The 56,849-nt window shown below is 73.0% G+C and carries 50 protein-coding genes (2 of these 50 only partly in view); 33 read left to right on the forward strand and 17 right to left on the reverse strand.

Annotated features, from left to right (window positions below):
* Positions 1-495, reverse strand: the 5' portion of a protein-coding gene (locus tag ACZ6WH_RS01645) for a DoxX family protein (RefSeq protein WP_469725178.1). It extends 21 nt beyond the left edge of the window; the window shows 495 of its 516 coding nt (coding positions 1-495); its start codon is at positions 493-495; its stop codon lies beyond the left edge, outside the window.
* A 175-nt stretch (positions 496-670) separates the two neighbouring features.
* On the opposite strand from ACZ6WH_RS01645, the gene ACZ6WH_RS01650 reads away from it, so the two are divergent.
* From ACZ6WH_RS01650 to ACZ6WH_RS01665, 4 genes are all read left to right on the forward strand, one after another.
* Positions 671-1,612 (forward strand): metallophosphoesterase family protein, encoded by a 942-nt coding sequence (locus ACZ6WH_RS01650; RefSeq protein WP_469725179.1) that lies wholly within the window; start codon positions 671-673, stop codon positions 1,610-1,612.
* Positions 1,609-2,277, forward strand: coding sequence for a 4'-phosphopantetheinyl transferase family protein (locus ACZ6WH_RS01655; protein ID WP_469725181.1), 669 nt, complete (start codon positions 1,609-1,611; stop codon positions 2,275-2,277). The genes ACZ6WH_RS01650 and ACZ6WH_RS01655 overlap by 4 nt, the downstream gene beginning before the upstream one ends.
* A 233-nt stretch (positions 2,278-2,510) precedes the next feature.
* Entirely contained in the window at positions 2,511-3,140 is a 630-nt protein-coding gene (locus tag ACZ6WH_RS01660) for a TetR/AcrR family transcriptional regulator (RefSeq protein ID WP_432850486.1), read from the forward strand.
* A gap of 98 nt (positions 3,141-3,238) precedes the next feature.
* The gene (locus ACZ6WH_RS01665; protein WP_469725183.1) at positions 3,239-5,662 is read left to right on the forward strand and encodes a DHA2 family efflux MFS transporter permease subunit; all 2,424 of its coding nucleotides are present in this window, start codon (positions 3,239-3,241) and stop codon (positions 5,660-5,662) included.
* A 78-nt stretch (positions 5,663-5,740) separates the two neighbouring features.
* Here the strand turns inward: ACZ6WH_RS01665 and ACZ6WH_RS01670 are convergent, their stop codons facing one another.
* From ACZ6WH_RS01670 to ACZ6WH_RS01680, 3 genes are read right to left on the reverse strand one after another with little or no spacing between them, the layout of a single operon-like run.
* Positions 5,741-6,364 (reverse strand): GNAT family N-acetyltransferase, encoded by a 624-nt coding sequence (locus ACZ6WH_RS01670; RefSeq protein WP_469725184.1) that lies wholly within the window; start codon positions 6,362-6,364, stop codon positions 5,741-5,743.
* A 15-nt stretch (positions 6,365-6,379) separates the two neighbouring features.
* Positions 6,380-7,741 (reverse strand): APC family permease, encoded by a 1,362-nt coding sequence (locus ACZ6WH_RS01675; protein ID WP_469725186.1) that lies wholly within the window; start codon positions 7,739-7,741, stop codon positions 6,380-6,382.
* A 53-nt stretch (positions 7,742-7,794) separates the two neighbouring features.
* Positions 7,795-8,679, reverse strand: a complete 885-nt coding sequence (locus ACZ6WH_RS01680) for a carbon-nitrogen hydrolase family protein (protein WP_469725187.1) — start codon at positions 8,677-8,679, stop codon at positions 7,795-7,797.
* A gap of 118 nt (positions 8,680-8,797) precedes the next feature.
* Here ACZ6WH_RS01680 and ACZ6WH_RS01685 point away from each other — a divergent pair, with 118 nt between their 5' ends.
* Complete coding sequence (locus ACZ6WH_RS01685; protein WP_469725189.1) at positions 8,798-9,592, forward strand: FadR/GntR family transcriptional regulator; 795 nt, start codon at positions 8,798-8,800, stop codon at positions 9,590-9,592.
* Positions 9,593-9,639: 47 nt separating this feature from the next.
* Positions 9,640-10,836, forward strand: coding sequence for a serine hydrolase domain-containing protein (locus tag ACZ6WH_RS01690; RefSeq protein WP_469726215.1), 1,197 nt, complete (start codon positions 9,640-9,642; stop codon positions 10,834-10,836).
* Between the two features lie 101 nt (positions 10,837-10,937).
* On the opposite strand, the gene ACZ6WH_RS01695 is transcribed toward ACZ6WH_RS01690, so the two are convergent.
* A complete protein-coding gene (locus ACZ6WH_RS01695) occupies positions 10,938-13,445 on the reverse strand; it encodes a Pls/PosA family non-ribosomal peptide synthetase (protein WP_469725191.1) in 2,508 nt (835 codons plus the stop codon).
* Positions 13,446-13,987: 542 nt separating this feature from the next.
* Between ACZ6WH_RS01695 and ACZ6WH_RS01700 the strand changes: the two genes are divergently transcribed.
* Both ACZ6WH_RS01700 and ACZ6WH_RS01705 read left to right on the forward strand, forming a co-directional pair.
* Positions 13,988-14,653: a response regulator gene (locus tag ACZ6WH_RS01700; protein WP_469725192.1), complete on the forward strand. Its 666-nt coding sequence runs from the start codon at positions 13,988-13,990 to the stop codon at positions 14,651-14,653.
* Positions 14,654-14,673: 20 nt separating this feature from the next.
* The gene (locus ACZ6WH_RS01705; protein WP_469726217.1) at positions 14,674-15,828 is read left to right on the forward strand and encodes a sensor histidine kinase; all 1,155 of its coding nucleotides are present in this window, start codon (positions 14,674-14,676) and stop codon (positions 15,826-15,828) included.
* A gap of 15 nt (positions 15,829-15,843) precedes the next feature.
* Here the strand turns inward: ACZ6WH_RS01705 and ACZ6WH_RS01710 are convergent, their stop codons facing one another.
* Positions 15,844-16,731 carry a LysR family transcriptional regulator gene (locus ACZ6WH_RS01710; protein WP_469725193.1) on the reverse strand — a complete coding sequence of 296 codons (888 nt, stop codon included), beginning with the start codon at positions 16,729-16,731 and terminating at the stop codon, positions 15,844-15,846.
* A gap of 133 nt (positions 16,732-16,864) precedes the next feature.
* Here ACZ6WH_RS01710 and ACZ6WH_RS01715 point away from each other — a divergent pair, with 133 nt between their 5' ends.
* The gene (locus tag ACZ6WH_RS01715; protein ID WP_469725195.1) at positions 16,865-17,242 is read left to right on the forward strand and encodes a YybH family protein; all 378 of its coding nucleotides are present in this window, start codon (positions 16,865-16,867) and stop codon (positions 17,240-17,242) included.
* Positions 17,239-18,420 (forward strand): flavin-dependent oxidoreductase, encoded by a 1,182-nt coding sequence (locus ACZ6WH_RS01720; protein ID WP_469725196.1) that lies wholly within the window; start codon positions 17,239-17,241, stop codon positions 18,418-18,420. The genes ACZ6WH_RS01715 and ACZ6WH_RS01720 overlap by 4 nt, the downstream gene beginning before the upstream one ends.
* A gap of 89 nt (positions 18,421-18,509) precedes the next feature.
* On the opposite strand, the gene ACZ6WH_RS01725 is transcribed toward ACZ6WH_RS01720, so the two are convergent.
* Complete coding sequence (locus ACZ6WH_RS01725) at positions 18,510-19,244, reverse strand: dienelactone hydrolase family protein (RefSeq protein ID WP_469725198.1); 735 nt, start codon at positions 19,242-19,244, stop codon at positions 18,510-18,512.
* A gap of 260 nt (positions 19,245-19,504) precedes the next feature.
* Entirely contained in the window at positions 19,505-20,038 is a 534-nt protein-coding gene (locus ACZ6WH_RS01730; protein WP_469725200.1) for a hypothetical protein, read from the reverse strand.
* 137 nt (positions 20,039-20,175) lie between these two features.
* On the opposite strand from ACZ6WH_RS01730, the gene ACZ6WH_RS01735 reads away from it, so the two are divergent.
* Positions 20,176-20,934: a nucleotidyltransferase domain-containing protein gene (locus ACZ6WH_RS01735; RefSeq protein WP_469725201.1), complete on the forward strand. Its 759-nt coding sequence runs from the start codon at positions 20,176-20,178 to the stop codon at positions 20,932-20,934.
* A gap of 25 nt (positions 20,935-20,959) precedes the next feature.
* Here the strand turns inward: ACZ6WH_RS01735 and ACZ6WH_RS01740 are convergent, their stop codons facing one another.
* Complete coding sequence (locus ACZ6WH_RS01740; RefSeq protein WP_469725202.1) at positions 20,960-21,439, reverse strand: NUDIX hydrolase; 480 nt, start codon at positions 21,437-21,439, stop codon at positions 20,960-20,962.
* Complete coding sequence (locus ACZ6WH_RS01745; RefSeq protein ID WP_469725204.1) at positions 21,436-22,980, reverse strand: ATP-dependent DNA ligase; 1,545 nt, start codon at positions 22,978-22,980, stop codon at positions 21,436-21,438. The genes ACZ6WH_RS01740 and ACZ6WH_RS01745 overlap by 4 nt, the downstream gene beginning before the upstream one ends.
* 244 nt (positions 22,981-23,224) lie before the next feature.
* Here ACZ6WH_RS01745 and ACZ6WH_RS01750 point away from each other — a divergent pair, with 244 nt between their 5' ends.
* The 6 genes from ACZ6WH_RS01750 to ACZ6WH_RS01775 all read left to right on the forward strand — a co-directional run bounded on the left by ACZ6WH_RS01750 (position 23,225) and on the right by ACZ6WH_RS01775 (position 28,219).
* Positions 23,225-23,377, forward strand: coding sequence for a hypothetical protein (locus ACZ6WH_RS01750; RefSeq protein WP_181138642.1), 153 nt, complete (start codon positions 23,225-23,227; stop codon positions 23,375-23,377).
* A gap of 94 nt (positions 23,378-23,471) precedes the next feature.
* Positions 23,472-24,725 carry a hypothetical protein gene (locus tag ACZ6WH_RS01755; protein ID WP_469725206.1) on the forward strand — a complete coding sequence of 418 codons (1,254 nt, stop codon included), beginning with the start codon at positions 23,472-23,474 and terminating at the stop codon, positions 24,723-24,725.
* 8 nt (positions 24,726-24,733) lie between these two features.
* Positions 24,734-25,252, forward strand: coding sequence for a glycine-rich domain-containing protein (locus ACZ6WH_RS01760; protein WP_469725207.1), 519 nt, complete (start codon positions 24,734-24,736; stop codon positions 25,250-25,252).
* Positions 25,253-25,302: 50 nt separating this feature from the next.
* Positions 25,303-26,688 carry an MFS transporter gene (locus ACZ6WH_RS01765; protein WP_469725208.1) on the forward strand — a complete coding sequence of 462 codons (1,386 nt, stop codon included), beginning with the start codon at positions 25,303-25,305 and terminating at the stop codon, positions 26,686-26,688.
* A gap of 179 nt (positions 26,689-26,867) precedes the next feature.
* Positions 26,868-27,467 carry a carbonic anhydrase gene (locus ACZ6WH_RS01770; protein WP_432850448.1) on the forward strand — a complete coding sequence of 200 codons (600 nt, stop codon included), beginning with the start codon at positions 26,868-26,870 and terminating at the stop codon, positions 27,465-27,467.
* A 353-nt stretch (positions 27,468-27,820) separates the two neighbouring features.
* Positions 27,821-28,219, forward strand: coding sequence for an STAS domain-containing protein (locus ACZ6WH_RS01775; RefSeq protein WP_361552127.1), 399 nt, complete (start codon positions 27,821-27,823; stop codon positions 28,217-28,219).
* 73 nt (positions 28,220-28,292) lie between these two features.
* Here the strand turns inward: ACZ6WH_RS01775 and ACZ6WH_RS01780 are convergent, their stop codons facing one another.
* Complete coding sequence (locus tag ACZ6WH_RS01780; protein WP_469725210.1) at positions 28,293-29,573, reverse strand: cytochrome P450; 1,281 nt, start codon at positions 29,571-29,573, stop codon at positions 28,293-28,295.
* A 37-nt stretch (positions 29,574-29,610) separates the two neighbouring features.
* Positions 29,611-30,966: a glutamine synthetase family protein gene (locus ACZ6WH_RS01785; RefSeq protein ID WP_469725211.1), complete on the reverse strand. Its 1,356-nt coding sequence runs from the start codon at positions 30,964-30,966 to the stop codon at positions 29,611-29,613.
* A 229-nt stretch (positions 30,967-31,195) separates the two neighbouring features.
* On the opposite strand from ACZ6WH_RS01785, the gene ACZ6WH_RS01790 reads away from it, so the two are divergent.
* The 7 genes from ACZ6WH_RS01790 (at position 31,196) to ACZ6WH_RS01820 (ending at position 37,412) form a co-directional block, all read left to right on the forward strand.
* Positions 31,196-31,384 (forward strand): ferredoxin, encoded by a 189-nt coding sequence (locus ACZ6WH_RS01790; protein WP_399712217.1) that lies wholly within the window; start codon positions 31,196-31,198, stop codon positions 31,382-31,384.
* A 4-nt stretch (positions 31,385-31,388) separates the two neighbouring features.
* On the forward strand, positions 31,389-32,606 hold the full coding sequence (locus ACZ6WH_RS01795) for an NAD(P)/FAD-dependent oxidoreductase (protein ID WP_469725212.1): 1,218 nt from the start codon (positions 31,389-31,391) through the stop codon (positions 32,604-32,606).
* Between the two features lie 15 nt (positions 32,607-32,621).
* Positions 32,622-33,428, forward strand: coding sequence for an acetoacetate decarboxylase family protein (locus ACZ6WH_RS01800; RefSeq protein ID WP_469725214.1), 807 nt, complete (start codon positions 32,622-32,624; stop codon positions 33,426-33,428).
* Between the two features lie 31 nt (positions 33,429-33,459).
* Positions 33,460-34,923 carry an aldehyde dehydrogenase gene (locus ACZ6WH_RS01805; protein WP_469725216.1) on the forward strand — a complete coding sequence of 488 codons (1,464 nt, stop codon included), beginning with the start codon at positions 33,460-33,462 and terminating at the stop codon, positions 34,921-34,923.
* On the forward strand, positions 34,916-35,833 hold the full coding sequence (locus ACZ6WH_RS01810) for a 3,4-dihydroxyphenylacetate 2,3-dioxygenase (protein WP_469725218.1): 918 nt from the start codon (positions 34,916-34,918) through the stop codon (positions 35,831-35,833). The genes ACZ6WH_RS01805 and ACZ6WH_RS01810 overlap by 8 nt, the downstream gene beginning before the upstream one ends.
* Positions 35,826-36,674, forward strand: a complete 849-nt coding sequence (locus tag ACZ6WH_RS01815; RefSeq protein ID WP_469725219.1) for a fumarylacetoacetate hydrolase family protein — start codon at positions 35,826-35,828, stop codon at positions 36,672-36,674. Before ACZ6WH_RS01810 ends, ACZ6WH_RS01815 begins: the two co-directional genes overlap by 8 nt.
* 111 nt (positions 36,675-36,785) lie before the next feature.
* Positions 36,786-37,412, forward strand: a complete 627-nt coding sequence (locus ACZ6WH_RS01820) for a TetR/AcrR family transcriptional regulator (protein WP_469725220.1) — start codon at positions 36,786-36,788, stop codon at positions 37,410-37,412.
* Between the two features lie 9 nt (positions 37,413-37,421).
* Here the strand turns inward: ACZ6WH_RS01820 and ACZ6WH_RS01825 are convergent, their stop codons facing one another.
* Complete coding sequence (locus tag ACZ6WH_RS01825; RefSeq protein ID WP_469725221.1) at positions 37,422-38,402, reverse strand: helix-turn-helix domain-containing protein; 981 nt, start codon at positions 38,400-38,402, stop codon at positions 37,422-37,424.
* Between the two features lie 97 nt (positions 38,403-38,499).
* On the opposite strand from ACZ6WH_RS01825, the gene ACZ6WH_RS01830 reads away from it, so the two are divergent.
* From ACZ6WH_RS01830 to ACZ6WH_RS01845, 4 genes are all read left to right on the forward strand, one after another.
* Complete coding sequence (locus tag ACZ6WH_RS01830; protein WP_469725222.1) at positions 38,500-40,008, forward strand: alpha/beta hydrolase; 1,509 nt, start codon at positions 38,500-38,502, stop codon at positions 40,006-40,008.
* Positions 40,009-40,215: 207 nt separating this feature from the next.
* Positions 40,216-42,504, forward strand: coding sequence for an FdhF/YdeP family oxidoreductase (locus tag ACZ6WH_RS01835; RefSeq protein ID WP_469725223.1), 2,289 nt, complete (start codon positions 40,216-40,218; stop codon positions 42,502-42,504).
* A gap of 36 nt (positions 42,505-42,540) precedes the next feature.
* Entirely contained in the window at positions 42,541-43,476 is a 936-nt protein-coding gene (locus ACZ6WH_RS01840; protein WP_469725225.1) for a LysR family transcriptional regulator, read from the forward strand.
* Between the two features lie 125 nt (positions 43,477-43,601).
* Entirely contained in the window at positions 43,602-44,765 is a 1,164-nt protein-coding gene (locus tag ACZ6WH_RS01845; protein ID WP_469725227.1) for a S8 family peptidase, read from the forward strand.
* A 287-nt stretch (positions 44,766-45,052) separates the two neighbouring features.
* Here ACZ6WH_RS01845 and ACZ6WH_RS01850 read toward each other — a convergent pair whose 3' ends face one another.
* Together ACZ6WH_RS01850 and ACZ6WH_RS01855 are read right to left on the reverse strand one after the other, a co-directional pair.
* Positions 45,053-45,919, reverse strand: coding sequence for a serine hydrolase (locus ACZ6WH_RS01850; protein ID WP_469725228.1), 867 nt, complete (start codon positions 45,917-45,919; stop codon positions 45,053-45,055).
* 44 nt (positions 45,920-45,963) lie between these two features.
* Positions 45,964-46,821, reverse strand: coding sequence for a LysR family transcriptional regulator (locus ACZ6WH_RS01855; protein ID WP_469725229.1), 858 nt, complete (start codon positions 46,819-46,821; stop codon positions 45,964-45,966).
* 174 nt (positions 46,822-46,995) lie between these two features.
* Between ACZ6WH_RS01855 and ACZ6WH_RS01860 the strand changes: the two genes are divergently transcribed.
* Together ACZ6WH_RS01860 and bla are read left to right on the forward strand one after the other, a co-directional pair.
* Positions 46,996-48,645, forward strand: a complete 1,650-nt coding sequence (locus ACZ6WH_RS01860) for a penicillin-binding transpeptidase domain-containing protein (protein ID WP_469725231.1) — start codon at positions 46,996-46,998, stop codon at positions 48,643-48,645.
* 118 nt (positions 48,646-48,763) lie between these two features.
* Positions 48,764-49,693, forward strand: a complete 930-nt coding sequence (gene bla / locus ACZ6WH_RS01865; protein WP_469725232.1) for a class A beta-lactamase — start codon at positions 48,764-48,766, stop codon at positions 49,691-49,693.
* Between the two features lie 103 nt (positions 49,694-49,796).
* On the opposite strand, the gene ACZ6WH_RS01870 is transcribed toward bla, so the two are convergent.
* Both ACZ6WH_RS01870 and ACZ6WH_RS01875 read right to left on the reverse strand, forming a co-directional pair.
* On the reverse strand, positions 49,797-52,043 hold the full coding sequence (locus ACZ6WH_RS01870; protein WP_469725234.1) for an ArnT family glycosyltransferase: 2,247 nt from the start codon (positions 52,041-52,043) through the stop codon (positions 49,797-49,799).
* A gap of 30 nt (positions 52,044-52,073) precedes the next feature.
* Positions 52,074-53,051 (reverse strand): UTP--glucose-1-phosphate uridylyltransferase, encoded by a 978-nt coding sequence (locus tag ACZ6WH_RS01875; RefSeq protein ID WP_469725236.1) that lies wholly within the window; start codon positions 53,049-53,051, stop codon positions 52,074-52,076.
* Between the two features lie 177 nt (positions 53,052-53,228).
* Between ACZ6WH_RS01875 and ACZ6WH_RS01880 the strand changes: the two genes are divergently transcribed.
* The 3 genes from ACZ6WH_RS01880 to ACZ6WH_RS01890 form a co-directional block, all read left to right on the forward strand.
* Positions 53,229-53,810 (forward strand): GNAT family N-acetyltransferase, encoded by a 582-nt coding sequence (locus ACZ6WH_RS01880; protein WP_469725237.1) that lies wholly within the window; start codon positions 53,229-53,231, stop codon positions 53,808-53,810.
* A 79-nt stretch (positions 53,811-53,889) separates the two neighbouring features.
* A complete protein-coding gene (locus ACZ6WH_RS01885) occupies positions 53,890-55,410 on the forward strand; it encodes an ABC transporter substrate-binding protein (RefSeq protein WP_469725238.1) in 1,521 nt (506 codons plus the stop codon).
* A gap of 41 nt (positions 55,411-55,451) precedes the next feature.
* A protein-coding gene (locus tag ACZ6WH_RS01890) for an ABC transporter permease subunit (RefSeq protein ID WP_469725240.1) crosses the window boundary here: on the forward strand, positions 55,452-56,849 show its 5' portion. The gene runs 489 nt beyond the window's last position; the window shows 1,398 of its 1,887 coding nt (coding positions 1-1,398); it begins with the start codon at positions 55,452-55,454; its stop codon lies off the right edge, out of view.

A 56,849-nucleotide genomic window follows, 5' to 3' on the forward strand; every position in this document is an offset into this window, starting at 1 on the left:
GCTGATCTTGTGCGTCCTGCGGGCCGTACGGGCCCGCAGGGCCGCCTCCCGGCGAGCCTGGTGCGCCGCGTGCCGGCCCTGCCAGGCGAGCGACGGCTTGCCGTGGGTGTCGGCGCCGGCGATCAGCAGCCCGCCGAGCATGGAGAGGTTCTTGAGGAACTGGATGCGATCCTGAGCGCGCGTCTGTTCGTCCTCGGCCTCCCAGAACCGGTGCCCGGCGAGCGTCGTCGGCACCAGCGTGGCGGCGATCGCCAGCGCGGACAGCCGCGGCAGCCGGCCGATCGACAGCAGCGAACCGGCGACCAGCTGGACGCCGCCGCTGAGCTTGACGAGCTGTTCGGTCTCCTGCGGCAGGCCGGGTACGCGCCGGGCGATCGGCCGGACCACCGGCTCGGCGGCCGGAACGAGGGGCTCGGGATTGCGGAAGGTCTGGTAGCCCTGAATGACGTAGGTCGAGGCCAGCATGGGCCGGGCGAGAAGTCGCAGTAGAGGCATGGCCCACGAGTGCCCCCTTCGGCCGGTCCTCATCCCTCGCTCCGGCCCTCGCCGCTCGGATGGGCCACATCGTGGACCGTACGGTTGCGGACGGCCGCCGCACACCGTAGGGGTGGCGGGGCTCTGGGGTCGGCGGGCCCTTCACTCTTCGCCCGGCACGGTCTTTACTTCAGTCGTGAGCTATGAGATCCGTACCCTCCCCGGCGGCGCCCGGACCGTCCACCCGCAGCCCGGACCGCCCCGGGACGACCGGGCCGGCCGGGTGGTGGCCGTCAGCGACCTGCACGTCCGGTACGCGGAGAACCGCGACATCGTCGAACGGCTGGAACCGGAGTCGGCCGACGACTGGCTGCTGGTCGCCGGGGACCTCGGCGAGTACGTCGCGGACATCCGCTGGGCCCTGGAACGGCTCGTCGAGCGCTTCGCCAAGGTCGTCTGGGTGCCGGGCAACCACGAGCTGTGGACGCCGGGCGACGACCCGGTGCAGCTCCGCGGCGTCGCGCGCTACGAGCATCTGGTCGGCATCTGCCGGGAGCTGGGCGTCGTCACCCCCGAGGACCCGTATCCCGTGTGGGAGGGCGAGGGCGGTCCGGTCGTCGTGGCGCCCCTGTTCCTGCTCTACGACTACACCTTCCGTCCGGCGGGGACGGCCACCAAGGAGGCGGCGCTCGCCGTGGCCGAGAAGGCGGGCATCGTCTGCACCGACGAGTTCTTCCTGCACCCCGACCCCTACCCGACGCGGGACGCGTGGTGCCGGGCCCGGCTGGCGGCCACCGAGGCCAGACTCGCCGCCGTCCCGGAGGGCCTGCCCACCGTCCTGGTCAACCACTTCCCGCTCGTCCGCGAGCCGGTACGGCCGCTGCGGTACCCGGAGTTCGCGCTGTGGTGCGGTACGGAGGCGACGGCCGACTGGCCGCGCCGGTTCCGCGCCACCACGGTCGTCCACGGCCATCTGCACATCCCCCGGCTGGTGATGTGGGACGGCGTGCCCCACCAGGAGGTGTCCCTCGGCTACCCCAGGGAGTGGCGGCAGCGGTCCGGCCCCCAGGGGCGGCCCGTCCAGATCCTCCCGCCCGTGACCGCACCGGCCGCCGCGCCCAGCGGGAGCCCCGCGTGATCGACAAGCTGCTGCCCGCCCCCGTGGTCACCGCCGAGACCTGCCACGACGCGCCGGTCTCGGAGATGTTCCCCGAGGAATGGGCACTGGTGGCCCAGGCCGTACCGAAGCGACAGCTGGAGTTCGGCACCGTACGCGGCTGCGCCCGCGAGGCGCTCGGGCGGCTGGGGTTCGCGCCCGCCCCGCTGCTGCCGGGCGCCGACCGTGCGCCGCAGTGGCCGGACGGTGTCGTGGGGGCGCTGACCCACTGCGACGGCTACCGCGCCGCCGCGGTCGCCCGCGCCACCGACGTGCTGACGCTCGGCCTGGACGCGGAGCCGCACGCGCCGGTGGCCGACCCCGGCGTACTGGAGCTGATCGCCCTCCCCGGGGAACGGACCGAGGTCACCCGGCTGACCGCGCAGGTCCCCGAGGTGTGCTGGGACCGGCTGCTGTTCAGTGCGAAGGAGAGCGTCTTCAAGGCCTGGTATCCGCTCGCCCGCCGCTGGCTGGGTTTCGAGGACGCGCGGATCACCCTGGACCCGACGGACGCCACCTTCACCGCCCGGCTCCTCGTCCCGGGGCCGGTGGCCGAGGGCCGGGAGCTCACCGGATTCACCGGCCGGTGGCTGATCGAGTCGGGGCTGGTGACGACGGCCGTGGTGGTGCCGGCGAGCCGTATCTGAGCATCCCGCGGTCCCTGTCACGTGCGGGGATGCGGGGCGCGAAGCGCGGGCGCAGCCTGGAGGGGGAGGGCGTGCGGGGGAGCATAACGAAACGTTTGCGTTTCGCTCGGGGCCGGGCGTAGGCTCGAAGAGGGTAAGAGTACGAAACCGTTTCGATCCGCTCTGCCCCGCCGCTCACCCCGAGGGCCGCACGCCCGGGAGCAGGCACACACGCCCCGAACGAACAGGTGCTCATGTCCGTCTCCACTCCGCCGCCGGCCACCCCCGCGCCGCGTCACAGCGGCGAAGGGGCGGCCCGTCGGACCCGGCTCTCGCCGGAGCGCGAGAGCGAGCTGTACGCGGCCGTCCTCGACCTGGTGCGCGAGGTCGGGTACGAGAGCCTCACTCTGGACGCCGTCGCCGCGCGTTCCCGGTGCAGCAAGGCCACGCTGTACCGGCGCTGGCACGGCAAACCCCGGCTGGTGTCCGCCGCGCTGCGGCACATGCGGCCCTTCTCGCTGGAGGACCTGGACACCGGCTCGCTCCGCGGCGACGTGCACGAGCTCGCCCGGCGCATCGGGGAGACCAAGAAGGACATCGAGCTGATGCGCGGCATCACCCATGCCGTGCACAAGGACGCGGAGCTGGCCGAGGCCATGCGCACGGCCCTGATCGAACCCGAACTGGAGGTGATGCAGGCGATGCTCGACCGGGCGGTCGCCCGCGGCGAGGTCGACCCCGGCTGCCCCGCGATCCCCTTCTTCCCGCACGCGTTGTCCGGCGCCGTCTTCGCGCGCCCGATGATCGAACAGCGCCCGGCGGACACCGCGTACCTCACGGGGTACCTGGACGCCGTGGTGCTTCCCGCCCTGCTGCGGACCTGAATCCGGCCCGGACCGGACGCCGGGCCGTACGCACGAGAACCACCCCCGGGGACTCCGGAAGAGGAGTACCGGACCCCGGAAGATCCAAAGGACTCCGTATGACATCCACCCCTGTCGATGAACGTGCCGACGCGGGACAGCCGGCGGAAGCGCCGTCCGACGGCCGGGCGACGGGGCACGCACCCCACCGCTGGTGGGTGCTGGCCGTCATCGGCCTCGCCCAGCTCATGGTGGTGCTGGATGCCACCATCGTGAACATCGCCCTCCCGTCCGCCCAGCAGGACCTGGGCTTCAACAACGACGGCCGGCAGTGGGTCGTCACCGCCTACTCCCTCGCCTTCGGCTCCCTGCTGCTGCTCGGCGGCCGGCTCGCCGACCTCTTCGGCCGGAAGACGACGCTGCTGATCGGCCTGATCGGTTTCGCGGGCTCCTCCGCGCTGGCCGGCGCCGCAGGCGGCTTCTCGATGCTGGTCGTCGGCCGCGCCCTGCAGGGCCTGTTCGGCGCGCTCCTCGCGCCCTCGGCACTGTCCCTGCTGACGACGACCTTCACGGACGCCAAGGAACGCGCCAAGGCGTTCGGCATCTTCGGTGCGATCGCCGGTTCCGGCGGCGCGATCGGACTGCTGCTCGGCGGCGTTCTGACCGAGCACCTGGACTGGCGCTGGACGCTGTACGTCAACCTCGTCATCGCCGTCGTCGCGGTCATCGGCGCGCTGGTCTTCATCCGCCGCCCCGCACCCACCACCCGGCCCCGGCTGGACCTGTTCGGCACGCTGCTCGTGGCGGCCGGTCTCTTCGGCATCGTCTTCGGCTTCTCCAACGCCGAGACGCACGCCTGGAGCCACTGGATGTGCTGGGCGTTCCTCGCGGGCGGCGGTGTGCTGGTGCTCGCCTTCGTGCTGTGGGAGACGCGTGCGGGGCACCCGCTGCTGCCGCTGCGTGTCCTGGGTGACCGCAACCGTGCCGCGTCCTTCATATCCGTGTTCATCTCGGGCGCGGGCATGTTCGGGGTCTTCCTCTTCCTGACCTACTACCTTCAGCAGACGCTCGCCTACACGCCGGTCAAGACCGGTCTCGCGTTCCTGCCCATGGTCGGCATGCTGATGGTGATGGCGCAGCTGTCGATGAACATCCTGGTGCCGAAGATCGGCCCCAAGCCGATCGTGCCGCTCGGCATGCTCTTCGCGGGGGCCGGCATGGTCTGGCTCACGCGGCTGGACCTGGACAGCACCTACGCCGCGCACGTGCTGCCGCCGCTGCTGGTGATGGGCCTCGGCCTCGGCATGGTCATGCCGCCCGCCATGAGCCTGGCCACCCTCGGTGTCGCCCCCAACGACCAGGGCGTCGCCTCCGCGACGGTCAACACGATGCAGCAGGTCGGCGGTTCGATCGGCACCGCGCTGTTCAACACGATGGCCGCCAGCGCCGTCACGAACTACCTCGCCGACCGCAAGCCGACCAAGCTCAACCAGGCCGAGGCCGCGCTGCACAGCTACGACGTCGCGTACTGGTGGGCCGCCGCGTTCTTCGCCGCCGGCCTGGTCGTCACGCTGCTGCTGTACCGCAGGGGCAAGGCCGTCGCCGACCACGGCCCGGCCGTCCCCGTCGAGGCCGAACACCACGGCCACGGCCGGCACGGTGCGCCGTACGACCCGTCCGAAGGCGCTGACCCCACGGCCACGGCCGAGCTCCCGGTGACCGGCGCCACCGCGGCGCCCGGCGCCGAGACCACACCGATCCCGGTGACCGCGGCCACCGCGGCGCTGTCCGGCCCCGCCGTGCACGGCCGGGTCCTGGACGCGGCCGGCGGCCCGGTGCCGCACGCCGCCGTCACGCTGATCGACCCGGGCGGCCGGCAGCTCGGACGGGCCGCGGCCGCCGCGGACGGCCAGTACGCACTGGCCACCCCGGCCGCCGGCAGCTACGTACTGGTCGGCGCCGCCGCCGGGCATCAGCCGCGGGTCGCCACCCTGGCCGTCGGCGAGGAGCCGGTCGCGTTCGACCTGATGCTGGCCGGCACCGGCGGCCTGGAAGGCACGGTGCGCAATGGCACGGCGCCGGTGGCGGGAGCCCTGGTCGTGGCCACCGACGAGCGCGGCGACGTCATCGAGTCGGCCGCCTCCGGCACGGACGGCGGCTACCGGCTGCCCTCGCTCGTACCGGGGGTCTACACCCTGACGGCCAGCGCGGAGGGCTTCCAGCCGTACGCCGGCATGGTCGAGGTCTCCGGCGGCGTACCGACCCGGCAGGACGCCGTGCTCCAGCAGGCGGCCACCCTCCGCGGCACGGTGCACAACCGCACCGGAACCCCGCTGGGCGACGCACGCGTCTCGCTGCTGGACCCCGCGGGCAACGTGGTGGCGGTCCGTACGACGGGCCCGGACGGCGCGTACGCGTTCACCGACCTGTCCGGCGGCGAGTACACGGTCGTGGCCAGCGGCTACCCGCCGGTCGCCACCCCCCTGAGCGTCACCGCCGAGGGCCACGACGGCTTCGACATCACCCTCGCCCACGGGGAGTGACCCAGAGGCAATCAAAGGAGGGCGGCATCCACAGGGATGCCGCCCTCCTCGTTGTTCCGGCCCCGCGGAGGGCCGGACCTACCGCTCCCCGTCCGTGCCTCCGCGGGCCGGGCGGTGCATGGGCCAGAGGAGCGGGCCGTCGGGGTGGGGGCGTATTTCGGCGGTGACGGTGAAGCCGAAGTGTGCGTAGAAGGGGATGTTGTCCGGCTTGGAGGACTCCAGGTGGACGGGGAGGCCCGCGGCGTCGGCGCGGGCCAGGCCCGAGCGGAGCAGGGCGGCGCCGTGGCCCTGCCCGCGTACCAGGGGATCGGCGCCGATCACCGCGAGGTACCAGTGCGGTTCCGGGGGTGTGTGCGCGGCGACCTCTTCCACGACGTCGCGCAGCAGCGGGGCCCGGTCGCCGAGGATGTCCACCAGCTCCTGCACCGTGCCGGCATCCGGTACGGCCTTGTCGCGGGCCTCCGGCGGGACCCAGAACGCAGCCGCCGATTCGGTGAACTCGCACTGGGCGTACGGCTCGTACTGCCGGTGGAAGAGGGTGGTGAAGTACCGCCCGAGCCGTTCGCCGCGGGTGGTGGCGTCGGGGAGCAGCCAGGACATCAACGGGTCGTCGTCGAAGGCCCGGGCCAGCGACCGGCTGATCGACGGTGCGTCGTCGGCGGTCGCGGCCCTAGGGGTACGCGTGTTCGGCATACCGTGCATTCTGCCCGGCCATGATCAGCCGGTGGCACCGGGTTCGGCCGGCTCCTCCGTGAAGCGCATTTCGGGCGGCGGGACGCGGAACAGCCGGGTCAGGTACGCGAGATAGCAGGCGCCGACGGCGAGCCAGACCAGGCCGAGGGTGAGGGCCTTGCCGTCCAGCCGGGTGAGCAGCCAGAGGTCGACGGCGGCGCCGATGGCCGGGAACGCCAGGTAGGTGACCGGGTTGAGCCGGGTACCGGCGTGCCGCTCGCGCAGCCAGGTCGCGATGACGCTGATGTTGACCAGCGTGAAGGCGGTGAAGGCGCCGAAGTTGATGAACGAGGTGGAGGTGGTGACGCTCAGCCGGAGGGCGATGAGGCCGATCAGGCCGGTGAGGGCGATGTTGAGGGCGGGGGTGCGGAGCCGGGGGTGGAGGTAGCCGAAGAGGCGGCGCGGGAGGACGCCGTCGCGCCCCATGGCGTACAGCAGGCGGGAGGCGCTGGCCTGGGCGGCGATGCCGGAGGCGAACTGGGCGACGACGAGGCCGGCGAGGAAGACGGAGGCGAAGAGGTCGCCCGCGATGGTCTTCGCGATCTCGAAGGCCGCCGAGTCGGGATCGTCGAACGCCGCGCCGGGGTGGACGAGCTGGGTGGTGTAGGCGAGGACGACGAAGATGCCGCCGCCGATGAGGGCGGTGAGGAGGATGGCACGCGGGATGGTGCGCTTCGGATCGACCGCCTCCTCGGTGAGCGTGGTGACCGCGTCGAAGCCGAGGAAGGAGTACGCGGCGACGGCCGCACCCGCCGAGATGCCGGTCACCGTGGTCGCGTCGTTCACGAAGGGCGTCGCGCTGAAGATCGCCCCGGTGCCGCCCCGGTGGAAGACGTGCAGCAGGGAGAGGACCGCGAAGAAGCCGATGACCAGGATCTGGAAGGCCATGAGGAGGTCGTTGGCGCGCTCGGCGGTGCGGATGCCGCAGATGTTGAGCGTGGTGGTGAGGACGATGAACGCGAGGATCCACACCCAGGAGGGGACGCCGGGGAACTCGGCCTTGAGGTAGGCGGCGCCGATCAGCCAGATGACCATCGGCAGGAAGAAGTAGTCCAGCAGGGTCGCCCAGCCGACGAGGAAGCCGGCCCTTGAGTCGATGGCACGCCGTACGTAGGTGTAGGCGGAGCCGGCGACGGGGTGGCGCGCGGCCATCTTGCCGTAGCTGTGCGCCGTGAAGATCATCGCGAACATCGCGAGCAGATACGCGGTGGGTACGGCGCCGTCGGTCTCACCGGCGACGACACCGAACGTGCCGAGCACGATCAGCGGGGCCATGTAGGCGAGGCCGAAGGCGACGACGCCCTTGAGGGACAGGGTCCGGCGGAGCGCGGGGGCTTGCTCGGTCACGGTGGTGCTCCAGAGTGGTGGTGACGAGGGTGCGGAGGCGGGCGGGACCCGGGTCAGGGACGGGCGCGGTGCGGCCCCGGCCGCCAGGTGCGGGGGTCGATCCGGCCGTCGTACAGCGGCAGTTCGACGGCGGCGTCCCGCTCACCGAACTGCTCCCACATGCGGCTGAGGCCCGCCGTCCCGTAGGTGCGGACCCGCTCGACGTCGTCGAGGTCGAGCACGTCGGTGAGGACGGTGGACGCGGAGTCCGCCGCTTCGGTGCGGACCCGGCCCTCCGGGTCGACGATCAGGCTGCGGCCGGTGCCCTCCGGGCCCGCCGTGTTCACGCTGAGCACGTACACCTGGTTCACGATGGCGTTGGCGCGCGCGAGCACCAGCTCCTGTGCCCGGTCGGCGGTGGTCGTCATGACGGGGTTCACGATGGCCTCGGCGCCCATCCACGCCAGCTGCCGCGCCACTTCGGGGAACCAGGCGTCATAACAGATCGCGAACCCGATGCGGCCCGCCTCGCCCAGGTCCGCGACGACGAAGCGGTCCCCGGACGCGTACGGCTCGTACGGGCGCCAGGGGAAGACTTTGCGGTACGAGGCGGCCAGCCGGCCTTCGGGCGAGAAGGCCAGCGCGGTGTTGAACAGTTCGCCGCCGGGCCCCCGTTCGCACACCGTGCCGGGCAGCAGCCAGACACCGAGGTCGCCGGCCAGCTCGGCGAGGGCCTTGGTCCGCGGGCCGTCCAGCGGCTCCGCGGCGTCCTGCAGCCGCGCCTCGCTCTCCTCGCCGGAGCCCGCCACTCCGCAGAGGTGCAGCTCGGGGTGGGCCACGAGCCGCGTCTGCGGGAACTTCGCCAGCAGCGCCTGGACATCCTCGGCGAAACCGGACAGGGGTGCTTCGGCGGGGCGGGGCGGGGCCTGGGCGAGTGCGACGGGCAGCGGACGGGACATGACGGTCACCTGTTTCGGAGAAGCGGAATGCGTTCTTCTGATCGTCGAGAAAATAGAGCACATTGATCACTTAAACAAGAGTGTTCAAGTTGAGCAGTTTTTTGGTTACGGTGCCTCCATGGTCGGCTCCTCCTCGTCCCGCTCCATGCCCGACGCGCCGCCGGCCGCGGCGCGCCCACCGATACCTCCGGCGCCCGACGCCCTGACCGCGCCACCGCTGGCCGGCATCCGGCGGCTGTCGGCGCTCGACGCGGTACGCGCCCGCATCGCCCTCGCGGTCGACCTGGGGCTTCTCAAGCCCGGCGAGCGGCTGCCGGCCACCGACCGGATCGCCGAGGCGCTGGACACCTCCGAGATCACCGTCCGCCGCGCCCTGGTGGCACTGTGCCGGGACGGGATCCTGGAGCGCCGCCGGGGGCGCACCGGCGGCACCCTGGTGGCCGAGCACCCGCCCCGCGGCGCGGTCGCCGCCGTGGAGTCCTACCGGGCCGCCGCGCCCGACGTCCACGCCCTGATCGACCACCGGCTCGTCCTCGAATGCGGCATCGCCCACCTCGCGGCGGCCCGGGGGCCGGACGAGGCGGCCGGGCGCGAGCTGGAGCGGCTGGTGGAGGAGATGGAGCGGGCCGAGAGCTGGGCCGAATTCCACCGCTGGGACGAGCGGTTCCACCTCGCCGTCGCGGCCGCCACCGGGCTGCCCTCGGTGGCCGAGCCGTACGGGCTCGCGCTGAAGGAGCTGTACCGCTACTACCTGCCCTATCCGCTGGCGCACTTGCGCGAGTCCAACGCGGAGCACAGGGCCCTGGTCGAGGCGGTGCGCCGGGCCGATCCGGCCGCCGCGGCGGAGGTCGCCCGGCGCCACGTGCAGACCCTGCACGAGAGCATGTTCATGCACTTGTTGGAGGATTCCTGACCGGGTTACGTTGCCGAAGGCAACTATTGGTCGGTGTGAAGCGAGGGATCGTGACAGCAGTCGTGCAGGGCCACTGCGCCCCCGGGTTCGAGAACGTCCGCGCCGAGTTCGCGCGCAACTTCGCCGAGCGCGGCGAGGTCGGCGCCTCGCTCGCGGTGACGCGCGACGGCGAGTTCGTGGTGGACCTGTGGGGCGGGTACGCCGACGCCGCCCGCAGCCGCCCGTGGGAGCGTGACAGCCTGGTCAACGTCTACTCCACCAGCAAGGGCATGACCGCGCTCTGCGCGCATCTGCTGGCCGACCGCGGCGAACTCGACCTCGACGCCCCCGTCGCCCGCTACTGGCCGGAGTTCGCGCAGGAGGGCAAGGCCGAGATCCCGGTGCGCTGGCTGCTCTCCCACCGCGCGGGCCTGATCGCCCCGCGTGAGCCCCTGGCCCCCGACGACATCTACGACTGGGAGAAGACCTGCGCCGTGCTGGCCGCCACCGAACCGTGGTGGCAGCCGGGCACCGCACAGGGCTACCACGCCGTCAGCTTCGGCTTCCTGGTCGGCGAGGTCGTCCGCCGGATCACCGGCGCCTCGCTCGGCACGTTCCTGCGTACCGAGATCACCGAACCGCTCGGCGCCGACCTGTACATCGGCACGCCCGAATCCGAGCACGCCCGCTGCGCCGAGCTGATCACGCCCGGCGCGGGCGGCAGCCTGCGGCAGGTGTTCCCCGGGATGCCCGAAGGGCCCTTCACCGCGCTGGACGCGCACCCCCTGGCCGGCGTGGCCGTGGCCATGGGGCATCTGCCGATCGGCGATGTGAACAGCGCCCGCTGCCGCAGCGCCGAGATCCCCGCAGCCAACGGCAACGCCACCGCCCACGGCCTGGCCACGGTCTACCGCGCCCTCGCCGCCGGCGACCTGGTCGGCCCCGGCACCCTGGCGGCCATGCGCGCGCAGCAGAGCCGGGACGACGAGGAGGACCTGGTGCTCAGCGCCGCCGCGCCGGAGCGGCTGCCGTTCGCCTGGGCGGCCGGGTACATGCTCAACTCCTACGGCTACTTCGGCCCCAACCGCGACGCCTTCGGCCACGGTGGCGCGGGCGGCTCGCTGGCCTTCGCCGACCCGGAGAACCGGCTCTCCTACGCGTACACGATGAACCGCTTCGGCGGCAGCACTACCGGTGGCGACACCCGCAACCTCCAGCTCGTCGAGGCGGTGTACGCGGCCCCGCCGCTGAGCGGGAAGGCGTAGCGCACGGCGCCGCCCGGCGGCGGCACGCGCCTGGTGCGGCGCGTACCGCTGCCGGGCGGCAGCCGGTCTTGACCGGGGCGGGCCCACCGCCCCGCGGTCCGTCACATCTCGCGCGCAGGGTTACCGACCCAGCGGGCGTGCGACGGCACCTCCTCGCCCTTCATGAGGAAGGAGTCGGGCCCCAGCACCACGCCGTCGCCCACGGTCACACCGTAGTGAACGAGGGTGCCGGTCCCCAGGGTGCAGCCGTTCCCGAGCGTGGAGCGGTCGGACTTGAACGTGCCGTCCTCCTGGGAGTGGCACTGGATGACGGTGCTGATGTTGAGCGTGCAGTCGTCGCCGATGGTGACGAGCGTCCGCTCCGGCATCCTGGCGCCGTCGTCGAAGAGCCGCCGGCCGAGCCGGACCCCCAGCAGCCGCCAGAACAGACCCTTGAACGGCGTGCCGTTCAGCAGCCGCAGCTCCATCGCCTGGTGCTTCCAGAACCGTTCGTGCTGCCAGAAGTGCGGGTGGTAGATGGAGCAGAAGCGCGGGCTCTGCGGCCGGAACCTGGTCGAGGCCCGCTCGGCGAGCGCGGTGAACCCGAGCGTGAACGCCAGGGTGAGGACGGTGGCCGCGGCGAACGCCAGCGCGCCCACGGACGCGTAGAGACCGGCGGCCGCACCCGCCAGCAGCAGGACGCCGAAGAGGTGGATCCACCGGGCGAACAGGAACGAGGCCAGCGTGACGGCGTTGTGCCGGTTCTTGCGGGCGAGCTGCTGGCGCAGCTCCGCACCGCTCCGCAGGTGGTCGAAGGTCGCGTCGCGCTCGACGGACCGCGGGATCTCGAAGCTGGGGGACCCCAGGAGCCCCACACCCTCCCGCACCTCCCCGTCGATCGGAACCATGACCTTGGTCGCGAGCAGGCAGTTGTCGCCCGTCCGGCCCCCGGCGGGGTAGGCCACCTGGTTCCCGAGGAAGTTGTGCGGGCCGATCGCCACACGCGTGACGCGGAAGGACGTACTGGAGTAGTCCGCGTTGATGACCGACAGGCCGTCGGCGACCATCGTCCCGGTGCCGATGGTGCTCAGGTACGGGTTCTCGTGCTTGACGTCGGTGCCGAAGTTCGACCCGGTCTGCTCCACCCGCGACAGGTCGTACCCGATGCCGCGCAAGTAGTGGACGACGAGGGAACTGTCGCCCGCGAGCCGCATGAAGAACTTGTTGTTGGTCACGCGCGCGATCGCCCGGTGCACCGAGTAGTGGAAGCCGTACAGCGGATAGACCTTGTCCGGCTTCAGGAAGAGGTGCAGCAGCCGGGGAACGGTGGTCACGAAGAGCAGCCCGAAGAGCAGCGAACCGAAGAAGAGCACGAAGGACGCGGCCAGCGCGTCACGATAGAACACCCAGCTCGTGAAGGTCAGCGGCTCAGCGGTCAGCAGCGAGTTCAGCTGCGGCACCTGCGAGACCAGCAGGTCGGCGCCGCCCATCACCAGCGGCACGTACAGGAGCAGCGCGGTCAGCAGCTGGGCGAGGCTGTAGGAGACCCGGCTCGCCGTGGTGCACCGGGCGGGACCGGTCCGCCGGTAGTCCGTGTCCGTCGGCTGCCCGGGAGTGCCGTGCCGGCGTTCCCCCGCGGGTACGGCCTGCCCGGCGTGCAGCGACGAGGCATGGCCGAGCTGCGCCCCGTCGCCCATCGAGACGTCGATGTCCAGCACCGTGCCCTCGCTGAGGTACACGTCCTTGCCGAGGGTCACGGGACCGGTGTGGATCCAGCCCGATTCGGCCCGGTAGCACGTGAGAAACGCTTCCTTGCGGATGACCGTGTGGTCGCCGACGGTCAGCAGGTCGGTGCAGACGGGCACGTGCTTGGAGAGGATCGCGACCCGGCTGCCGATATGCGCGCCCAGTGCCTTGAGGTAGAGCACGTACAGCGGCGAACCGGCGAACAGCACCAGTGGGTTGAGCTGAATCAACGTCCTGACCAGCCAGAACCGGACGTACGCCAGGCTCCAGATGCGGATCCGCTGTGGCTTCCACCGGCCGATGAGCAGCCACTTGGCCAGGATCGGCAGGACACACATGCCGAGGAAGACCGCCCCGCCGAACAGGACCGTGCGCACATAGCCGTCGAGCAGCCCCGAGCCGGCCGCGATCCAGTCGTAGCCGAGGGCGAGGACGAGGGCGGTGACGTAGGCGTAGCCCAGGAACAGCAGCAACTGCAGGGCGCCGCACATGACATAGCGCGCGGTGCTCGGCGGGGCCGGCTCCGGCGGGGCCGGCACGTCGGCCACCATCACGTCCGGAACGGCGGGTGCGGGCACCGGGGCGTCGAAGGCCGCGGCCAGGCTGCGGATCGTCGGGTACCGGTAGATGTCCTTCATGGACACCGTCGGCAGGTCGTCGCGCTTCCTGAGCCGGGCGCAGAATTGCGCCATCAGCAGCGAGTCGGCGCTGAGGTCGTCGAAGAAGTGGCTGTCGAGCGGTACGTGCTCGACGTGTACCACGGCGGCCAGTACGTCGGCGAGGAGGCTTTCGGTGCCGGCCGTCGTGGCGACGGAATGCTCGCGTGGGGCGGTTGACGGTTCCGCCAGGTCGGTAGCCGTGACCTGAGCGTTCTTTCCCACCACATGAACTCCTTGAGAGTAACGATCGAGCGGGCGGGCGAGGGCGGAGTGGAGGCGCCCACTCGCCCGCGGGTCGGGGGGCCGGTCCCTCGGGGTCCGGGGGTGCGGTGGGGGAAGCCCCCGGGGCCGGAGGAGAAGGACGGGGCGGCGGGGAGGGCCGCGTACCGGAGCCGCCGTGCGCCGACGGCGGCGGCACACGTCCGTCAGGACCGCCGCTCCCGAACGGTGGCAATCACCGGGACACCACCGGCAACGCGGTGGGTCTGGGGACCCGCCCGGCCGGGTACGGGCCCGGTGACACCTGCGGCAGTGCGCTGTGCGTCGTCACGGCCCACAGTCTTCGGAACGAACGGGATTCAACCGATCCGCCAAGTTTCCGGAGCGGCCCCGCCGGGCGGCCGGAGCCGTTCCGCCGACCGGCCGGGCCGGCCCCGCCGACCGGCGGGAGCCGCCCCGCCGCATGGCGGGAACCAGCCGCGGGCACCCGGAAGCCGCAGTTCAACGTGGTACACATCGGGCGGTGTCCCGAGGCGAGTGGAGCACGCGTGATCCGGGTACTGGTGGTCGACGACGAGGCCCTGATCCGTACGGGCTTCCAGCACATCCTCGGCGCGGCCGACGACATCGAGGTCGTGGCGGCGGTCGCCGGGGGCCAGGCGGTCCGGTCCGTAAGGGAGTTGCGGCCGGACGTCGTGCTGCTCGACATCCGGATGCCGGACGTGGACGGGCTCACCGTCCTGGCCGACCTCCGCAGTCTGCGGCAGCCGCCGGTGGTCGCGATGCTCACCACCTTCGACACCGACGAGTACGTGGCGGCCGCGCTGCGCTCCGGCGCCGACGGCTTCCTCCTCAAGGACACCGACCCCGAACAACTGCCGCACCTGATACGTACGTTGGCGGCCGGCGGTGTCGTCCTGTCCGCCACGGTCACCCGCACCGTCGTCAACGGCTTCCTGGACAGCGGCCCCGACGAGCCCGCCGTGCGCGGCGTGGCCCGGCTGACCGACCGCGAACGCGCCGTGCTCCGGCTCGTCGCGGACGGGCTGTCCAACGCCGACATCGGGACGCGGATGCACCTGAGCACCGGCACGGTCAAGGACCACGTGAGCACCATCCTCACCAAACTGGAGGTGGGCAGCCGGGTCCAGGCCGCTCTGCTCGCCGAACGCGCGGGGCTGCTCAGGACCCCGCGGGCCGGGGAGGCCACATGAAGGCCCGGGAAGCACGGCCGATGCTCAGATCCGGCCGGCCGCTGGGCCTGCTGAAGTCCCGCCGGCCGCCGGTGCTGCTGCTGGACACCGCCCTCATCGTCGCCGTCCTGCTGGACGCCTGGGCCCACTACGAACCGGACGACCCGTGGGGCACCGCCCTCTCCCTGCTCGCCGCCTTCTCCCTCGCGCTGCGCCGCCGCCTGCCGCTCACCACCTTCCTGCTCACCCTGCCGGCGCTCGTCATCGCGGACGCCAAGTACGCCTCGCTGGCGGCGCTGTACACCTTCGCCTCGCTGACCCACCGCCGCGTACTGCTCGCCATCTGCGCCCTGACGGTCGTGGCGGGCCACGTCGTGCCCTGGCCGTACCCGGAGTACGACGACTACCAGGACACCTCGACCCTGATCCACGTCGGGTACAAGCTGGCGATGGCGGCGGCGCCCGTCTTCCTCGGCCAGCTCGTCCAGGCCCGCCGGGACCTGTCGGTGCGGCTCGCCGAGATCTCCGAGGCGCGCGACCACGAGCGGCTGCTGCTCTCGCAGACCGTCCTTGCCAAGGAACGCGCCCAGCTCGCGCGGGAGATGCACGACGTGGTCTCCCACCAGGTCAGCCTGATCGCCGTACGGGCCGGGGCGCTCCAGGTCGGCACCCGCGACCCGGCGGTGAAGGAGGCGGCGGCCACCATCCGGCGGCTCAGCGTGCAGACCCTGGAAGAACTGCGGCACATGGTCAGCGTGTTGCGTGCCTCGGGGAGCCGGCCGACGGAACTGACCCCGCAGCCCTCCCTCGCCGACCTCCAGCGCCTGGTGAGCTGCAGCGGCATCGAGGCGGAGCTGAAGACCGACCTGCCCGAGGGACTGCCGCCGACCGTCCAGCGGGCCGTCTACCGCACCGTCCAGGAAGCCCTGACCAACGTGCGCAAGCACGCCCCGGGCGCCACCGCGACGGTACGCATCCACTCCGAGGGCGGCACCCTGCACGCCGTCGTCACCAACACGGCCCCCACCCGCCCGGCGCTGCCGCTGCCCAGCTCGTCCCACGGCCTGGTCGGCCTGCGCCAGCGGGCCGAACTCCTCGGCGGTACCGTCACCGCCGGCCCCACGGACCAGGGCGGCTACCGGCTCCACCTGGCGCTCCCGACCGAGGGCCGGCCGGGAGCCGGCGGGCAGCGCTGAGCGGCCGGCGGTCGGCTACGGCGCGTCGTGCAGCATGGCGCGGGCCCGGTCGATCAGGGCGCGCGCCGCCGGGCTGCGCGGCCCGTCGGCCCGCCAGGCGAACACCAGGCGTCCGCGCAGCGCGGGCGGATCGATCCTGACCGTCCGCAGCCGGTCGGCCGACGCCTCGGCGGCGACGCCCGGGAGGATCGCGGTCCCCAGCCCGCGTGCGGCGAGCTGGGCGAGGACCTCCGGCTTGCTCGCCTCGAAGGCGATCTCCGGCGTGAAACCCGCCGCCGCACAGGCCTCGTCGAGCCGGGAACGCAGGCCCGTGCCGCGCGGCAGGCTGATCAGCGGGCGGCCGCGCAGGGTGTCGAGCGAGACGACGGAGTGCACGGCCAGTTCGTGGTCGGGGCTGACCGCAGCGACGAGCGGCTGGTCGTCCACCACGATGATGTCCAGTCCGTCCGGGGTGCCGCTCCCCACGCTGACGATCGCCGCGTCCAGCCGGCCCGTCCGCAGGTCCTCCATGAGCGCGTCCGACGTGGCCTCGGACAGCGTGATGTCGACCGCGGGGTGGGCTTCGTGGAACTCCGCCAGCAGGCCGGGGAGATCGACGTGGTGCGAGGTCACGGTCCCCACGGCGACATGCCCGCGCAGCAGCCCGGTCAGCTCGTCGACGGCCGCCCGTGCCCCGTCCACCGCGGCGAGCGCCGCCCGCGCGTACGGCAGGACGGCCGCGCCCACCTCGGTGAGCCGCACCGCGCGCCCCGAGCGGTCCAGCAGCTCCTGGCCCAGCTCCCGCTCCAGCCGCCGGATCTGCGCGCTCACCCCGGGCTGGGCGACGTGCAGCTTCTCCGCGGCCCGGGTGAAGTTCCGCTCCTCGGCCACGGCGACGAAGTACTGCAACTGATGAAGCTCCATGACGGGCAGTCCAGCCTTCCATAACTGTTCCTTCTCGCCAGCATACTCATCATCTCTTGGACTTCTCATCGCCCCGGGACGAGAGTGAAGACACGCGGACCACACCGGCCGCGGAAACGAGAGGGGAACCGCCATGACCGAGACCCGTGCACGTGCCACCACCCCGGAGGACCTGGCCCGGCTCTTCGTGGAGCGCGCCAACGCCCGGGACGCGGAAGGGCTCGCCGAGCTGTACGCACCCGACGCCGTCCTCGCCTTCCCGCCGGGCTCCGCCACCGTGGGCCGGGACGCGATCCGCGCCGTGTGCGAGCGGCTGGTGGCCCACGCGCAGCTGCCCTTCGTGGCCGAGGAGCCGCTGCCCACGCTCCGGTACGGCGACCTCGCCCTGACCTCCACCCGGCCCGCCGACGGCACGGGCGGCCGGGTCCAGGTCGCGCGCCGGCAGCCGGACGGCACCTGGCTGCGCATCATGGACCGTCCGGAGACCCCCGCGGCCGGGGCCGGACGATGACCGTCCTCGTCGCCGGAGCCGGGATCGGCGGCCTCACCGCGGCGCTGAGCCTGCACGCCGCCGGGATCGACGCGCTCGTGGTGGAGAGCGCCCGCGAGGTCCGGCCGCTCGGCGTCGGGATCAACCTGCTGCCGCACGCGGTACGCGAACTCACCGAACTGGGCCTCGCCGACGACCTCGCGGCGCTCGGCGTGGCCACCGCCGAGAACGTCTACAGCGACCGGACCGGCCGGCGGATCTTCACCGACCCGTGCGGCAGAGCGCAGGGCTACCACTGGCCCCAGTACTCCATCCACCGCGGCGAGCTGCAACTGCTGCTCCTCGCCGTGGTCCGCGAGCGGCTGGGCGCCGACGCGGTCCGTACCGGAACCCGCCTGGTGGACTTCGAGGAGCGGGCGGACGGCGTGCGGGCCCGGCTCCTCGACCGGGCGACGGGGGAGGAGCGGGAGCACGAGGCCACCGCGCTGGTCGGCGCCGACGGCCTGCACTCGGTGGTCCGGGCCCGGCTGCACCCGCAGGACGGCCCGCTGCGGTGGTCGGGCATCCGGATGTGGCGCGGGGTGACCGAGGCAGCACCGTTCCTCACCGGCTCCTCGATGACCGTCGTGACCGGCGGGGACGCGCAGCTGGTCGCGTACCCGATCGGCCGCGGCCGCATCAACTGGGTCTGCCTCGTCCGGGTGGCCGGGCCGCAGCCGCTCACCGAGGACGCCGGCCGGCACCGCGCGGGCCGCCCGGCCGACGTCCTGCCCCACGTCGCGGACTGGCGGCTCGGCTGGCTCGACGTACCGGGCCTGGTGGCGGGCAGCGACGTCCTCCTCCAGTACCCGATGGTCGACCGCGACCCGCTGCCCGCGTGGGGGCGCGGCCGGGTCACCCTGCTCGGCGACGCCGCGCATCCGATGTACCCCGTCGGCGCCAACGGCGGGTCCCAGGCCGTCGTCGACGCCCGCGTACTCGCCCACGAACTCGCCCGTGCCCCCGGCGTACCGGAGGGCCTGGCCCGCTACGAGTCCGCGCGCCGCGACGCGACCGCGGCCGTCGTCCGGGCCAACCGCGAGATGCACCGGGCCATCGGCCGGACCCCGCAGGAGCTGGCCCGCATCACCGCCACCTACCGCCACGCCACCGGCAGCGACGTGACCGTACTCAACTCCCGGGCCTCACTGACACCTTGACGCGGGGTGTGACCCGGGCGACCGAGCGGCCCGCGAAGCACCATCGGGGCCTGGTCCGCAAGCGCAGGTATGGTCTCCGCGCCGGAGCCTCAGCTGCTGCTCAGGGTGCGGTCCAGGAGCGGGAGCAGGCGGTCCCAGTGGCGCTGCAGCCCGGAGGCGCTGAAAGCGTCGGTGTCGGACATGGTGAAGCCGTGGGTGGTGCCGGGGTAGATCTCGGAGGTGTAGCTGACACCTGCGGCGTCCAGGGCCTGGTTGAGCTCGCCGAGAGCCTCGGGTGTCATGTCGCCCTCGGCGTGGCCGAGATGGACCTCGGCGGTGAGCTTGGCGAAGAGGCCGGGCCCGTCGGCGCCCACGGGGCCGTGGAACGCGGCGACGGCGGCCACCTGGCCGGGGTGAGCCGCGGCGGTGCGCATTGCCCAGAGGCCGCCTATGCAGTAGCCGGTCACCGCGACCGGACCGGCGCCGACCTCGGGCCGGGCGGTGAGGAACCCGAGGTAGGCGTCGGCGTCGCGCAGGACCCGTTCGGCGGTGTGCGCCTCGATCAAGGGCATCAACCGGTCGAAGACCGCGGGCCGGGCCTCTTCTCCGATGTACTCGGGAAGCTCGATCACCGGAGCCGGGCCATGCCGGTAGAGGGGGTTCGGGACGAGTACGTAGTACCCGTGCGAGGCCAGTTCGCGGGCCAACTCCCGCAGCACGGGCCGGATGCCGAAGCCGTCCGTGTACATCAGCACCCCCGGGTGCCGCTCACCACCGTCGGGGAAGGCGGCGAATGCGTCGGCCCGGCCGTCCGCGGTGGGAATCCGCAACGTCTTGATGGGCATGAGGTCTCCTGTCGTGGTTGATGTGTCGAACCTGTGATCAACACGACGGGAGGCGGAGCCCGCGCGGCAGCGCCGGTTCCTCGCCCGAACAGCGGGCCCGTACCGGCCCGTACGGCGCTCAGGAGAGCACCGGGTCACCGATCCGTGTGTGGCGCAAGGCCGTCCCGGCAGTCATGCCCACAACATAGCCCACAGCCCTGTCGCCCGGTGCGACAACATGTCTGTGCTTGCTGAGGGCCGAGGGGGCCGGCGTGCCGCTGTCAGGCCGTACGGAAGCTCGTGGCGGCCTGCTGGACGCGGAGCTGCTCCAAGGTCTCGGCCTGGCGGTCGGCGCGCTCCAGGAGGTCGTCGAGCCGGGCGGCGTCCAGGCGGGCGTCGGTCTCCGCCAGTTCGCGCAGCGTCCGCCAGCCCGCCGCCTTGCCCGCCACGCCCAGCCGCAGCACCTCCAGCTCCAGGAGCGGGCTGAGCGGCGAGCGGGACAGCAGCCGGCGGTTGCTCTTCAGCCGGCCGGCCTTCTCGGCGGCCCAGCCCGCACCGGCCTTGTAGCCCCGGGCGCGGATGCCGAGGTCCTTCATGATGCGCAGCAGGGCCGCCCGGTCCGCGGTGATCTCGGTGGCCAGCGCCTTGAGGGTCTCGTCGGGCGCGGCGGCCACGGAACTCCTGGCCAGCCGGCGCGCCAGCTCCGTACCGAACGTCGCCCCGGCCAGATGGTCGTTGAGGTACACGCCGAGCAGCGCGAGCCGGTCGTCTCGCGGGCCGCGCGGCACGGAAGGGGGCACGGTGCGCTTCCTCATGCGGCCACGGGTACCCGCCGGCACCGCGCATATCCTCGATCCCGGCGCCGGAGGCCCTTTCGAGGGCCGCCGTCACCCGAACGCCCCGGCATCCGTCGTCACCCGCCTCCGACACCGCGAACGAAACGGCAACTTCCATGGCTGCTCTCACCGATCAGGCGTTCCCCGGTCATGTCGCCGACCGGCTCGCCGCCCTGCCCACCGTGCAGGCCGTCACCCTCGGCGGCTCGCGTGCCCAGGGCACCCACACCCCGGACAGCGACTGGGACTTCGCGCTGTACTACCGCGGTGCCTTCGACCCAGCCGACCTGCGTGCCGTCGGCTGGGAGGGCGAGGTCTCCGAGGTCGGCGACTGGGGCGGCGGCGTGTTCAACGGCGGGGCCTGGCTGACCATCGACGGCCGGTCCGCCGACGTCCACTACCGGGACCTCGACGTCGTCGAGCACGAACTCGCCGAGGCGCGGCAGGGCCGCTTCCACTGGGAGCCGCTGATGTTCCACCTCGCGGGCATCCCCAGCTACCTCGTGGTCGCCGAGCTGGCCGTCAATGAGGTGCTGCGCGGCGAACTGCCCCGCCCCGCCTACCCCGAAGCGCTGCGCGCCACGGCACCCTCGGTGTGGCGCGGCCGGGCGGAGCTCACGCTCCGGTACGCCAGGGGCGCGTACGCCGCGCGCGGCCGGGCCACCGAGGTGGCCGGCGCCCTCGCCACGGCCGGTATGCAGACCGCGCACGCGGTCCTCGCGGCACGCGGCGAGTGGACCACCAACGAGAAGCGGCTCCTGGAACAGGCGGGACTGCGCGGCCTCGACACGCTCGTCGCCGGCCTGCGCCCGGACCCGCAGCACCTCATGGACGCACTCACCGAGGCGGAGGCACTGTTCGACGCCGCGGCCTGAAGGGTGTCAGCCGGAGGGCCGTCCTTCAGGCGGACGGGCCGTCCTTCAAGTGCGCCAGGAGGCGGTCCACGAAGGCGCGTTGGGCGGTGATGAGCACTTCCTCGGCGTCCTCCGGGCCGTACCAGGCGACGCGGTCGATCTCGGGGAAGGAGCGGATGACGCCGGAGCCCCTGGGCCACTCCGTCTCGAAGGTGCCCGGAACGACCGCTTCGGGGTCGAGGTCCGCTTCCGCGGCCCAGACGGTGACCGTCTTGCCGCCCGACTGGCGTACCTCGCCCAGGGGGACGTACGGGCCGTCCGGCGGCGGCAGGCCCAGCTCCTCCTCGAACTCCCGCCGGGCGGCCGCCAGCGGCTCCTCCGGCGGCACGTACTCGCCCTTGGGCACCGTCCACCCGCCGGCCGTACGGCGGGCCCACAGCGGCCCGCCCATGTGGGCCAGCAGCACCTCCGTCCCGGTGCCCGCGCGGCGGTACAGCAGCAGTCCGGCGCTCCGCTTCCCGGTCATGACGGCGGCGCACCGTGGGCCGCGAGGATGCTCTTCACCGTGTCGGCCTCCTCGGGTCTCTTGTCCTCCCGGTACCGCACGACCCGGGCGAACCGCAGGGTCACCCCGGCCGGGTAGCGGGAGGAGGTCTGGAGGCCGTCGTAGGCGATCTCCACGACCAGTTCCGGGCGTACGGTCACCACGTACCCGCTCTCGTCCACGGCCAGCTCCCGCAGCCGCTCGGTCTGCCAGGCCAGTACCGCGTCCGTGAGGCCCTTGAAGGTCTTGCCGAGCATGACGAAGGAGCCGTCCTCCGCGCGGGCCCCGAGGTGGAGGTTGGACAGCTTCCCGGCGCGGCGGCCGTGCCCCCACTCGGCGGCCAGGACGACGAGGTCCAGGGTGTGCACCGGCTTCACCTTGAGCCACGAGGCGCCGCGCCGCCCCGCACTGTAGGGCGCGGCGAGCCCCTTCACGACGACGCCTTCGTGGCCGCGGCGCAGGGTCGCCGCCCAGAAGTCCTCCACCGCCTCCAGGGCTGCCGCGTCGCCGGGTTCTCGGACCACGACCCGGCGGACCCGCATCGGCTCGGGTACGAACCGGGCCAGCTCCGCGTGGCGCTCCTCGAAGGGCAGATCCATCAGGTCGCGGCCGCCGGCGTACAGGACGTCGAAGAAGACCGGTGACAGTGGCAGCGCGGCCTGCGCGGCGGCCACGTCCACCCGGGAGCCGAAGCGCCCGGCGGTGCGCTGGAAGGGCAGCGGCCGGCCGTCCGCGTCCAGCGCGATGACCTCGCCGTCGAGCACGAAGCGGGTGGCCGGGAGGGCCAGCGCGGCCTCGACGATCTCGGGGAGCCGGTCGGTGACGTCGTCCAGGGTGCGGGTGTGGACACGTACGTCGTCGCCGTCGCGGTGCACCTGTACGCGGATGCCGTCGAGCTTCTCCTCCACGGCGCAGGGGCCCAGCCTGGCGACCGCCTCGGCCGGTGACTTCGCGCTCTGCGCGAGCATCGGGCCGACCGGCCGCCCGACGGTGAGCCGGAACCCGGCCAGCGCGGGCGGCCCGTCGGCCAGCAGGGTCCGGGCCACTTCCTGGAGGCCGCCCAGCATCACGGCCCGCCGGACGTCGGCCGCCGGCGCGTCCGTGGCCGCCGCGAGCGCCTCGACGGCGAGCGCGTCCAGTGCGCCCTGGCGCACCTCGCCGGTCAGCAGGCCGGTCAGGAGGTGCTGCTCCGGCTCGGTGGCGGCGGCGAGCAGTTCCTGCACCAGCCGTCGGCGTTCGCCCTGCGAACCGGCCCCGGCGACCCCGGACAGCTCGGTCAGCGCCGAGTCGACGCCGCGTACGGTGAGCGTGGCGTCGGCCGCCGGGGGAGCCGGGTCGCGCAGCGCGTTCCAGCCGATGCCGATCCGTCCCTGGGGCAGCCGCCCGGCGAGGTACGGGATGACGACCGGTACGTCCTCGGGCGCGGCCTCCCGGAACAGCTCGGCCAGCAGCGCGACCTTCTTGGAACGCGCGGAGGTCGAGGCGACTTCCCGGGACACGCGGGCAAGGTGGGCCAGCAGCATACGGCCATCCTGCCTCGCACGGCCGGGCCACGCCTCCGGGCGGGAACGCCTGGCGTGCCGGGCCCGCGCGGCGGCCGGCACGACGCGATCCCGCCAAAAGTTGGCGCGCCCCGCCCGCTTCACCAGCCACAGGGATTGCCATTCATTGACACTTGCTTGGCAAATCTTTTACCTTCGACCGGTGCGGCAAAAGCGCACGTCAGCGCCGCATGTCCAGCTCACGCTCCACCTCACGGAGGTTCGCATGGAACAGCTCATCAAGAAGATGGCCCAGGACGACGTCTGGCAGGGCTGGGTCGCCGCCAACTCGGCGCAGAAGGCGGACAAGGACGGCTGCATCAGCGCGTCCCCGAAGAGCGGCTGCATCAGCGCGACGAAGACCGGCTGTATCTCCTGACCCGTCGCCGCCCGGCGTTCCGGGGCCGGCCGGTGGCGCATCCGCGTCGCCGGCCGGCCCCGGCACCGGTCCATGAGCACTGTTGAGGTTTCCCTTGAAGGTTTCCCCGGACGGTCAGCCGACGGCCGACGTCATCGCGCGCGTCAAGGACATCCCGATCTACCGCGACGCCCTCGCGCGCGGTCATTTCCCCGTACTGGACAAGGCCGAGATCGCGCGCGGCTTCCCGGACAACTGGATGACACCGGCGCTCGCGGCCGCCCTCGACGCCGGCGAGGCGGAGTTCGTGCTCTCCACGGGCACCAACCACGCCCGCATGCAGATCATCCGGCCCCCGTACTTCCTCCTGAAGTCCTACTACCGGCTGTGGAGCGCACACCCGGACATCAAGGAGACCTGGGAAGCGGGCTGCCGCCGTGTCTCGCTGACGACGGTGCTCGCCACGGAGCACGTGGCCCGCGTGAACGCGAAGAAACGCGGTGAGGAACCGCGGCCCGACCCGCGCCCGGAGGACCGCCGCCTGGACGCCCGCACCTTCTACCTCAACACCCGCCTCGACCCCGCGCTCTGGGAGCGCGCCGACGTCGAGCGGATGCTCGCCGAGATGGAGGAGGCCCGGCAGGCGCATCCGCGCGGCTGGTACCACCTGGACTGCTCCGGCTACCACCTGGCGCACCTGCTGCAGAAGATCAGCAGGTGGGGGCTGTGGGACGCCTTCTCGCCCCCGGCGAGCATCGTCCACGCCTACGAATTCACGCCGGTCAACGTACGGCGGTATCTCCAGCAGCACTTCGCGTGCCCGATCATCGACCTCTTCGGCAGTACGGAGCTGGGCTACCTCTTCTACAGTGACCGCCGCGGCCGCTACCACCCCTACCTCGACGACATGGGCGTCGAGCTGGCGCCGGTCACCGAGGGCAGCGGGCTCTTCCACCTCATCGTCACCAGCGTGCGCAACCCGCACATGCCCCTGGTGCGCTACCGCTCCGGCGACTGCGCCCGCACCCTGGACGGCACCCCCGACCCGGCGAAGATCACGCAATTCTGCGGCCGGGAGAAGGAGCTGCTGGAGTCCCCCTCGGGCCCGGTGGCGCAAGGCGACCTGGACGCCCTCGTCGGCTCCGTCTCGCCCCAGGTCTTCGTGCACCAGCTGCGGGTCCTCAGCCCCGCCGAGGCCGTGCTCGCGTACACCACGTTCGACGGCCGGCCGCTCGCCCCGCAGCAGGTGGCCGCGCTGGGCCACGGCGTCCGCGAACTGACCGGCCGCCGGTGCGTGCTCGACCACCGCGACCACATCGCCATCGGAAAGTCGGGGAAGTACGCCTGGCTCGCCAGGGACGGAAAGTGAGAGGGACCATGACCACGAAGACGCCGGTGACCGCGGACGACCTCACGGCGCTGCTCGGCCCTGCCCTGTACACGGAGCTGGTCGACCACTTCGCCGTCGGCGGCGAAGCGCCGCGGGAGTACACCGAGCGGCAGGCCCTGGAGTGCCTGCGCTACCTCTACCTGATCTCCAAGTACCCCGAGGAGCTGAGCGGCCTGTTCCTCCCCGTGGAGCAGGAGATCGACGAGTTCTGGCACTACCTCATCCTGCAGACGCGCGAGTACCGCTACCTCTGCGAGGAGCGGCTGCCGGGGAAGTTCTTCATCGAGCACCGCAGCATTCCGTACGAGGAGTACCAGCGGGAGCCCGGCCGTGAGCAGGCCGCCGAAGAGGCGCTGCGCTGGATACCGCTGTACTGCCGGGAGTTCGGCCCCTTCGACGAGGGCGCGCTGCCGCACTGGACGGTCGTCCGGTTCCTGCACGAGCAGCTGGAGATGCCGCTGTCGGAGATCTCCGCGCTGGAGCCGATGGCGGGGACGGCCACGTGACCGAAGGGACCGGTGCGGTGCCCGCCGCCCACGGCCCACCGTCTCATGCGGTGCCGACCGCCCCGGCCGTGTCCGTCGCCGCCGCTCAGCGGCGCGTCCTGACCGTCCTGGTGGTCTCGCAGGTCCTCAGCGGTGCGGGCCTGGCCGCCGGCATCACCGTCGGCGCGCTGCTCGCCGAGGAGATGCTCGGCTCCACGGGCCTCGCCGGACTTCCGAGCGCCCTGTTCACCGCCGGTGCGGCGCTGGGCGCGGTCGGCATCGGGCGGCTCTCGCAGCGCTGGGGCCGGCGCCCCGGCCTCGCGCTGGGGTACGCCGGTGGCGCCGTCGGCAGTCTCGGCGTCGTCGTGGCCGCCGCGACCGGCAACGCACCGCTGCTCTTCGTCGCGCTCACGGTCTACGGCGCGGGTACGGCGACCAACCTGATGGCGCGGTACGCGGGCGCCGACCTGGCGGCGCCCGAGCGGCGCGGCCGCGCGGTCAGCACGGTACTGCTGGCCACCACGCTCGGTGCGGTGGCCGGCCCGCTGCTGGTGAGCGCGACGGGCGAGGTGGCGCACGCCTGGGGCATCCCCCGCCTCGCGGGCCCGTTCGCGCTGGCCACCGTCGCCTTCACGGCGGCCGCGCTCCTCCTGGCCGCCCTGCTGCGCCCCGACCCGCTCCGGCTGTCCCGCACGCTGGCGGAGGCGGAGGCGGAGGCGGAGGCAGCGGCAGAGGCAGAAGCGAAGGCCGCAGCCCGAGCCGCAGCCGCGGGCCCGGGCCAGGCGCAGGCCGGAACCGCGGAAGGGGCCGACGCGCGCGCCGAAGAGCCCCGTCACGCGGCGGGCGACGGCCGTCCCGACCGGCGGGGCCTGCTCGGCGGTACGGCCGTCATGGTGCTCGGCCAGCTCGCCATGATCGCGATCATGACGATGACACCGGTCCACATGCGGGCGCACGGCCACGGCACGGGCGACGCCGGACTGGTCATCGCCCTCCACGTCGGGGCGATGTTCCTGCCGTCGCCGCTGACCGGGCTGCTCGTCGACCGGATCGGCCGGCTGCCGGTCGCGGCCGCGTCAGGGGCGACGCTGTGCGTCGCCGGCGCGGTCGCCGCGCTGGCCCCGGCCCACTCCGTGCCCGCGCTCGCCACCGCCCTCGTCCTGCTCGGCATCGGCTGGAACTTCGGGCTGATCAGCGGCACCGCCCTGGTCACGGACGCGCTCCCGGCGGCCACCCGGGCCCGCACACAGGGGGTGCTGGACGTGGGCATCGCCGTGGCCGGGGCCACCGGCGGCATGTCCTCCGGGCTGGTCGTGGTGGCGGGCGGCTTCCCGGTACTGGCCCTCGCGGGCGGTGTGCTCGCGCTGGCGATCCTCCCCGTCCTGGCGCTGACCGCAGGGCGCCGCTCCGGCGCCGCGGTCGCGTCCCGGCGCCCACAGGGGGAGCCCGCGGCATGACCATGCTCCGTACCGCTGCCGGTCCGGCCATCCGGGGCCCACGCCCGCCGCCCGCGCGGCGCCGGCCGTGTGCACCCCGCCCATCTGCGCGGACGTCGCACCGACGATCATTGTTCCGCTGTGTAAACCGCACCTGCCACGCCTCTCCGTGGCACCCTCACCAACAGGAGACACCTCCCGTGGAATCCTTCATCCAGCACGCCCGGAACCTGAACGCCCGCATCGCCGAGCGCCCCGAGGAGCGGGAGGTCTTCGGTCGCCTCGCGGAGGGCCAGTCGCCGCAGGCCCTGTTCATCACCTGCTCCGACTCCAGGGTCATCCCCTCCCTGATCACCGGCGCGCGCCCCGGCGAGCTGTTCGAGCTGCGGACCGCCGGCAACGCCGTCCCTGCCTACCACGAGGGGATGGCCTGCTCGGAGGCCGCGACCATCGAGTACGCGATGCGGGTGCTGAAGGTGTCCGACATCGTGGTGTGCGGCCACTCCCACTGCGGCGCGGTGGGTGCGCGGGCCCGCGCCGAGGACCTGAACGACGCGCCCGCGGTGCGTGACTGGCTCGCCCGGGAGTTCTCCGCCGAGCTGCCCCGGGACGACACCCCCACGGTCGCCGGTGCCGTCCAGCGCCACGTGTGCCAGCAGGTCGAGCGGCTGCGCGCCTACCCCTGTGTCCAGGAGCGCCTGGACGCCGGTGAGGTGTCGCTGCACGGCTGGTTCTACGAGGTGCACACCGGCCTGGTGACGGCGCACGACCCGGAGGCCGACGCCTTCCTGCCTGTCTGACGCCTTCCTGCCCGTCCGAGGACGAGGCCACAATCGCCTGCACCCGCGCGGTGCGGGCAACAGCGGAGCCCCGGGTCAGCGTTGCCCCGGGGCTCCGCCCGTTGTGCGCTCAGGGCCGCGCGGGTGACCGCCGTCCGCGACGGCGCCGGAGGATCACCCGGACGGGTGCCGGGCGGATCGCCGCTGACAGTACCGGCAATAGGGACATTTCCGACATGTGTCTCTCCGTGTGGGACACTCGGCTTGTATCACATGCCCGTAGTTCACTGCCTGTAGTTCACGGTCCGGAGCCGAGAGGCGGCTGCCGCTTGGTAAGCCATGGCAAGTCCGTGCGACAGGTGACCGGAGGTGCGATGTCCACGGGTTCAGGACGGCTGGCCGTCACTGTTCTCACCCAGTCCGCCGACTGCGCCGTGCTGCGCGTCAGCGGCGAGCTCGACCATGCCTCCGAAGCGTCGTTCCTCTCCTCGACCGGCGTGGTACTGGCAGACGGCTACCGCTACCTGGTGCTGGACGTGGCCGCGCTCACGTTCTGTGACTCCCGCGGGCTGAACTGCCTGCTCGCACTGCACTGGATCCTGCGCCGGCGGGAGGGCACCCTGCTGCTCGCGTGCGCCGGCCGCCGCCTGTCCGACCTTCTCACCCACACGGGCAGCGACAAGCTGTTCCCGCAGCACCCCACGGTCAGCAAGGCCCTCGCCGCCCTCCCCGAGGAGGCCCGCCCCACCTGGCCGCCCGTGGCCGCGCACTAGCCGTACGCCCGGCCCGCGTCCGACGGTGTACGGACGCGGGCCGGGCCGTTGGGCCGCCGGGGCCGTGCGCGGCTCAGGCGAGCGTGACCTCGACCGGCAGCTTCTTGATGCCGTTGACGAAGTTGGAGCGGACGCGGGGGATTTCGCCCGTGACACGGATGTCGGCGAGGCGCGGGATCAGCTCCTCGAACATGATGCGCATCTCGGTGCGGGCCAGCAGGTTGCCCAGGCACAGGTGCGGGCTGCCCTTGCCGAAGGTGACGTGGTCGTTGTGCTGCCGGGTCACGTCGAAGTCGTAGGGGTTGCCGAAGACCTTCTCGTCACGGTTGCCGGAGGCGTACCACATGACGACCTTGTCGCCTTCCTTGATGTGCTTGCCGCCGAGCTCGACGTCGCGGGTGGCCGTGCGGCGGAAGTGGTAGACGGGGGAGGCCCACCGCAGGAACTCCTCGACCGCGGTGGGGATGAGGGAGGGGTCCTGCCGCAGCCGGTCGAGCTGGTCGGGGTTGTTGATCAGCGCGAGCATGGCGTGCGTGATGGAGTGCCGGGTGGTCTCGTTGCCGGCCACGACCAGCAGCAGGAAGTAGTTGTCGAAGTCCTGCGCGGAGAGCGGGACGCCGTCCCGCGGGGTCTGGTTGACCAGCCGGGAGACCAGGTCGGTGCCGTCGCCGCCGCGCCGCTGCCGGGCCAGCTCGCGGCCGTACGCGAAGACCTCCAGCGAGGCCGGGGAGCGGAACGGCAGATCGCGGTACTGCTCGCTCTCCTCGCTCTCCAGCAGTACGTCGGCGTAGTCGGGGTCGGTGTTGCCGATGATCCGGTTGCCCCAGTCGATGAGCTGCTGGTTGTCCTCCGGCGGCACGTCCAGCAGCCGGGCGAGGACGTTGATGGGGAAGTCGGCGGAGACCTCCCGCACGAAGTCGAAGCTGCCCTTGGCGAGCGCGGCGTCCAGCGTCCTGGCGGTCAGGCCGCGCAGGAAGTCCGCGTACTGGTTGATGACACCGGCGCCGAACTGGCGCTGGAGGAGCCTGCGCATGGCGCGGTGGCGCACGCCGTCCAGCTCCAGGATGGAGGCGCGTTTCTTGATCTGGTCCTCGTCGACCTCTTCGAGGTTGACGAATTTGGTGGAGGTGAAGGTCTCCGCGTCGCGGTCGACGCGGGCGATGTCCTCGTGCCGGGTGACCGACCAGAAGCCGGCGTTGGGCGCCTCCTCCGGCTGCCAGTGGACCGGGTCCTCGTGGCGCAGGGTGTGGAACATCCGCCACGGGGTGACGCCGTCGGTGAAGTTGTCGAGGTCGGCGAGGTTCACCTCGTCCAGCGGCAGCGGCTCGTGGACGGCGGGCAGGCTGGTGGTCATCGATGGCTCCTTGCGGTGGCGGGTCGGGGCGGCCGTGTCACAGGTGGTAGGCGTACTCGGTGAACTCCCAGTCCGTGACGTGCCGCTGGAAGCGCTGGACCTCGTCCCGCTTGTAGGCGAGGAACGCGGCGGTGAAGCCCTTGCCGAGGACCTCGGTGAGCGCGGTGTCGGCCTCCAGGGCGTCGAGCGCCGCGGGCAGCGTCATCGGCAGGGTCGCGGCCCGGGCGGTGTCGTAGCCGTAGCCCTCCAGGGGTGCGGGCGGCTCCTGGCCGGCGCGCACGCCGAGCAGGGCGGCCGCGAGGGTGCCCGCGAGCAGCAGGTACGGATTGGCGCTCGCGTCGGCGAGGCGCAGTTCGAAGCGGGTGCCGGCGCCGCGCTCGGGCGGGACGCGGACCATGGCGCTGCGGTTGTCCAGGCCCCAGTCGATCAGCCAGGGGGCGAGGGTGTCGGGGCCGAACCGCTTGTAGGAGTTGACCGTGGGGTTGAGCAGTGCGGTCAGCGCGGGGGCGTGCGCGAGGACGCCGGCGATGGCGTGCCGGGCGGTGGTGGAGAGCCCGTGCGGTGCGCCCGGGTCGTCGAAGGTGTTGTGCCCGTCGGCGTCCGGACAGGAGACGTGGACGTGGAAGCCGGAGCCGCCCTCGTCGGCGAACGGCTTGGCCATGAACGTGGCCAGCCGGCCTTCGGCGCGGGCGAGTTCCTTGACGGCGGATTTGAAGCGGAAGGCCCGGTCGGCGGCGTCGAGGGCTGCCGAGTGGGTGAGGTTGATCTCGAACTGGCCGCTGCTGAACTCGTGGTTGCCCATGCTGGCGCCGATGCCCAGTCCGCGCAGCTGGCGGAGGGTGCGCAGGAGGTGGCCGTCGGGGTCGCCGCGGCGGCCCGCGGTGTAGACGTTGCCGGGCGCCTCGGCGTAGCGCTTCCAGCCGGTGGGGGACTCGGGGGCCGGGTCGCAGAGGAAGTACTCCAGCTCGGGCCCGACGACGGGGGCCAGACCTTCGCCGGCGCACTGGTCGAGCACGTTGCGCAGCAGGTCACGGGGTGATTCGGGGGCGGGAGAGCCGGTGGCGGGGTCGATCACGTCGCCCAGGCACGTGGCGACGCCCGGCTCCCAGGGCAGCGGGGTGAGCGTGCTCAGGTCGGGGTGTACGGAGATGTCCGGCAGTCCGGCGTCCAGGCCCCCCTCGACCTCGACGACGTCGCCCTGCGGGCTCGTGTGGTAGACGGCCCGGCAGAAGGCGAGGCCGTGTTCGCAAGCGGTGGGGAGGTGTTCGAGCAGGACGTCGCGGGCGCGGTCGGTGCCGATGAGGTCGGGATAGGTCACCCGGACCACGTCGACGCCGTCGGCGGCCAGGCGGTCCATGTGCTGCCGGACCTGGGGGGATTCGTGAGCGCTCACCAGTGTCTCCTCAGAGGGGCGGGAACGGTGGCGGGGGGAGTGGGACCGGGGTCGCGCTGGGGAACCCGTGCCTCATTTGAAGCCAAACGGTAGGGAGCGTCCCGGGGGACCGCAAGAGGCGGGCGGCAAAAATTTATCCATGCGGATAGCTCTTGACCCGGGGTCGGGCGCTCCCTACCTTGTTTGAGGTCAAACGAGTTCGGTATTCGCATCCTCAGGAGGGCCGGCCATGAAGGTCGTCGTCGACATGAACAAGTGCCAGGACCACGGCCAGTGCGTCTTCGCGGCGCCCGAGGTCTTCCGGCTCGACGAGGGCGGACGGCTCGCGTACGTCAGCGACCCGGACGACGCGCTGCGCGAGGACGTCGAGGAAGCCGCCGACGTCTGCCCCCTCCAGGCCATCCGGATCGAGGACTGACCGGATGAGCCCCCGTATCGTGGTCGCCGGCGCCGCCATGGCCGGCCTGCGCGCCGCCGAGCAGCTGCGCGCCGCGGGCTGGACCGGCGCGCTCACCCTGGTCGGCGACGAACCGCACATGCCGTACAACCGGCCGCCGCTCTCCAAGGAAGTCCTCGCCGGCAGGGCGCCGTTCGAGTCACTGGCCTTCCGGCCCCGCGCGAGCGTCGCGGACGCCGAATGGCGCCTCGGTACGGGAGTGACCGCCGCCCGGCTCGCCGAGCGGACCGTGGAGCTGGCCGACGGCGAACGGCTGGACTTCGACGGCCTGGTGATCGCCACCGGCACGCGGCCCCGGCGGCTGCGCTGTCCAGGGCCGGCCGCCGGCCGCCACACCGTCCGTACCCTCACCGACGCCCAGGGCCTGCGCTCGGCGCTGACCCGGCCCGGCGCCCGGGTCGTCGTGGTCGGTGCCGGCTTCATCGGCTGCGAGGTCGCCGCCACCGCGGTCGGCCTCGGCGCCACCGAGGTCACCGTCGTCGACCCCGAACCGCTGCCGATGCTGCGCCCGCTCGGCGAACTGCCGGCCCGCCTGCTGCGCCGGCGGCACGAGGAGCGTGGCGTACGCTTCGCCCTCGGCACCGGCGTCACCGCCTTCGCGGGCGAGGACCACGTCACCGGCGTCGACCTCGACGACGGCCGGACCCTCCCGGCCGACGTCGTCGTCGAGGCGGTCGGCTCGGCCGCCAACACCGAGTGGCTCGACGGCAACGGCCTGGACCTGACCGACGGCGTGCTCACCGACGCACTGCTGCGCGTCGGCGGCCTGCCGTACGTCGTCGCCGTCGGCGACGTCGCCCGCTTCCCCAACGCCCGCTACGACGCCGTCCCGCGCCGCGTCGAACACTGGTCCATCCCCGGCGACACCGCCAAGCGCGCCGCGAAGACACTCGCCGCCCACCTGGCCGGTACCGAGCCCGACCCCACGCCCTTCGCGCCGTTCCCCACCTTCTGGAGCGACCAGCACGACTTCCGGCTCCAGTCCTTCGGCGCCCCCTCCCTCGGACTCGCCGACGTACGCGTCCTGGAAGGCGACCCCGAAGGAGACGTCGTCCTCGGCTACCACGCCGGCGGCAACCCGGTCGGCGTCCTCGCGCTCGGCGGTCCCGCCGCAACGGGCGCCGCCGCCCGCCACCGCGCCGAGCTGCTCGAGCAGCCGGCCCCCAGCACCCAGCACGCCTGAAGGAGACCGACCACCATGGCCAGCGTCCGCGGCTACTTCCACCCCAAGACGGCGACCGGTTCCGCCTCGCTCATCCCCTCGCCCCCATGGCACTACTCCGGCGACCTCCTCACCGTCGAGTACCGCACCGATCCGGCCCGCGTCCGCGAACTGCTGCCCGAACCGCTCGGACTCGCCGACGAGGACCCCGGCGCCGTCGCCCTCATCTGGGCCGACTGGCAGTCCTGCGCCGCCTCCGGCGAGGAGTTGCTCGACCCCGTGCGCGCCCAGTACAAGGAGGCCTTCGCGGTCGTCCGCTGCTCCTACAAGGGCCGTACGTACTCGCGTTGTGTGTACATCTGGGTCGACAAGGACTTCGCCATCGCCCGCGGCCTTCACCAGGGCTACCCGAAGAAGCTCGGCTCGATCCACCAGACCCGCCCCCACCCCTACGGGCCCGCGCCGCGCATCGAGGCGGGCGCCCGCTTCGGCGCCACGCTCGCGGCGGCCGACCGACGGCTCGCCCAGGCCGTCGTGACACTGCGCGGGCCGTCGGAGACGGGCGGCTTCGTCAACGGCCACCCGATGGCACACCACCGCTGGCTGCCGTCGATCGAACCGGGCAAGGGCCTCGCCCTCGACGAGCTGATCGAGTCCGGCGCCGCGTCCTTCGAGGCCGGCCCGGCCTGGCGCGGCGAGGCCGAACTGGAACTGTTCGAGGCCCCCACCGAGGAGCTGGCCCGGCTGGAGATCCGCGAGCCGATCGCCGCGTACTACCGCCAGGTCGGTGTCGTCTGGAACGGCGGCACCCTCCTGGAGTCCGGCACATCGACGGCCGAGTGACGACCCGAACCTGACACCTGGGAGACCGGACATGCCCGCACACCTCACCACCGTCGCCGGGGTCACCGTCGACACCCGGCACTGGATCGGCGGCCGGCGCGTCGCCTCCGACGAGACCTTCGCCGACGTCTCGCCCATCGACGGCGCACACCTCGGCGACCTCGCCCGCGGCACGGCCACCGAGGCCGAGGCCGCCGTCGCCGCGGCGCAGGAGGCGTTCCCCGGCTGGGCCGCCACCCCGCGCGCCGAACGCGCCCGCATCCTGCACGCCGTCGCCGACGGCGTCGAGAAGCGCATCGAGGACCTGGCGATCGTCGAGACCACCGACAACGGAGCGCTGCTGCGCTCGCACCGCCGCGGCGTGATGCCCCGCGTCGCGCACAACTTCCGCTTCTTCGCCGACCGGCTGCTGAAGCTGGAACACGAGGACTTCGAGACAAAGGGCCACACCAACCACGTCTCCTGGGACCCGGCGGGCCCCTGCGTACTGATCACGCCGTGGAACGCACCGCTCATGCTCGCGAGCTGGAAGATCGCACCGGCCCTCGCCGCGGGCAACACCGTGATTCTCAAGCCCGCCGAGTGGACCCCGCTCACCGCCTCCCTCCTCGCCGACATCGCCCACGAGGCCGGGCTGCCGGCCGGCGTCCTCAACGTCGTCCAGGGCTACGGCCCGGAAGCGGGCAGCGCCCTCGTCTCGCACCCCGGCGTACGGCGCATCAGCTTCACCGGCTCGGTGCCGACCGCGAAGACCATCGCCGCGGCGGCCGCCGCACACCTCACCCCTGCCAGCTTCGAACTGGGCGGCAAGTCCCCGCTGCTGGTCTTCGCCGACGCCGACCTGGACCTGGCCGTCGACCTCGCCGTCGAGCAGTACGACAACGCGGGGCAGGTCTGCCTGGCCGCCACCCGCCTCCTGGTGGAGTCCTCGGTCGCCGAGGAGTTCACCCGCCGCTTCACCGAGAAGGCCGGGCAGCTCCGCCAGGGAGACCCGCGTGAGCAGGCCACCGACCTCGGCCCCAACATCCACCCCCGCCAGCTGGAGAAGATCGACGGCTTCGTACGGCGGGCGGTCGCCGCCGGGGCGCGCACGGTCGTCGGCGGACACCGCAAGGACGGCCAGTACTACGAGCCGACCCTCCTCACCGACGTCGCGCAGGACAGCGAGATCGTCCAGGAGGAGGTCTTCGGCCCGGTCCTGACCCTGCAGACCTTCGAGACGGAGGAGGAAGCGGTCCGGCTCGCCAACGACACCCGCTTCGGCCTCGCCGCCACCCTCGCCACCGGCGACCCCGAGCGCGCCGAACGGGTCACCGGACAGCTGGTCGCCGGCACCGTCTGGGTCAACTGCTTCTTCGTCCGCGACCTCCAGGCGCCCTTCGGCGGCTCCCGGGAGTCCGGCATCGGCCGCGAGGGCGGCACCTGGAGCTTCGACTTCTACTGCGACCTGAAGAACACCGTCACCGCGCCGAAGGGATGGAAGGACCATGGGTGAGATCGTCGGAGCCGGACTCCTCGCCCACGTCCCCACCATCGTGCTGCCCGAGGAGACCCGGCGGGAGCTGAACGAGGGCAAGGAGATCACCCTCGTCACCGGCCTCCGGCAGCTCCGCGAGGACGTCTTCGAGACCGCCGACTACGACACCGTCGTGGTCCTGGACTCCCACTGGGCCACCACCGTCGAATTCGTCGTCACCGCCCACCACCGCCGGGCCGGCCTCTTCACCTCCGAGGAGCTCCCGCGCGGCATGTGCCGGATGCCGTACGACTTCCCCGGCGACCCCGAACTGGCCCACAACATCGCACAGTTCGCCGACAAGCACGGCACCTGGATCACCCCCGTCGACGACTCCTACCTCCCGATCTACTACGCCACCACCAACCTGTGGAAGTACCTCGGCGAGGGCCTGCCGGAGAAGAAGTGGGTGAGCATCGGCGTCTGCCAGACCGGCGACATGGAGGACCACCTCCGGCTGGGCCGCGCCCTGGCCGACGGCATCGCCGCCACCGAGGGCCGCAAGGTCCTGCTCATCGCCTCCGGCGCCCTCTCCCACACCTTCTGGCCGCTCCGCCAGCTCCGCGACCACGAGGCCAGCGACCCGTCCCACCTCTTCACCCCCGAGGCACGCGCCGCCGACGAAGAGCGCATCGCCTGGTTCAAGGACGGCCACCACGACGAAGTGCTGCGCACCATGCCGGAGTTCTGGCGCTTCAAGCCCGAGGCCAAGTTCTTCCACTACCTGATGATGGCCGGCGCCCTGGGCGAGGCGGCCTGCACCGCCCGCGGCCGGCAGTACGGGGAGTACGAGAACTCCGTCGGCACCGGCCAGGTCCACCTGTGGTTCGACCGCCCCGAAGGCGGCTGGACCGCGCCCCGCCCCACCAAGGAGACCACCCATGCCTGAGTACCGCCGCATCCTCCTCGACGGCGCCGCCGTCCAGACCGTCCGCGAGGGCGAGGAACTGGTCGCCGGTGACGGCCGCCGCGTCAAGATCGAGGAGGCCCAGCACCTGCCGCCGGCCGTCCCCTCCAAGGTCGTCGCGGTCCACCTCAACCACCGCAGCCGGGTCGAGGAGTTCCAGATCCAGCTGCCCGCGACCCCCACGTACTTCCACAAGCCCACCTCGGCGCTCAACTCCCACCGGGGCGCCGTCGTCCGGCCCGAGGGCTGCAAGTGGCTCAACTACGAGGGCGAGGTCGCCATCGTGATCGGGCGGACCGCGCGCAACATCGCCCCGGCCGACGCCGGGGAGTACATCGCGGGCTACACCGTCGCCAACGACTACGGCCTGCACGACTTCCGCGACACCGACGCCGGCTCGATGCTCCGCGTCAAGGGCTCCGACACCCTCTGCCCGCTCGGTCCCGGCCTGGTCACCGACTGGGACTTCCGCGGCAAGTACCTCCGCACCTACGTCAACGGCGAACCGGTCCAGGACGGCTCGACCGACGAGATGGCGTGGGACATGCACTACCTCGTCGCCGACATCGCCCGCACCATCACCCTGTACCCCGGTGACGTCCTGCTCTCCGGTACGCCCGCCAACTCCCGGCCCGTGCGGCCCGGCGACGTCGTGGAGGTCGAGGCCGAGGGCCTGGGCCGGCTGACCAACCACATCGTCACCGGCCCGGCCGCGATCCGCACCGACGTCGGCGCCCAGCCCACCGAATCCGAGGAGGTCCTCTCCACGGCCCTCGGCGGCGACTGGGAGTTCCGCGGCATCCGCCCGCCGAAGCGGGGCTGACACCCTGCCCGGTACCCGCCCGGAGGGCCCCGCTTCCGCTCGCGCGCGAGCCCTCCGGGCGGCTCCCTCGGGCCGTACGGCCCCCCGTGACCTGCGGATAGGGTGGCCGGCATGACGGAAGCAGCCAAGGGGACCGGCCGTCGCCGCAGCCGCCGTGGGTACGGCGAGGGCCGCGACGCCCTCCTCAACGCCGCCGTCCGCGTCGTCGCCCGCGGCGGACTGCGCAAACTCACCTACCGCGCGGTCGCCGAGGAGGCCGGCGTCACGCACGGCCTGGTCGTCCACCACTTCGGCTCCCGCGACGCCCTGATCGAGGAGGCGCTGGGGTACGTCGTACGGCAGAGCCTGCGCAGCAGCCTGCTGGAGCCCGGCACCGGCGAACCGGACGACTTCGCTTCGGGGGTCTCCGGGATGGTCGAATCGGGCCCCGACCTCCAGGCGTTCCAGTACGAGCTGCTGCTCGAAGCGCGGCGCCGCCCGGAGCTGCTGCCCCAGGTACGGAACCTGTACGACGGCTACTTCGACGCCTCCGAACGCGAACTGGCCCGGATGCTGCCGTACCAGCCGGGCTCCGCGCTCGCCCGGCTGGTCTTCGCCGCCCTGGACGGGCTCGTCCTGCACCAGCTGACCCTGGGCGACCGGGCGGACACCGAAGCCGCCCTGGCCGAGCTGCGGACCCTGCTGAGCAGGGCGGCCGCAGCGCAGGACCCGGCGTCCCGCACCACGGACGCCGGGTGACGCTCCCGCTCAGGCGGCCGGAACGGCGCTCCCGGAGTCCAGAGCGGCGCGCAGCCAGTCGTGGATGACGCCCGGCGTCGGCGGCGCCGCCGGGCCGGTCACCTCCGCCGTGAGCCGCCAGTAGTGGTCGATACGCGGGTCGGCGGCGAGCTGACCGCTGAGCACCCGGCGGAAGGCCGGCGAGTCCCGCGTGCCACGAGAACGGGCGTAGGCGTCGACGAAGCAGTCCAGCGCCTCGCCCCCGTACGGCGCCCGTCGCCCCTGGATGTCGGCGGCGGCCAGCCCGTACGCCTCGATGAGCCCCTCATAGAGGACGGCCGGGCGGTAGCCCTCGTCGGGCCGGTGCGCCGCGGGCTGGCAGTGCGCGATGCCCGTCCCGGGGCAGGGGCCGGAGACGAAGGCGTACAGCCGGGCGAAGGCCAGCACCTGGTCCGGCGCCGGGTCCGTCGGCGGCTGCGGCACCGAGTGGTCGAGGATCGCGGAGGTCAGCCGGGCAGGGAGCCGCGGCGGCAGCCAGCGCCGCCAGAAGCGGGCCAGCGCTGCCGTGTCCGGCGGCGCGGACACGGCGCCGATCAGCCGCAGCCGGTCGGCCCGTTCCGCCGGGGCGCAGTCCCGCAGCAGATGCAGGGCGGCCTCGCGCCAGCGCAGGGCGGCCAGCCGCGAGCCGACCTCCCGCAGCTGCCCCGCGATGACGTCCTCCAGCGCGTCCTCCCGGTCCAGGACCCGGCCGACGTCCGGTACCGGCAGGTCAAGAGTGCGCAGGGAGCGGATCAGCCGGAGCCGGTCGAGCGCCTCGGGCCCGTACCGGCGATGCCCCCCGGCGCTGCGCGCCGCCTCGGGCAGCAGGCCGCGGTCGGAGTAGAAGCGGACGGCCTTGACGGTGACGCCCGCATGTTCGGCCAGCTCGCCGATGCTCCACCTGCCGTCGGCCGCTTCGGGCGACGGCGCCGGGCCGGGGGCCTCGGAGAACTCGAACGACTCAACAGTCACGCTTGAACCTCCCTCAGGGGGAGTTCCTACGGTACCCGCGAGCGCGGACGGCCTACGGGGGCGGTCTCGCGGACGCACGGTATGCGAGGAGACCAACATGACGGCATTCATCCTGGTGCCGGGCGCCCACACCGGCGACTGGGTATGGCGGGAAGTGGCGGACAGGCTGCGGGAGTCGGGCGCCGAAGTCCACTCGGCGACGCTGACCGGCATGGGCGACCGCCGCCACGAGGCGGGACCGGACACCGACCTGGAGACGCACATCCAGGACGTGGTGGCGCTGATCGACCGGGCCGGGGCGAGCGAGGTGGTGCTCGTCGGCCACTGCTACGGCATCCACCCCGTACTGGGCGCCGCCGGACACCGCCCGGAACGCATCGCAAGGATCGTCCACCTGGACGCGGGCATGCCCCGGGACGGCGACCCGGCGCTCAAGCTGGTGCCCGACCAGAACGTCCGCGACCGGCTGGCGCAGGCGACCGGGCCGGCCGGCGACGACCGGCTCGTGCCGCCGCCCGCGCCCGGCGCATGGCACCGCTGGGGCAGCACCGAGGGCGTGCCCGAGGCCGCGCTCGCCCGCCTCGCCGACCGCGCGGCACCGCAGCCGCCGGGCACCCTCACCCAGCCGCTCCGGCTGACCGAGGCCGCCGCCGCACTGCCGGCGACCGGCATCCTCTGCACCGCCAACGGGTCGAGCATCGCCATGGTCGAGCAGGTGCTGCGGCTCGGCGAGCCCACGCTGATGGCGCTCGTCGACGCCGAGGTCACCTTCTTCGAGCTGGCCACCGGCCACTGGCCGATGCTCTCCGCACCCGGCGAACTGGCCGAGGCGCTGCTCGGCGCCGCAGCGGGCGAGGGCCACCGGCTGTCCGCGCCGGACGACACCCGCCCCGGCCACCTCCGCCCCTTCCTCCTGGACGTACCGGAACGGCCCCGCGAGCGGACGGGGCGCGTCGACCTGTACCCGCCGGACGCCGACGGGCCGCACCCCGCCGTGGTCTTCGTCCACGGCGGCCCGGTACCGGCCGGGCTGCGGCCGACACCGCGGGACTGGCCGTCGTTCACCGGCTACGGCCGGTACGTGGCGGAGCAGGGAGCGGTCGGCGTGACGGTGGACCACCGGCTGCACGACCTCACGGACTACGCGCGCGCCGCCGAGGACATCGCCGACGCCGTCGCCCTCGTACGCGCCGATCCGCGCGTCGACGAAGACCGCGTCGCACTGTGGTTCTTCTCCGGCGGCGGCCCGCTGTCGGCTGACTGGCTCGCGGCGCCCCCGCCGTGGCTGCGCTGCGTGGCCGCCACCTACCCGGTCCTGATGCCGCCGCCGAGCTGGGGAATCACCGGGCCACGGTTCCGCCCGGCGGACGCGATCCGGTCGGCGGGACGGCTGCCCTTCGTACTGACACGGGTCGGGCAGGAGGTCCCCGAGATCGCCGCCACCGTCGAGGAGTTCCTGGCCGCCGCCGAGGCGTGCGCGGCCGACGTCGAGATCGTGGACATACCCGACGGCCACCACGGGTTCGAGACGATCGACCACACCGAGCAGGCACGGAACGCCGTCCGCCACGCGGTCCGCTCCGTACTGAACCATCTGCGGAGCTGAACACCCCGAGCCCCGGCCGCCACCCCGGGCCGCCCACGACCGCGCGATAAGTACGGCCTATTGATCGATAACCAAGCCGTCTTTGACGCCTCCGCAGGACTGACGGAAGCTGATCCCACCGGACCGCCGCGCCCGTACCGGCGCGGCGCGAACCGGCGTCGAAGCGGTGGCGCGGGCGTGCCCGGGCAGGGAAAGCGAGGTCAGGCAATGCGTGCCGACGAGGACCCGACGGACGAGGGACTGGCGGTCACCCCGCCCAAGACATGGGCGACCGGCGCACCGGCCGTGGCACACGCGCTGAAGTACGCCCTCGGCCAGACCTCCCCCCGCCGCACCGCGCTCACCCTGCTCAACATCAACCAGGCCAAGGGGTTCGACTGCCCCGGCTGCGCCTGGCCCGAGCCCGGGGCCAAGGAGCGCCACAAGAACGAGTACTGCGAGAACGGCGCCAAGCACATCGCCGACGAGGCCACCAGCCGCCGCGTCACCGCCGACTTCTTCCGGCAGCACCCGATCTCCGAACTGGCCGAAAAGTCCGACTACTGGCTCAACCAGCAGGGCCGCCTCACCGAGCCCATGGTCAAGCGCCCCGGCGCCGACCACTACGAACCGATCGGCTGGGACGAGGCCTTCGACCTCCTCGCCACGGAACTGCGCGCCCTGGACTCACCCGACGAAGCGCTCTTCTACACCTCGGGCCGGCTCAACAACGAGGCCGCCTTCCTCCTCCAGCTCTTCGTCCGCGCCTTCGGCACCAACAACCTGCCCGACTGCTCCAACATGTGCCACGAGTCCAGCGGCAGCGCACTGAACGAGACACTCGGCATCGGCAAGGGCAGCGTCAGCCTCCAGGACCTCTACGAGGCCGACCTGGTCTTCGTCGTCGGCCAGAACCCCGGCACCAACCACCCCCGGATGCTCTCCGCGCTGGAGGAGACCAAGCGCAACGGCGGACACGTCATCGCCGTGAACCCGCTGCCCGAAGCCGGCCTGCTGCGCTTCAAGCACCCCCAGAAGGCCCGCGGCGTCATCGGCCGCGGCACCGAGATCGCCGACCGCTTCCTGCAGATCCGGCCCGGCGGCGACCTCGCCCTCTTCCAAGGACTCAACCGGCTGCTCCTGGAGGCCGAGGACGCCGCACCCGGCACCGTCCTCGACCACGACTTCATCGCACGCCACACCACCGGCTTCGCCGACTTCGCCGAACACGCCCGCAAGGTCGCCTGGGACGACATCCTCGACGCGACCGGCCTGAGCCGCGAGGAGATCGACGGGGTCCACGAGACGGTCCTGGCCAGCAAGAAGATCATCGTCTGCTGGGCGATGGGACTCACCCAGCACAAGCACGGCGTACCCACCATCCGCGAAGTGGTCGACTTCCTGCTGCTCCGCGGCAACATCGGCCGCCCCGGCGCCGGCGTCTGCCCCGTACGCGGCCACAGTAACGTCCAGGGCGACCGCACCATGGGCATCTGGGAACGGATGCCGCAGCGGTTCCTCGACGCCCTGGAGCGCGAATTCGGCTTCACCCCGCCGACCGAGCACGGCCTGGACTCGGTGGACGCGATCCGCGCCATGCGCGACGGCCGCGCCAAGTTCTTCCTCGGCGTCGCCGGCAACTTCGTCCGGGCCACCCCCGACAGCGACGTCACCGAACGGGCGATGCGCAGCTGCTCCCTCACCGCGCACATCTCGACCAAGCTGAACCGCTCCCACGCCGTCTGCGGAGAAACGGCCCTCATCCTGCCCACACTCGGCCGCAGCGACCGCGACATCCAGGACGGCGTCGAGCAGTTCATCACGGTCGAGGACTCCATGAGCGAGGTGCACGCCTCCCGCGGCCGGCTCGCACCCGCCTCGGAGCACCTGCTCAGCGAGGTCGCCATCATCGGCAGGCTGGCCCGCCGGACCCTCGGCGACAGCCCGGACATCCCCTGGGAGGAGTTCGAGCGGGACTACAGCACCATCCGCGACCGGATCTCCCGCGTCATCCCCGGCTTCCACGACTTCAACGCCCGCGTGGCCGAACCCGGCGGCTTCCGGCTGCCCAACCCGGTCAACGAAGGCGTCTTCCCCACCCCCAGCGGCAAGGCCGTCTTCACCCGCAACGACTTCGAGGCGCCGCAGGTACCCGAAGGCCACCTCCTGCTCCAGACACTCCGCTCCCACGACCAGTGGAACACCATCCCGTACGCCATGAACGACCGCTACCGGGGCATCCACAACGCCCGCCGCGTCGTCCTCGTCAACCCCGCCGACCTGACGGCACTGGGCCTGGCCGACCGCGACGAGGTGGATCTGGTCAGCGTCTGGCGGGACGGCGCCGAACGGCGCGCGCCCGCGTTCCGGGTCATCCCGTACCCGACCACACCCGGATCCGCCGCCGCGTACTACCCGGAGACCAACGTCCTGGTGCCACTGGACAGCGTCGCCGACATCAGCAACACACCGACGTCGAAGAGCGTGGTGGTACGCCTGGAACCGACCGGGGCCTGATTGGCGAATCGGGTCCGGCCGGTGTAGACCGGTGCGGTGCTCTTCCGCCAGCTCGAATACCTGGTCGCCCTCTCGCGCGAACGCCACTTCGCCCGTGCCGCGCAGTCCTGCTACGTCTCCCAGCCCGCGCTGTCGGAGGCGATCCGCAAACTGGAGGAGGAACTCGACGTCCCCCTGATCCGGCGGGGCCGCAAGTACGAGGGCCTCACCCCCGAGGGCGAGCGCGTCGTGCTGTGGGCACAGCGCATCCTCGCCGACCGCGACGCACTCACCTACGAGGTGCAGGCGCTGCGCACCGGGCTGAGCGGGGAACTGCGCATCGGCTGCGTCCCCACCGCCTCGGCCGCCGTCGCGCTCCTCGTCGAGCCGTTCTGCTCGGCCCACCCGCTGGTCGACGTGCGCATCGCCTCCGACCTGCGCTCCCGGGACATCCTCGGCCGGCTGGAGAACTTCGAGCTCGACGCCGGCGTGACGTACCTGACCGAGGACATCTCGGACCAGTTCCGCACCGTGCCGCTCTACCGCGAGCGTTACGTACTGCTGACCGGCGCGGCGCACCCGGCGGCGGCCTCGGCCACCGTGTCCTGGGCGGCCGCCGCCACCCTGCCGCTCTGCCTGCTCAGCACCGGCATGCAGGGGCGCCGGGTGCTCGACGAGGTGTTCGCCGACGCCGGGGTCCGTGCCGCGCCCCAGGTGGAGACCGACTCCATCGCCTCCGTGTACGCGCACGTCCGGACCGGCCGGTGGGCCGGCATCGTGCCGCGCGCCTGGCTCCGCGTCTTCGACATGCCGCCCGGCTTGCGGGCCGTACCGCTGGTCGAACCGGTCCGCACCGCGCCCATCGGCCTGGTCCTCACCGCCCGCGAGCCCGGTTCGGTCATGGCCCGCGCGCTGACCGACGTCGCCCGGCGCACCGACATGGCGGCGACGCTGGAACATCTGCCGGGAGAGCGGCCGCTGCCGGAGGAATAGGCGGTACTACCCAGCGAACTACGGATTGTTCGGAGCGAGCGGCGGGCGGAGGGTGAGTCCCGCCCCGCCCGGCCCACCGGCCGGGCGTGACGGCACCCCCCTCGTAGGAAAGGTCTGCCGCTCCCATGAAGCGCTCCCACCTCGCCGCGCTGCTGCTGGCACTGCCCGCGGCCGTCGTCCCCGCCGCCGGCACCGCGGTCGCCTCGGGCCAGGACACCTCCCCCCGGCTCGTGACCGTGGAACAGGCTCCGGACAGCAAGGTCATCAAGGGCACCTACATCGTCACCCTCAAGCCCGGCGTGGCGCCCGGCGCCCTGGCGGGCAGAGAGGACATCAGAGCGAACCACCTCTACAAGAAGGTCCTCAACGGCTTCGCCGCGAAGCTCTCCGCCGACCAGCTTGCCGACCTCCGCAGCGACCCCTCCGTGCAGGCGATAGAGGAGGACCAGAAGGTCACCGCCGCCGCGACGCAGACCAACGCCACCTGGGGCCTGGACCGCATCGATCAGCGCAACCGCCCGCTGAACGGCACCTACACCTACAACCGCAACGGCTCCGGCGTCACCGCGTACATCATCGACACCGGCATCGACACCACCCACCCCGACTTCGGCGGCCGGGCCCGCAACGTCTACGACGCGTTCGGCGGCAACGGGCAGGACTGCAACGGGCACGGCACGCACGTGGCCGGCACGGTGGGCAGCACCACGTACGGGGTCGCCAAGGGCGTACAGCTGCGCGGTGTCAGGGTGCTGGACTGCAACGGGTCCGGCTCCTACTCGGGCATCATCGCCGGGTTCGACTGGGTCCGTAACAACGCCACCAAGCCCGCCGTCGCCAACGCCTCGCTCGGCGGCGGCTACTCCTCCGCGGTGAACGACGCGGCCGCGGCGCTGAACAACTCCGGCGTCTTCCTCTCCGTCGCCGCCGGCAACGACAACGCGGACGCCTGCAACACCTCGCCCGCCAGCGCCCCGGGCGTCATCAGCATCGCGGCCTCGGACAGCGCCGACCGCAAGGCGTCGTTCAGCAACTACGGGAGCTGCACGGACCTGTTCGCGCCCGGCGTCTCCGTCACTTCCACCCGCCTCGGCGGCGGCACCACCCAGATGAGCGGCACCTCGATGGCCTCCCCGCACGTGGCGGGCGTCGCGGCCCTGTACAAGTCGAGCAAGGGCGACACCGCTTCCTCGGCCCTGAACACCTGGCTGATCAACAACGCCACGCCCAACGTGATCAGCAACCCGAGCGGCACCCCGAACCGCCTGCTCTTCAAGTCCGACCTCTGAGCCCTGTGCCCACCGGCTGAAGAGCCGTACCGGGGCGCCACTTGCCCGAATTCCCCGGGCAGGCGGCGCCCCGCCGGCCTTTTCGGAAGCCCGCTCGGCCGCGGCTCGGCGGCGCGCATCGATTGTCAGTGGCGGGCGGTAGCTTCGGGAGATGTGCGGTGGAGGTGGGGGAGGGGCCTTTGCCGCGGAGGTCCTTGGGGGGATTCCTCCCCGGGAGACGATCTCCTCGGCGGGGAGAGGGAGGGGCCCTGCCAGGAAACGCGGAGGGACTGCCGCTGCCGCCCCGGTCACGTGCCCTCCTTGCCGCGCAGTTCCTCCACGGCAGTGCGGGCAGCGGCGCCGATGACCGCGTCGGCGCGGGGGAGGGTGCTGTCGGCGCGCGCCGCCTGGGTGAAGACCACGGCGGTGTACGTGCTGCCGTCGGCGAGTTCGACGACCCCGGCCTCGTGCCGCATCTGGCCGAACGTGCCGGTCTTCCCCGACACGGTCACGTCGTCGTACGGGAAGCCGGAGGCGAGCCGGTGCCGCCACGGCTGCCTCCCCATCACGTCGCGCATGAACGCGCAGCGCTCGGGGGAGGCCGCCTCGCCGGTCCAGATCGCCCGCAGCAGCCGCGCCATGTCCGACGGTGTGGTGGAGGCCTTGGACACCGGGTCGTAGACGCCGGCCGGCGCGGTCGTGTCGTTGCTGGAGATGCGCTCCATGGCGGCGGCCAGCGATGCGGTGCCGGTCTCGTCGACCAGCCGGGCCCAGGTGCCCGCGACGCCGCCGAGGATACGGGTGTCCGGCAGGCCCAGCTCGCGGCAGACCTCGTCGACCACCGTGGTGCCGACGGCACGGAGCACCGCGTCGGCCGCCGTGTTGTCCGAGATGGTCATCATGAGGACGACCAGGTCGCGCAGCGACATCGTGACGGGGTCCTGAAGGATGGAGATGCCGGTGGGACCGGCGACCCGGTGCGACGGGTCCAGGGTGATCCGTCGGCCCGGATCGATCTCCCCGGCGTCCGCCAGCCGGCAGAAGGCCGCCATCAGCGGCACCTTGTAGACGGAGCCCATGGGGACCGGCTCGTCGGGGTCGATGGTCACCCGTGCCTCGGGGCGGTGCAGCTCCGCCACGTGCAGCCAGCCGCGCACACCGGCGTCGGCGAACATCTCGCGGATCGTGCGCGCCGCGCCGCCGCTCCGCCGCGCCGCGCTCACTTCGCGGCCTGCCGGGCGAGCGTGTCCACCAGCAGCTGAGCCGTGTCCGCCGTCTCCGCGGCGTCGGGCCGCCGGGGGTCCCACACCACCCGGAGCCGCAACGGCAGCGCCGGATCCGTGGCCGGGCGCCGCTCGACGCCCTCGGCGGTCAGTGTGTCGTCGGCGGTGACCAGTACCGCCTGCCCGGCGGCCACGAGGGCGAGGCCGGCGCGCTCGTCGGACACCACGACGGTCTCCACCCGCCGCCCGCGGCTGGCCAGTGTGTCGATGAACAGGTCGTGGGCCGCCGGCGCCTCCTCGCGCGGTCTCACGGCGACGGGCAGCCGCCGGGGCGTACCGCCGGACGCTCCGCTGTCGTGGTCTTCGGGGGAGAGGAGCCAGGTCGGGAAGATGACCACCCGGCCGGCGGCCAGCCCGTCCAGCACCGCCGGATGCCGGATCACCGCGAGGTCCAGCCGGCCCGCCGCGACGTCGGACAGCAGTGTGGCGGTCGGCGCGGTCAGCACGCCGATGCGGGTCTGCTCGCCGGCCCGTACCGGCGCGGCGGCCACGGCGGCGGTGAGCCGCGCGGGCACCTCGGGGGCCAGGCCGAGCCGGAGCCGCCGGCCGTCGGCGTGCTCCCGGGCTCCGATCTCGCGCAGTTCGGAGAGCGCGGCGAGCGCCCGGCGCGCGTGCGGCAGCAGCAGGGAGCCCTCGTCGGTGAGGGCGACGCCGCGGTTGCGGTCGAAGAGGCGTACTCCGAGCAGCGCCTCCAGCCGTCGCAGGCCCTGGGACAGTGGCGGCTGGGTGATCCCCACTCGTTGTGCCGCGGCGCCGAAGTGCTCCTCTTCGGCCAGTGCGACGAAGATTTCCAAGTGTCGTTCCGTCAGCATTCTGCCCCCGTGGCGTGCGCTGATATCTCCTGCGAATCGTTCTTGGCGCAAAAGCATATTCGACATGGACGGTGGCCGCGGGTTGACTCCGAGGCGTGACGCCACGGGGGAGGGACGTGCTCGTCGCGGGTGTCCTGGCACAGCGGAGGGAGCCACATGACGTACCTGAATCTTCCGGGGGAACCGGGCCTTCACGATCGGCGGCGGAGTCGCCGACGGCTGTACGGAGGCGTCGCCGCCCTGCTGGTCCTGGGCGGCGGAGTGGGGGTCGGCTACCACTTCCTGCTGGCGGACCGTGGCGCGGAGGACCCGCAGGTGGTCGCCGCCACCGCCCGGTTCGAGCGGTTCGCCGGAGCCTGGGAGGACGGCGAGGCACGCAAGGCCGCCGCGTACACCGACAGCCCGGACGCCGCCCGGTCGCTCCTCACGTCCGTCATGACGAACCTCGCCCCGTCCGCGACCGAGGTCACCCCGGGCGGCGGGGCGAAGGAGCGGGACGGGGAAGTGCGCCTCCCCTTCACGGTGGCGATGGAGATACCGGGCGCCGGGCCCGTCCGGTGGGACGCGCAGGCCCGCCTGCGGCAGACGTCCGGCCGGTGGACGGTGGAGTTCACGACGCCGATGGTTCACCCGAAGATGAAGTCCGGCCAGACGCTCGCCCTCAAGACCCGGAACACCCGCGCGAAGGTGCTGGACAAGGACGGCGACCCGCTGGAGGCCGCCTCGCTCGTCGGCACCGTCGACGAGGCCACCGGCAAGGGCACCTCCGGCCTCGAAGCGCGGTACGACGCCCGCCTCTCCGGGGGCAAGGGGCCGACGAAGTCCTTGGTGATCGTGGACCGTGCGAGCGGACAGCCGGTGAAGACGCTCACCGCGGTGAAGGCCGCCAAGGGCCGTCCCGTACGGACCACCATCGACCCGCGCGTGCAGCGGGCGGCGGCCGAGGCGCTGTCCGGGGTCTCCAAGAAGGCGGCCATCGTCGCTGTCGACCCGCGCAACGGGCATGTCCTGGCGGCCGCGAACAAGCCCGGTGGGCTGAACCGTGCGCTGGCGGGGCGCTATCCGCCCGGTTCCACCTTCAAGGTCGTCACCGCGGCGGCGCTGCTGAAGGGGGGCCTGCGTCCCGCGGACCCGGCGGCGTGCCCGAAGTACGCCCGCGTCGACGGCCAGCGCTTCGAGAACCAGGACCTGTTCACCCTGCCGGACGACGCCACGTTCCAGGATGCCTTCGCCCGGTCCTGCAACACCTTCTTCGTCGACGCCGCCGGCAAGCTCTCCGGCACGTCGCTCCGCGACACCGCGCGGGCTTTCGGCATCGGCGGCAGCTGGGACGTGGGCATCTCGACGTACGACGGCAGTGTCCCTGCCGCCACGAGTGGCAACGACAAGGCCGCCGCGGCCATCGGCCAGGCCCGCGTCCAGGCGTCACCGCTGGTCATGGCGTCCATCGCGGCCACCGTCAAGCAGGGGTCCTTCGAGCAGCCCGTGCTGGTGCCGGACGCGGTGAAGAAGCGGTACCGGGCTCCGGAGCAGCTCGATGCGGAAGTGGCCGGCGACCTGCGGAAGATGATGCGCGCCACGGTCACCTCGGGCTCGGGACACGCCCTGAAGGACCTGCCGGGCGCACCGCACGCCAAGACCGGCACCGCGGAGTTCGGTACCGAGAAACCCCCGCACACTCACGCCTGGATGATCGGCTACCAGGGCGGATCCGACCTGGCCTGGGCGGTGTTCCTGGAGGACGGCGGGTCCGGCGGCTCGGACGCCGGCCCGGTCGCGGCGCGGTTCCTGAAGAACATCGGCTGAGCCCGCAAGCCTGTCGCACAGAGTTGCCGCACACAGAGCTGCCGCACACCAGTTGCTGCACGCGGCGTTGCCGCACACAGAGGCACAGAGGCACAGAGGCACAGAGGAGAGTAGGAACGTGGAAACCACCAGAACGCGTCCGTCCCGTCGTACGGTGCTGGCTCTCGGCGCCGGAACAGCACTGGCCGCCGCCCTGCCCGCGAGCGGCACGGCGTACGCCGGCGGACCCCGCGCCGGGCGGGCAGACGGAATCACCGGGCAGTTGCAGGCGCTCGAAGAGCAGTACGCGGCCCGTCTCGGAGTGTTCGCCCGCAACATGGCCACGGGCCGCACGGTGCGGTACCGCGCGGACGAACGCTTCCCGATGTGTTCGGTCTTCAAGGGGCTCGCCGCGGCCGCCGTCCTGCGCGACCTCGACCGCGACGGCGAGTTCCTCGCCCGGCGCATCCACTACACCCGCGGCGAGGTCGAGAAGGCGGGGCACACGCCCGTCACCGGAAAGCCCGAGAACCTGGCGGGCGGCATGACCGTCGGCGAACTGTGCGCCGCCACGGTCGGCGAGAGCGACAACGCCGCAGCGAACCTCCTCCTCCGCGAGCTGGGCGGCCCGACGGCGATCACCCGGTTCTGCCGCTCGGTCGGGGACGGCGTCACCCGGCTGGACCGGTGGGAGCCCGAACTGAACTCCGCCGAGCCCTGGCGGCGGACCGACATCACCAGCCCGCGGGCCGTCGGGACTACCTACGCCCGGCTCCTCCTGGGGCGCGCGCTCACCCCGCCGGACCGCGAGCGGCTCACCGGCTGGCTGGTCGCCAACACCACCAACACCGAGCGTTTCCGCGCCGGTCTCCCCGCCGACTGGGTGCTGGCGGACAAGACCGGCGGCGGTTCGGACTACGGTGTCGCCAACGACGTGGGAGTGGTGTGGCCTCCGCACGGCGCACCGCTCGCGCTGTCCGTGCTCTCCACCACCTACGACGCCGCGGGGCCCGCGAAGAACCCGATGGTCGCCAAGGCCGCGGAGCTGGTGGCGGCACGGATCGCCTGAGAACTTTCCGGTACGTACGCCGGCCCCCTCCAGTCACTGACGGTGCGTCAGGGGCGGCCGGAGGGGGCCGAGTGGGTCGTCGGGACCGGGGCCGGGCGGGGCGTCAGCCGATACCGGCCGCGTCCAGCCGGTACAGCGTCTGGCTGTTGTTCGTGCCGTTGTCCGTGCCGCTGTTCGTGCCGTCGTCCGTACCGGAGGAGGTACTCCCGCCGTACTCGGACGCCTGCACCGCCGTGCCGTGCTTCTTGACCCAGGCGTTGACCTCGGTGGAGAGGCTGTTGCCGCCGCCGGGGCCACCGCCCATGCCGCCGCCGACCAGCACGTAGTGCAGCTTGCCGGCCTTGACGAGGGACTTCAGCGTGGCCACGGTCATCGCCCGGTCCGAGCCGGTAAAGCCCCACATGGAGAGCACGGGCTGCTTGCTGCTGAGGATCATCGACGCGGCGCTCTGGGAGTTGGAGACGGCCGCCAGCCAGGTGGCACCGTCCCGGTGCCGTTCCAGGTAGGAGAGCATCTTGCTGTCCGCGTCGCCCATGCCGCCGGGGCCGCCGCCCCGGCCGCCGCCCCGGCGCGCGCGGCCGTCCGACTCACCGCCGCCAGGAAGCTGCGGCATGCCACCGGCCTCCGAACCCTTGCCACCGGTGGAACCACTGCCACCGGAGGACCCGCCCGAGGCGCCGGGCGCGCCGCCCGGACCACCGGACGTACCACCCGGGGCACCACCACCCGGGGCACCACCGCCCGAGGGCATACCGCCCTCGGCGTCACCGGGCATGCCGCCCTTCGTGCCCGAGGGGGGACCACCGCGGCCGCCGGGGCCGCCCGTACCGCCGGTCGACGGGCCCGCCGTCGGGTTGGTCCCGCCCATGCCGCCGCCACCGGAGGAGAGCGGTACCGAGGCCGCGTACGCCGCCGGTCCGGCCAGCGCGGCCACTACCGCCACGACGAGCGACACCGCGAGCAGCTTCGTACGGCGTGCCGCCCGCGCGCCGCCCGGGGTGCGGAAGGCCAGGAGACCCGCCAGTGCGGCGAGCGTCAGGACCACGACGACCGGCACGAGCCAGGCGTTCCAGTCCGCGGCGCGGCGCAGCAGGACCACGGCCCACCCCGCCGTCACGGCCAGCGCGGCGGGCAGTACCCAGATCCAGCGGCGGCTGTCGCGGAAGGCCCGGAACAGCAGTGCGCCGCCACCACCGCACAGCGCCGCGATGCCCGGGGCCAGGGCCGTCGTGTAGTAGGGGTGCACGGTGCCCTCGGACAGGCTGAACACGAGGTAGTGGAGGACGGTCCAGCCGCCCCACATCAGCAGCGCGGCGCGTACGGGATCGGTGCGGGGCGACCGGCCGCGCAGCACGAGCCCGGCGACCAGCGCGATGCCCGCGAAGGGCAGCAGCCAGGAGATCTGGCCGCCCAGCGTCTCGTTGAACATCCGGCCCCAGCCGGCGGCACCGGAGAAACCGCCACCGCCTCCGCCGCCACCTCCGCCGTTGCCCTCGCCGCCGAGGACCCGGCCCAGGCCGTTGTAGCCGAGGATCAGGTCCCAGGCCGTGCCGTCCGTCGAACCGCCGATGTAGGGCCGGCCGTCCGCGGGCCAGAGCTGTACCGCCAGCGCCCACCAGCCGCTGGCGGCCACCAGGGCGACACCGGCGAGCAGCAGGTTGCGGATCCGCTTCACGAGAGCGAGATCGGCCGCGTACAGGTACACCGCCGCGATGGCGGGCACCACGATGTACGCCTGGAGCATCTTGGTGTGGAAGGCCAGGCCCAGGGCGAGCGCCGTGCCGAGCAGCGGCAGCAGCCGGCCGGTGCGTATCGCGCGGAGCGCCAGGACGGTGCCGGTGACCATCAGGAACACCAGCAGCGGGTCGGGGTTGTTGTCCCGGGTGATCGCCACGGTGATCGGGGTGAGGGCCAGGACGAACGCGGCCACCGCCGCGGCGCCGTGCCCGAAGGCCCGCTTCACCGCGGTGTGCAGGACGGCGATCGAGCCGAGCGCAGCGCCGACCATCGGCAGCAGCATCTGCCAGGTGCCGAAGCCCAGGATGCGGCAGGACAGGCCCATGACCATCAGGGCGAACGGCGGCTTGTCGACGGTCAGGAAGTTCCCGGCGTCGAGGGAGCCGAAGAACCACGCCTTCCAGCTCTGCGTGCCGCTGTACACGGCGGCGGAGTAGAAGCTGTTGAGGTCGCTCGCGGACGTGCTCCAGAGGTACAGGAGCGCGGCGACGACGAGCGCGGCCCACAGCGCGGGGCGCGACCAGCGCGGTTCGTCGGGGCGGCCGAGCAGGAGTGACGCCGGCCGGGACCGCGGGGGTGCGGCCGGGGCGGCGGGAACGGGAGGGGCGGTCATGGCGAGAGGCTCTTCCTCGAAGGGGGACGGTCAGTGGGTGGCGGCGGCTGCGGCCGGTATGTCGGCGACGTCGGTGGGCAGCTCCGTGGCCGGCAACGTCTCGGCGAACCCGCGCAGCCAGGAGCGGAAGCCGGGGCCCAGGTCGGGCCGGCCGCACGCCAGTTGCACGACGGCGCGCAGGTACGACGCGCGGTCCCCGGTGTCGTACCGCCGGCCCCGGAAGACCACGGCGTGCACGGGGCCGCCCGCCCCGTCCGCCCGCCCCGCCAGCTCGTGGAGCGCGTCGGTGAGCTGGATCTCGCCGCCGCGCCCGGGAGCCGTGTGCTCCAGGACCTCGAAGACGGCCGGGTCGAGCACGTACCGCCCGATCACCGCGTAGTTGCCGGGGGCCTCGCCGGGCGCCGGCTTCTCGACCAGTCCGGTCACCCGGACGACGCCGTCCTCGTCGGTCCGCTCCACCGAGGCACAGCCGTACAGGTGGGTCTGCGCGGGATCGACCTCGGTGAGGGCCAGCACACTGCCGCCGAACCGTGCCTGTACCGCGAGCATGTCCGTCAGCAGCGCGTCCCGCGGGTCGATCAGGTCGTCGCCGAGCAGCACGGCGAACGGCTCCCGGCCCACGTGGTCGCGTGCGCGGAGCACGGCGTGGCCCAGCCCCAGCGGAGCGCCCTGGCGCACATGGTGCATGCGCGCCAGCCGGGAGAGACCCCGTACGGTCGCCAGCCGGTCGTCGTCGCCCTTGGCGGCCAGCACCTCCTCCAGCTCGTGCGCCCGGTCGAAGTGGTCCTCCACCGCGCGCTTGCCGCGGCCGGTGACCATCAGCACGTCGCCCAGACCCGCGTCGGCCGCCTCCTCCACGACGTACTGGATCGCCGGCTTGTCGACGACCGGCAGCATTTCCTTGGGCGTGGCCTTCGTGGCGGGCAGGAAGCGGGTGCCGAGGCCGGCGGCGGGGACGACGGCCTTGCGCACGGAAGTGCGTACGGGCAGGGAGCTGCGTACGGGCATGGAGATCCTCACGGGAACGGAGAAGTGCAAGTGCCCTCACACCCTGCGTCCCGTCGATGTGGGGAGGCTTGGCCCGTCCTTTGCGCGAGCTGTGAAGAGGCACCGCAGTGTGGCCTGCGGAAAGAGCCGTACAGTGGGGGTTTCTGTGCGGATTTACCTCATGCATATGATGTGCAAATGCGCGGCTACAGCATTAGGACGGCGACCCCCGACGACCTCGACGGTGCCCGTGGCGTCATGCTCGACACGGTCTACCGGGACTTCGGCACGGGGTACGTGCCGCGCTGGCACCGCGACATCATCGATCTCGAAGGGGCCTACGTCGCACCCGGCCGGCACACGCTGCTGGTGGCCGTCGACGAGGCGGACGGGACGGTCGTCGCGACCGGCGCCCTCGACTGCCGGGGCCCGGCCCACCCGCCGAACCCCCGCGAGATCGCCGAGCGCTTCCCCTCGGGGGAGACCGCGCAGCTGCGCCGCATCTACGTACAGCCCGCCCACCGGCGCCATGGACTCGCGCGCCTGCTGGTCCGGCAGCTGCTGGACTTCGCGGCGGCCGAGGGCGGCTACCGCGCGGTGTACCTGCACACGGACCCGGCGGTGACCGGCGCCGAGCCGTTCTGGCGGTCGCTGGCCACCGTCGTCTGCGACGAGCGGCTGCTGCCGGACGGCGGGCAGGGCATCGTCCACTTCGAGGTGCCGTTGCCGGTGTCCGTCCCGGCACCCCGCGCCCTGGCCGGAGCGGACCGCGCCTCCTGACCCCGGCGCTCCCCGTGTCCTGACCGGGGCACCCGCCCGCCACGCAATTTCGCCCCCCGTAACGCAGAGAACGAGGACCATGAGCCCTCTCCGTCGCCGTCGGTTCGCCGCCGCCGTACTGCTCGCCCCCCTGCTCTCCGGCTGCTTCGCCGCCAACAACGGCGGGTCGTCGTCCGGCGCAGCGGGCGGCGACCGGCTGCGGGCAGCCCTCGCCTTCCCGCCCGCCGAGCACTTCTCCCCGTACGGCGCCGACGCCACCCTCCTCAGCCGGCTCGGCGTCACCGAGGGCCTGACGAAGCTGGACGCCAACGGCACCGCGGTGCCCGCGCTCGCGGAGTCCTGGACCCGTGAGAAGGGCGACAGCTGGCTGTTCACGCTGCGCGACGCCACGTTCCAGGACGGATCCGCGGTCACCCCGAAGGCCGTCGCGGCGTCCCTCACCCACGCCGCCGGGGCGAAGCCCGTGCCCGCCGCGCTGTCCGGTGTGCGGCTGACCGCCGAGGCGGCGGGGGACCGGAAGGTCCGGATCACCACGGCCGACGCCGACCCGGCGCTGCCGCTCCGGATGTCCAGCCCCGGCCTTGCGGTCCTCTCCGGCAAGGCGTACGAGGACGGCAAGAAGGCCGGCGCCGGGGCGAAGGACACCGTCGACCCGGTCGGCACCGCCACCGGACCCTTCGAGCTGACCAAGGTCACCGGCACCACCCGGGCGTCCCTCGACCGCTTCGACGACTACTGGGGCGGCCGGGCGCAGGCGTCCGGCGTGGACGCGCGGTTCATCGCCGACGGCGCGGCCCGCACCAACGCGCTGCGCACCGGGGAGGTCGACATCGCCGAGGCCGTTCCGGTCTCCCAGGCGGCCTCCCTGGACAAGAAGACCGTCCACGAGACGGGCACCGCACGCACCACGAGCCTGCTGCTCAACACCCGCAAGGGCGCCTTCGCCGACGCCGGCCTGCGGGCCGCCGCACGGAAGGCGATCGACACCTCCGCGCTCGCCAAGGGCGTGTACGAGGGGCACGCGGACCCCGGCAAGGGCATCTTCGGCCCCGCGCTGACCTGGGCGGAGGGCAAGCGTGAAAAGCCGTCCGGGCGGGCGGAGGCGGCGGCACCCGGCGGCCGCACGCTGCGCATCGCCACGTACAACAACCGGCCCGAGCTGCCCGAGGTCGCGCAGGTGCTCCAGCAGCAGCTGGAGAAGGCGGGCTTCAAGGTCCAGCTGACGGTGCGCGACTACGCACGGCTGGAGAGCGACGCGCTCGACGGCAAGTTCGACGCGATCGTCTCGGCCCGCAACACCATGCTCGACACCGGCGACCCCGTGTCGATCCTCGCCAGCGACTACACCTGCAAGGGCAGCTACAACCTTGCGCAGCTGTGCGACAAGAAGGCCGACGCGGCCGTGGCGAAGGCGGCCGGTCAGGCCGACACCGCCAAGCGGCAGGACGCCACGATGGCGGCGGAGGCCGCGGTCCTCGGCACGGACGCGGTGGTGCCGCTGGTCCACCAGCGGATCATCACCGGCGTCGGCACCTCCGTGCAGGGCGTCACCTACGACCCGTACGAGCGTGCCCTCCTCGGCACCGGAACGCGGCGCTGAGCGGCGGGCGGGGCAGCGGAATGCGGCGCGGCGGGACCGGTGTGACCGGAGGCGGTGAGCACGCCGGCCCGGCGGCACGGATACGCGCGGCGGCCGGGGCGCTCGTCCGCGGGCGTGCCCCCGCGCTGCTCTGGCGGCTCGTCCTCGCCGCCGTCCTGGTGTGCGGCATCGGCCTGCTGCCGTGGCTGTCCCGTACCGACCCGGCGCTGACGGTGCTCAAGGCGCGGTCCGCCGACCGCGATCCCACCCCCGACGTACTGCACGCCATCAGGGACGAGCTGGGGCTCGACAGCGGGCCGCTGCACCTGCTCGGGCAGTGGCTCGGCCGGCTGGTCCTGCACGGCGACGCGGGCCGGTCCTGGATCTCCGGCGCCGACGTCACCCCGTCCGTCGCCCAGGCCCTCGGCGTTTCCCTGCTGCTCATGGCCGGTGCCCTGGTGGTCGCCCTGCTCACGGCCGGGGCGGTGTGCGCCCGTACCCTCCGGCGCGGCGCGGCCCGTCGGTTGGGCGGCCGCCGGTCCGGGGGCAGCGGGACGGCGATGCTGGCCGCGCTGCCGGAGTTCCTGACCGGGTCGGTGCTGGCCGCGGTGGTCGGCGTACAGCTCGGCTGGCTGCCCGCGCTCGGCTGGTACGGGCCGCAGTGGATGGTGCTGCCCGCGCTCGCGCTGGGGCTGCCGGCGGGCGGTCTGCTCGGCCGGGTGCTGGACGACCTGCTGCCCGGCGCGTTCGCCGAGCCCTGGGCGCTGGCCGCCACCGCGCGCGGCCTGCCCGCCCGGCGCGTCGCCCGGCAGGCGCTGCGCCGCTGCGTCCCCGGACTGCTGCCGAACCTAGGGCTGTTCGTGGTCGGGCTGACCGGCGGCGCGGTCGCCGTGGAGCAGATCTTCGACATTCCGGGGCTCGGCCGCCTCACCCTCCAGGCCGCCACCGCCCAGGACCTGCCCGTCCTCCAGGAAGGCACCCTCGCACTCGTCCTGCTCGCGGCGGTCTCCGGGGCCGTGACCCGTGGCGCGGCCCGGCTGCTGCTCGGCCCCGCGCTGCGCGACGGCGCGCTGCCGACGCTCCACCGGCCCGTCCCGCCCACCCGCCGCACCCTGCCGGTCCTCTACGGCGTGGTGCTGCTGGGCGTGGTCGCGGCCGGGCTGCCCCGCGACCCGCTGGCCCTGGACACCACCGCCAAGCTCCGGGCGCCCTCCGGGGCGCACCCCTTCGGCACCGACTCCCTCGGCCGGGACATGCTGGCGCGCGTGGCCCACGGCGCGCTCGACACCCTGACGCTCGCCCTCGCGCTGAGCGCCGCTGCGCTCGTGGCGGGCGTCCTGCTGGGCCTGCTGCCGCGGCTCTCCGGACCCCTGGTCGACACCGTCAACGCCGTACCGCCCGTCCTCGCAGGGCTGCTCGTCGCGGGCGTCGCCGGCAGTGGCCCGTCGACGCCCGCGCTC

This window comes from Streptomyces sp. NPDC050806 (assembly GCF_055586425.1).

Bases quoted from the DNA above. Each gene is read 5' to 3' on its own strand.
- ACZ6WH_RS01660 (WP_432850486.1), top strand. From the start codon at position 2,511: ATGTCCGTCTCCACTCCGCCGCCGGCCACCCCCGCGCCGCGTCACAGC.
- ACZ6WH_RS01665 (WP_469725183.1), top strand. From the start codon at position 3,239: ATGACATCCACCCCTGTCGATGAACGTGCCGACGCGGGACAGCCGGCG.
- ACZ6WH_RS01670 (WP_469725184.1), bottom strand. From the start codon at position 6,364: ATGCACGGTATGCCGAACACGCGTACCCCTAGGGCCGCGACCGCCGAC.
- ACZ6WH_RS01680 (WP_469725187.1), bottom strand. From the start codon at position 8,679: ATGTCCCGTCCGCTGCCCGTCGCACTCGCCCAGGCCCCGCCCCGCCCC.
- ACZ6WH_RS01685 (WP_469725189.1), top strand. From the start codon at position 8,798: ATGGTCGGCTCCTCCTCGTCCCGCTCCATGCCCGACGCGCCGCCGGCC.
- ACZ6WH_RS01705 (WP_469726217.1), top strand. From the start codon at position 14,674: ATGCTCAGATCCGGCCGGCCGCTGGGCCTGCTGAAGTCCCGCCGGCCG.
- ACZ6WH_RS01710 (WP_469725193.1), bottom strand. From the start codon at position 16,731: ATGGAGCTTCATCAGTTGCAGTACTTCGTCGCCGTGGCCGAGGAGCGG.
- ACZ6WH_RS01715 (WP_469725195.1), top strand. From the start codon at position 16,865: ATGACCGAGACCCGTGCACGTGCCACCACCCCGGAGGACCTGGCCCGG.
- ACZ6WH_RS01720 (WP_469725196.1), top strand. From the start codon at position 17,239: ATGACCGTCCTCGTCGCCGGAGCCGGGATCGGCGGCCTCACCGCGGCG.
- ACZ6WH_RS01725 (WP_469725198.1), bottom strand. From the start codon at position 19,244: ATGCCCATCAAGACGTTGCGGATTCCCACCGCGGACGGCCGGGCCGAC.
- ACZ6WH_RS01730 (WP_469725200.1), bottom strand. From the start codon at position 20,038: ATGAGGAAGCGCACCGTGCCCCCTTCCGTGCCGCGCGGCCCGCGAGAC.
- ACZ6WH_RS01735 (WP_469725201.1), top strand. From the start codon at position 20,176: ATGGCTGCTCTCACCGATCAGGCGTTCCCCGGTCATGTCGCCGACCGG.
- ACZ6WH_RS01740 (WP_469725202.1), bottom strand. From the start codon at position 21,439: ATGACCGGGAAGCGGAGCGCCGGACTGCTGCTGTACCGCCGCGCGGGC.
- ACZ6WH_RS01745 (WP_469725204.1), bottom strand. From the start codon at position 22,980: ATGCTGCTGGCCCACCTTGCCCGCGTGTCCCGGGAAGTCGCCTCGACC.
- ACZ6WH_RS01750 (WP_181138642.1), top strand. From the start codon at position 23,225: ATGGAACAGCTCATCAAGAAGATGGCCCAGGACGACGTCTGGCAGGGC.
- ACZ6WH_RS01760 (WP_469725207.1), top strand. From the start codon at position 24,734: ATGACCACGAAGACGCCGGTGACCGCGGACGACCTCACGGCGCTGCTC.
- ACZ6WH_RS01775 (WP_361552127.1), top strand. From the start codon at position 27,821: ATGTCCACGGGTTCAGGACGGCTGGCCGTCACTGTTCTCACCCAGTCC.
- ACZ6WH_RS01780 (WP_469725210.1), bottom strand. From the start codon at position 29,573: ATGACCACCAGCCTGCCCGCCGTCCACGAGCCGCTGCCGCTGGACGAG.
- ACZ6WH_RS01790 (WP_399712217.1), top strand. From the start codon at position 31,196: ATGAAGGTCGTCGTCGACATGAACAAGTGCCAGGACCACGGCCAGTGC.
- ACZ6WH_RS01795 (WP_469725212.1), top strand. From the start codon at position 31,389: ATGAGCCCCCGTATCGTGGTCGCCGGCGCCGCCATGGCCGGCCTGCGC.
- ACZ6WH_RS01800 (WP_469725214.1), top strand. From the start codon at position 32,622: ATGGCCAGCGTCCGCGGCTACTTCCACCCCAAGACGGCGACCGGTTCC.
- ACZ6WH_RS01805 (WP_469725216.1), top strand. From the start codon at position 33,460: ATGCCCGCACACCTCACCACCGTCGCCGGGGTCACCGTCGACACCCGG.
- ACZ6WH_RS01810 (WP_469725218.1), top strand. From the start codon at position 34,916: ATGGGTGAGATCGTCGGAGCCGGACTCCTCGCCCACGTCCCCACCATC.
- ACZ6WH_RS01815 (WP_469725219.1), top strand. From the start codon at position 35,826: ATGCCTGAGTACCGCCGCATCCTCCTCGACGGCGCCGCCGTCCAGACC.
- ACZ6WH_RS01820 (WP_469725220.1), top strand. From the start codon at position 36,786: ATGACGGAAGCAGCCAAGGGGACCGGCCGTCGCCGCAGCCGCCGTGGG.
- ACZ6WH_RS01830 (WP_469725222.1), top strand. From the start codon at position 38,500: ATGACGGCATTCATCCTGGTGCCGGGCGCCCACACCGGCGACTGGGTA.
- ACZ6WH_RS01835 (WP_469725223.1), top strand. From the start codon at position 40,216: ATGCGTGCCGACGAGGACCCGACGGACGAGGGACTGGCGGTCACCCCG.
- ACZ6WH_RS01845 (WP_469725227.1), top strand. From the start codon at position 43,602: ATGAAGCGCTCCCACCTCGCCGCGCTGCTGCTGGCACTGCCCGCGGCC.
- ACZ6WH_RS01850 (WP_469725228.1), bottom strand. From the start codon at position 45,919: ATGTTCGCCGACGCCGGTGTGCGCGGCTGGCTGCACGTGGCGGAGCTG.
- ACZ6WH_RS01860 (WP_469725231.1), top strand. From the start codon at position 46,996: ATGACGTACCTGAATCTTCCGGGGGAACCGGGCCTTCACGATCGGCGG.
- ACZ6WH_RS01870 (WP_469725234.1), bottom strand. From the start codon at position 52,043: ATGACCGCCCCTCCCGTTCCCGCCGCCCCGGCCGCACCCCCGCGGTCC.
- ACZ6WH_RS01875 (WP_469725236.1), bottom strand. From the start codon at position 53,051: ATGCCCGTACGCAGCTCCCTGCCCGTACGCACTTCCGTGCGCAAGGCC.
- ACZ6WH_RS01880 (WP_469725237.1), top strand. From the start codon at position 53,229: ATGCGCGGCTACAGCATTAGGACGGCGACCCCCGACGACCTCGACGGT.
- ACZ6WH_RS01885 (WP_469725238.1), top strand. From the start codon at position 53,890: ATGAGCCCTCTCCGTCGCCGTCGGTTCGCCGCCGCCGTACTGCTCGCC.